Genomic DNA, 57,671 nt, shown 5'->3' with positions numbered 1-57,671 from the left:
AGGTGCTCAAGGTTTGGTACCAGTTAATATAGCTGAATACGGCATTGTTGCTTCTTTAGTTATTACAGCAATTGCTCTATGGACAAAATCAAATAAAGTTCTACCAATTGCTGCGGCTTTGCTTGCAAGTTTCCATGGTATGGCTCATGGTGTTGAGTTAGCGCACGCGGGGCATATTGTTGCATTAGTAACTGGTATGGTTGCTGGTATGGCGCTCATCTATTTGGGTGGATTGGTGTTGGGTGCTGTGCTTACCCGATATGTGCCATATGGCAAAAAAATTGTTGGCGCCTGTGCAGCAGTTGTTGCAGTGATTGGCTTAAGCTAACTAAAACCTTGCAAAAAAAAGGTAGCTTTGAGCTACCTTTTTTATTCGTTTACTTTCTGGTAAAGCCCCGCGTGAACTGTACCAGCTTTAGTGGTTTTAACTTGTTGCCATGTGGCTGGAAGATGAAGCTGAGATAAATCTCGGTCAGCTTCAACGTAAATATACCCATTTTTTTTAATATGAGTCTCGGCCAAGTTCGAGAGCTCATGCCATAAATTAAGACTATAGGGTGGATCTAAAAAAACCACATCGAACTGTTCTTTTAAGCGGGGTAGAGCTTGTTGAGCCGTTGCATTAATTAGATGACAGTTTTGGGCTTTTAATAGTTCAATATTATCTTTTAAAAATCGTGCCTGAGTTTTGTCAGGCTCAATCATATAAACAGATGCAGCACCACGTGACAGAGCCTCAAAACCTAATGCACCAGAGCCTGTACAGATGTCGAGAACTTGAGCATTTTGAATATCCCACATGAGCCAGTTAAATAGAGTTTCGCGTACTCTATCTGGGGTTGGGCGTAAGCCATCAATGCTAGCGAAAGGCAGTACTCGTCTTTTCCATTCGCCGCCAATTATACGTAATTGATTTTTCATTATTCATCGGCCTCATTGGTAGCAGGACGAGCAGGAGCAGCTTGCGGTGTTGATGCTGCTGGTTTGTTGGTGGTAGCTGTAGCCGATGCTGGACCAGAACTTTCACCGCCGCTTGGAAGTTCACCTGGTTTAATACCTGCTGTCATTAACCCGCCATTGACTTGGTGATTTGCTGGACGAATCGGGTTTTTCTTACGAGTTAATAGCCAGTAATCAAAGACAGGTCTTGCAAGTTGAGCAGCTGAACCACCATGACGACCATTTTCCCAAATGACTGCAATCGAAATTTCAGGTTTTTCAGCAGGGGCAAATCCAACGAATAAACCATGGTCAAGTTGACGTTCACTCAAGGCTGCTTCGTTATAGCGTTTACCCTGTGCAATACTCTTAACCTGTGCTGTACCTGTTTTCCCTGCAATTTGGTAGAGGGGAGTACGAATACCGCGGCCAGTACCTGATTGAATTACATCAATCATGGCATCACGCATTTGAATCCAGTCTTCATCCGTGCCGTTGAATTTGATTTTGCCATCAGGCGCATTACGTACCGTAAATGGTTTTGCACCATGCGTTGCGCGTAAAACATGAGGCGTTACATGAGAACCATGATTTGCCGTAATTGCTGTTGCCATCGCAAGCTGTAATGGAGTGGCTGTAAACGCGCCTTGACCAATACTGACAGAAATAGTTTCACCCTTCATCCATTTCGCTTTACGCGTACGCATTTTCCATTCAGGACTTGGATAAAGGCCTTCACTTTCACTTGGTAAATCGACACCTGTTTTTTGACCAAATCCAAATTGGCGCATCCATTGGTTCATTTGATCAATACCCATTTGATGGGCAAGAATATAAAAATAGGTATCACATGACATAATGATGGCTTTATGCATGTTCACGATGCCATGACCAGATTTTTTCCAGTCACGGAACTTATGTGAATCACCTGGTAGATGGAAATAACCAGGGTCAGAAATTGCCGTTGACCAGTCTACAATACCGTAGTGTAGGCCACCCATTGCTTCCATTGGTTTAATGGTAGAACCAGGGGGATATACACCCTGCACAGCACGGTTATAAAGAGGTTGGTCTAAATTGTCACGTAGTGAACTGTAGTCAGTATGACTAATTCCAGTCACAAACAAATTAGGGTTAAAACTTGGGCTAGACACTAAAGCTAGAATTTCACCTGTACGAGGATCAATAGCGACAATAGCTCCACGACGACCTGCGAGCTGCTGAGAAGCGACAACTTGTAAACCGTAATCTAAAGATAAATAGAGGTCATTACCGCGAGTAGGGTCTTTACGACCTAAATGACGTAATACATTACTATGCGCATCTGCTTCAACAGATTCATAACCGGGTGTTCCGTGCAATAGGTCTTCATAGCTTTTTTCAACACCAATCTTTCCAATTAGGTTCGTCCCAGCATATAAGTCTTTATCAATACTTTTTAATTCTTTGTCGTTAATACGGCCGACATAGCCAATCACATGAGCAAATAACTCACCGTGTGGATAATAGCGAGTCATTTGTGTCTCGATTCTAACACCCGGAAACTTATATTTGGCTTCACTAAATTTAGCAATATTGGCTTCAGTTAGATTAAGTTTAATCGCGACGCGTTCAGTTTTACGGGCAGTTTTTATACGGCTTTTAAAACGGTCAATATCTTCTTGTGTTAAATCTAAAATAGGCTGTAATTGCTCAATGACACTATCAACATCTTCTACATCTGTTTTACTTAAAGTTGCTGTAAAAACAGGATAGTTATCTGCTAGTAATACACCGTTTCGGTCATAGATATAACCACGAGCAGGCGGAAGTGGTTGTAAGCGAATTCGGTTTTTGTCAGATGCAGTCGAGAATTCGTCGTAGTGAAAAATTTGCAGGTAAGCGTATCTGCTAATTAAGACTAATAAGCAGATGGTCACGATCCCTACGGCAAAAAAGATACGACCTCGATAAATGCGCTTTTCTTGCTGGATATCTTTTAAAGGAAAGTGCTGTTTCATAAGGATCGACTTAATGACATAGGGTAGAAAAATAGCTGCTTATTCTAACGCAAGAGCGCTTAAAATATTGCACAATTTTCAAAGTTTCATTGCATTTTAATAAGATACTTTTTGACTTTGCAGACAACAAAATTGTAGATACTTGTATATAAGAAGCAAAATAATTCTGTTAAAGTCTCTCATTCAATAGAATAGGGTTGTTCTCACCATACGATTAGGGAAAATGGAGAAAATAATGAGAAAAATTTATCCCTTACTTGCAGTTTTGACAGTAAGTAGTTGGGCCCATGCTCAAGACTACTCGTTTCTTCCGGAAGCAAAATTAGCAGGACATAATGCATCTACCTGGAATGTGGGTGCAGGCGTTACTCAAAAATTATTACATCTTAACGGTGAGTGGGTAAATCCGTATGGTATTGCCTATGCCAAAGCCGGTGCATTTTTGAATGGTGACAAAACCGCTGGTGGTCAAGTTGGCTTCCGATACCCTTATTATCTTACTGGCACAGACAAAAATGGTTACTATATCGGTTTCTATGCTGGTCATCTTGATAGTAAAGAGGTCGATGGTGATTTTAAATCCCGTTTAGGTGCGGGTGTTGATTTAGCCTATGTGTGGTTAAATTCAGAAAGAATTAGCACTTTTAGTGTGGGTATCGGTGCGGCTGAAAAATTAACCGACCAGAACGGAAATGTTGCTGCAGATACGAAACCACAAATTCAATTTTCTTATTCTCTAAGTTTTGGTTTATAAAACAAAGCAGTTTATCGTTAACTCGCCATAAGCAGAGCACAAATAAATACGAGAGTCTTACATGTTAGAGTACGTCAGTGGATTGTGGCAGACCTTTTTACACAGACCTGATTTTTGGGCCGTTTTGAGTATTATTCCTGTAACGGCTTTTGTCACATGGGCACATGTGTGGATGGCTTTAAAAATGGTATTTTACCCAATTAAATTTTGGGGATTCCATTTAGGACCCTTGCCAGTAGGTTGGCAAGGTATTGTGCCACGTAAAGCAGGACGTATCTCTGGGATTATTACCGATAACACTTTATCTAAATTGGGTTCATTGCGTGAATTTTTAGAAGCAATGGATCCTGAAGATATGGCCCGTATTATTGGTGAACAAGTCGGTTTTGAACTTGAACATCTTATTGATGAAGTCATGATCGATCGTAATGCTGTGCTTTGGGAAAATCTACCTTATTCAATTAAACGCCGTATTTATGCTCAAGCACATAAGCAATTGCCGGGTGTGCTAAAAGAATTAGTGACTGAGCTGACCATGAATGTAGAGTCACTGGTTAACATGCGTGAAATGGTCGTGAGCCAGATGGAAGGTGATCGCCGTTTAATGGTACGTATGTTCTTAAAGGTAGGTCAAAAAGAAATTAACTTTATTTGGCATATTAGTGCACTGATTGGCATGTTCTTTGGTATTTTCCAAATGGTGGTTTGGTTTGTAGTACCATGGCACTGGACAGTACCATTTTGGGCTGCAATTTGGGGCTTTTTAACTAACTGGATCGCAATCTGGATGGTATTTAACCCAATTGAGCCGCATTATATTCGTTATCCACAGATTTTTAGATTAACAAAAGATCGTAAGTTTCCATGGATTGTACCAGTTCTTCGAATTGGGACTTATAATGTCCAAGGCGCTTTTATGAAGCGTCAAGAGGAAGTCTCTGATGTATTTTCGAGCGTAGTCACAGAAGATTTGATCACGTTAAAATCGATTATGACCGAAATGATGTATGGGCCGCGTAAAGATAAAACGCGCCGCATTGTTAAGCGTCATATTAACGAAATCATGGAAACTCCGTTAGTTCGCACCTCTTTACAGCTTTCTTTAGGGCCAAGAGAGTACGCAAGATTAAAGACGGACTTGATTGATCGTTCAATTGAAATTACGATGGGACCCGTATGTGACCCAGCACTGAACGCAAGCCGGGCACAGAAGATTTTTCAAATGTTTAAAGAGCGTATTCGTGAACTTACACCAAAAGAATTTCAGAATTTATTACGTCCTGCATTTCAGGAGGATGAGTGGATTCTTATTGTACTAGGTGGGGTAACCGGATTTATTGCTGGTACAATACATTTGTTTGTGGCTTTCTTATAATTCGATGTCAGGCAGGATCTATTGAAGATTAACGAGACTTTTTCTGCCGGACTTCATATTCATTGTTTTAAATGAGGATGTTTTTTATGCGCATTATTTTACTCGGACCACCTGGAGCAGGCAAAGGGACTCAGGCTCAGTTGATCTGTAAGCGCTACAATGTCCCACAAATTTCAACCGGTGATATGCTCCGTGCTGCGATTCGTGAAGGTACTGAATTAGGTCTAAAAGCTAAAAGTGTAATGGAATCTGGTGGTTTGGTTTCAGATGAACTTATTATCGGTTTAGTAAAAGAACGTATTGCTCAACCTGACTGTGCAAATGGCTGCATTTTCGATGGTTTCCCACGTACTATTCCACAAGCTGAAGCTCTGGAAAAAGAAGGGATTAGCATTGATCACGTGATTGAAATTGATGTTCCTGATGAAGAAATCGTAAAACGTCTTTCTGGTCGTCGTCAGCATCCAGCTTCTGGCCGTGTTTATCACACTGTATACAATCCACCTAAAGTGGAAGGCAAAGATGATGAAACTGGTGAAGATCTTGTTCAACGTCCAGATGACCAAGAAGAAACAATCCGTAAGCGTTTAGCGTCTTATCACACTGAAACTGAGCAATTGGTTGGTTTCTATCAAGGCCGTGCTGCTTCTGGTGAAAATGCTCCAACTTATGACAAGCTTGATGGCTTGCGTACAATTGAAGATGTACAAAAAGATTTGTTCAACATCTTAGACAAATAATTTAATATTGTTTGTGATAATGAGCCCTCTTTGTGAGGGCTCATTTCTTTCATTAGGTGCAGGAGAACAATATGAAAATCATATTGATTTTGGTGGTATTGCTGAGTCTGGCACTAGTAATATTTTTGGCTTTTCAAAGCTACAAAATGCTAAGACAGGTTCAAAAACAAGTAAAAGAAGAGCGTAATGAAAAAAAACGTCTAAAGTAAGTTTGATTGGGTATGATCCCTATACCCAACCATATTTTTAAGCTTCAATATTTTTAATGGCAATTTGCTTTTGTGCGCCAAATTCAAAGCGATCAGGCCAGTTACAGACATCTGCAACAACACATTCTGCACATTTAGGTTTACGGGCGATACAACAATAACGACCGTGTAATATGAGCCAGTGATGTGAATCTAAAATAAATTCTTTGGGAATGACTTTAATTAAGCGGTGCTCAACTTCAAGTACATTTTTACCTACGGCTAAGCCAGTTCGATTACCCACTCGGAAAATATGGGTATCGACAGCCATAGTTGGTTGTCCAAAAGCTGTATTTAAAACAACATTGGCTGTTTTACGCCCGACACCTGGTAAAGCTTCTAAATCTTTTCTGTTGCTTGGAACTTCGCCGTTAAATTGTTCCATTAAAATCTTACAGGTCTTGATGACATTTTCGGCTTTTGCGTTATAGAGACCAATTGTCTTGATATATTCCTTTAACCCATCTACGCCTAAGTTATAGATTTTTTCAGCTGTATTCGCCACAGGGTAGAGTTTATCAGTTGCTTTATTAACACTTACGTCGGTCGCTTGAGCTGACAACATAACTGCAATAAGTAGCTCAAATGGAGATGAATATTTTAACTCGGTTTGAGGTGAAGGTCGTTGTTCGCGAAGGCGTTCAAAGAAAATTTGAATCTGCTTTTTCGTCATATTCTTGACGGCCATTCAGACCTCCTGTAATTGCATGAGTTGCTGTTGAAGTTCTTCAAGTTGAAGACGTTTTTTAGCATCTTCACGTACACTGAGTTGTTTTTCCAGTTTCTTAATTTGCGTACGAATTTTCGCTAACTCAATTGTAGTTTTTGCATCAGTTGACACAACTTCTTTGGGTTTCTCGATGAGCTCAATTGAAGGTACTTCATCAAGTGCCTGAGAGAACTGGGCAAACAGTTGGGTATCAATTTCAGCACGTACTACAGGCCCTTTACGGTGAGTACGACGTTTTTCTTCGCGCTGAATGTGAGCGTAATAACGTTGTCTTAAATCATTTTGTTCAGCAATACGCTGTTGCTCATTTGGTAATGCTTGCGTGTCTTCGACCAAATCAATGCAATCTACCGGACAAGGTGGAATACATAACTCACAACCTGTACATAAGTCAGTCAAGATGGTATGCATGAGCTTACCACTTCCAATAATAGCATCTACAGGGCAAGCACTAATACATTTGGTACAACCAATACATTCATCTTCCCGAATAATCGCCTTCATTCGCTGAGGGCGCCCATCGACCTGCACAGGCCATACACTAGTTTCAGCGGTTAACACAGGACGATTTAATAGATTTGCGAGTGCATCGGCTACAGGCTGTCCACCTGGAACGCATTTATTTGCTTCTTCACCTTCAGCAATCGACTTTGCGTAGGGTAGACATCCATCACGATGTCCACATAAACCACACTGAGTCTGTGGTAATAACGCATCAATCTCGCGTATGAGAGAAATAGATGAATTCATAGTGGGCAAATAGCTTGGTTAAAACGATGCGATAATGAAGAAAAACCTAAGTAAGGTCAATGGATTTTAACGAATTTATTGGCTTTTTGATTGACCTAAAATGTAGCTAATATTGCACAATAATAGATCAATAAAAATGAAAAGATAAATGACTATTTCTTATTTTTAAGTAGTTTTTCTAAAAATAAGTTTTTGATAATTAAGATAAATAAAATAATTTAAAATAAGTATTGTTAAAATTGATGGAAAGGGATTTAATATTTTGCTGCTAAATGATGCATTTAAAAATGTATTGCACCAATTTAATTCATTACTATGCTGAGGACCGTGCATTGAAATACAACAACCTGAATGAATTCCTGAATTACGTGCAAGCGCGTGATCCGCATCAACCTGAGTTCTTGCAAGCTGTCGAAGAAGTCATGACGAGTTTGTGGCCATTTATTGAAAAAAATCCGGAATATGCAGAGCAGGGATTACTAGAACGTTTGGTTGAACCAGAGCGTGTGATTCAATTCCGTGTTTCATGGATGGATGATCAAGGCCAGACTCAAGTTAACCGTGCTTTCCGCGTTCAATACAATTCAGCAATTGGTCCATTCAAAGGTGGAATGCGTTTCCATCCGTCGGTCAATCTATCAATTTTAAAATTTTTAGGTTTTGAGCAGACTTTTAAAAACTCACTTACTACTTTACCAATGGGTGGCGGGAAAGGTGGTTCAGATTTTGATCCTAAAGGTAAATCTGATGCTGAAATTATGCGATTCTGTCAGGCACTCATGATTGAGCTTTATCGCCATTTAGGGCCAAATACGGATATTCCTGCGGGTGACATTGGTGTGGGTGCGCGTGAAGTTGGTTATATGGCAGGTATGATGAAAAAGCTGAGTAATGACACCGCTTGTGTCTTTACCGGTAAGGGAATTTCATTTGGTGGTAGCTTAATGCGTCCTGAAGCAACTGGTTATGGTACGGTTTATTTTGCAGAAGAAATGCTTAAAGCCCGTGGACAATCTTTTGCTGGTAAAACTGTTTCTGTTTCAGGTTCTGGTAACGTCGCACAATATGCGGCGGAAAAAGCAATGTTCTTAGGAGCAAAGGTTGTTACCTTGTCGGACTCAAACGGCACAGTTTATTTAAAAAATGGTTTTACAGATGAGTTACTTGCTGAAGTAATGGAACTAAAAAACGTTAAACGTGGTCGTATTTCCGAGTTTGCTTCTAAACATGGTTTTGAATATTTTGAAGGAAAAACGCCTTGGCATATTCCTGTCGATATTGCTTTGCCATGTGCTACGCAAAATGAATTAACAGGTGAGGACGCTAAAACACTTATTTCTAACGGTGTCATTTGTGTAGCTGAAGGCGCTAATATGCCATCTACACTTGAAGCAGTTGAACATTTTATTGAAGCTAAAATTTTGTATGCGCCAGGTAAAGCATCTAATGCGGGTGGTGTGGCAACTTCTGGTTTAGAAATGTCTCAAAATGCAATTCGTTTAGGCTGGACCCATGCTGAGGTCGATGAACGTTTACATGCAATTATGAAAGACATTCATGCCAACTGTGTAAGATATGGTACTAAAGAAGACGGTAGTGTGAACTATGTAGACGGTGCCAATATTGCAGGTTTTGTAAAAGTTGCTGATGCAATGCTTGCTCAAGGTATTTTCTAAGATAGAAATAAAAAATCCGATGCATAAGCATCGGATTTTTTTAGTCTAAAAACTTATTTTTTAGGTTTTTTAACTAACTCTTGTTCTACAACCATATCTAATACATCTGCTTGACTAGATTGGTCTGCAGCTGGGTTTTTCACTTCAAAACGTTTTACACGCAAAATTACGCGTTGGTCCGGTTTATGTTCAAACCCTTCGATTTGACCGTAATATAATGACCAGTTTTTGTCAGCGTAAGTTTTAACACCTTTGTCATCATATTTAATTTCACGAACTTGCATACAAGTTTGTGGCGCAACACCAGTACAAGATTTAGTTTCTGGAGCAACTTCTAGGAAAACTGTTTTTCCTTCAGATTGATATTTTGCTTCAGGTGTCATTTTACCAGTGAAAGTATATTTCTGACCTTGAGCATCAGATACTGTCAATGTTGGTTGATCAACATTTGTAGTATTGAGTTCAAACGGAACTGCACGTTTTTGGAAGAGGCTGCTAGAGAACTGTTCCTGTTTCATTAAAGCAGGTTCACATGCCATCATTGTCGACATTACGTCAGCTGTTACAATCGTATTATTTTCAACTTTCCAAGTTGTTCCTTGGCGGTTACAACCTGTTGCGATAGATAAACGATCATTTGTAAAGTTAAGAACGATTGGCTTTTTAGTATTTTCAGGCTGATATGACCAAGAGTAATCTGTTAAAGCTTGAGTATTAACTGCTTTTTGACCTTGGAAAATGTGTTTTTGACCAGTTTTATCTGTCACCGTTAAAATCACCTGACCATTAGTGTTGCTAATTTCAATTGGTAATTTTGCTTCATTAAAGATGCTAGTAGAAAGTTGTTCTTGTTTCATTAAATCATCTTGGCAAGCCATCATCGTTGAAACAAGATTAGAAGTAACAAGTTGGTTGCCTTCAACTTTCCAAGTACCGCCTTGGCCATTACAGCCCGTATTAATGGCTAATTTACCATCTGCATTAAAGTTAAGAATAAGTGGTTTAGAAGCTTTTACATTTTGATAAGTCCATGCATATTCACCTAAAGTGGTTGCAAGGTTTTGTTGTTGCTCAGAAACAATTGGAGCAGGAGTATTAGTAACTGTTTGACACGCCATCAAAGAAAAAGGTAATAACGCAAGAATTAAATATTTAATTTTCATTTAAAAACTTCAAGTAAAAAAACAACAGTAATAAGCTTAAAACATTCTTAAAAAAAGAAAATGTAAACATTTGATTGTTTCGGTTTTTAAAATGTATAAGTTTGTAAATTATTCTAATTTTCAACAAAAATAATGGTATACCCCGCAAAACGGGGTATTTCTTAATAATTAATCAAAACGATAGATGTCCATTCCTAATGAGCCCATTGTGAAGCTACTATGAACAATCGTAAAGCGATTGCCTGTACCCATAGCAAAAAACAAAGGTGCAAAATGTTCAAGCGTAGGGTGGTTGCGTTTCACAAACGGCAGTGATTGCCAGTCTAAAACTCCATCATAATCTTGATGGGAAAGCTTATTAACGACAGTATTTCTAAAAGTTGAAGCCCATTCAGGAACTTTAGAGTTGTCTCCTTGCCAAGATAACTCTGCAAGATTATGAGTAATACTTCCTGAACCAATGAGTAAGATTTGTTTATCACGTAAAGGGGTAAGCGTTTGTCCTATACGATAAATTTCTTGTGCACTTAAATTTGATGGCAAAGAAATTTCGACTACAGGAATGTCTGCATCTGGGTACATATGCAATAAAGGCATCCATACGCCATGATCACGAGGACGGGTATTATTGGCATGTGCAACAAAGTGAGCATCGGCCAATAATTTTAAGATTTCTTCTGCTAATGCTGGTTCGCCAGGCGCACTGTAGCGAATTTCATATAACTCTTTAGGAAATCCACGGAAGTCATGCCATGTTTCAGGACGAGTCGAAATGCTCACTTCAAGTGCTTTACTTTCCCAGTGCGCAGACATCACAATGATTGCCTTAGGTATAGGAAGATTTGTGCCTAAACGGTGTAGAGCAGGTCCCACTTGTTCTGGATCAAGTGCAAGCATGGGCGAGCCATGGGAAATAAACAGTCCAGGAAGGGTTTGTAGTTCCATTTCATTACACCTGAGTTGAAAAGCAGAATAATAGTCATTATGCCAAAATCAGGACATGTTAAAAGTATCCAGATTTCAACGGATTGTTCTTAAAATGAAACGTTTGTTCCTTTTATGCACGGTGATAAGGATGATTGTGATTAATACTCATGGCCCGATATAGTTGCTCGATTAATAAAACACGTACCAACGGATGGGGCATCGTAAGTTTTGAAAGTGACCAATGCCAAGCGGCAGCTTTACGTACCTGATCTGACAAACCATCTGGACCGCCAATCGCAAGTGCTACATCATTACCCTCAAGCATCCATTGTTTCATTGTATCAGCTAATTTTTCTGTACTTAGTTCCCGACCACCAACTTCAAGAGCAATTAAGGTTTCATTCGGTTTTAAAGCATTTAAAATACTTTCGCCTTCAATTTGGCAATACTTTAAAATATCCGCTTCTGAATCATTCTTACCACGTTTGGCCATAGGTAGTTCAATAACTTGGGTTTGAACAAAAGGTTGGATGCGTTTGAAATAATCTTCAAAACCAGTAAGAACCCAAGCAGGCATTTTTTGACCAATGGTCAGAATACGAATTTTCATGTTATCTATTCATTCAAATACAGCTGGCGCATTATACCTGATGAATGAAAGTATCTGACGATCTAAAAAGCTGGCATAAAAAACGCAGTCCAAAAAACAGTGTTGGACTGCGATCAAATGATCATCTGTCTGGAGTTCAGATGATCATAGAGAATAAAAACAAGGCTATCTAAGAATTAGATAGTTAAGAGTACTCATTTATTTAAATACTCTTATTACCTATTATGAGGATGGTTGGATATTTTTCAATCAAATTGTGTAACAAAAAAAAGAGAGCCGAAGCTCTCTCTTTTTTATTTTTTAATTAGTGACGTGCTGCTTTTGAACCTTCCACCGGTTTTACAATCGGTGTTTTAGGTAAAGGCTTTGGCATCGAAACTAATGCTAAAGGTAAGATGTCATCAATACTTTTCACAGCTTTGATTTCCAAACCTTCTTTAACATTCGCAGGAATTTCTGCTAAGTCTCGAACGTTGTCTTGAGGAATGAAGACGAGCTTAATTCCACCGCGGTGTGCTGCAAGAAGTTTTTCTTTTAAGCCACCAATACGCATTGCACGACCACCTAAGCTTGTTTCACCAGTCATTGCAATATCAGGACGAATTGCAATACCTGTAAATGCCGATACAAGCGCAGTTGTTAATGCTAAACCAGCAGATGGACCATCTTTTGGTGTTGCACCTTCAGGTAAATGAACGTGTACATCAGTTTCTTCAAAACGAGAAGCTTCAATACCTAATTCATCGGCACGTGTACGCACTAAAGTCATTGCTGTAGTAATAGATTCTTTCATTACGTCACCGAGTGAACCAGTCGTAATGAATTTACCTTTACCTTTGACAGCTGCAACTTCAATGGTAAGTAACTCACCACCTACAGATGTCCAAGCTAGACCATTTACGCGTCCTACTTGTGCTTCATCTTCTGCGATACCAAAGTCAAACTTATGTGGACCTAAGTATTCTGGAAGATTGGCAGAAGTCACATCAAGTTGTAAGTTTTTAGACTTTTTACTTACTGCTTCTTTTACCACTTTACGTGCAATTTTAGACACTTCACGTTCTAAACTACGTACACCAGCTTCACGTGTATAACGTTGAACAATGTCACGGATCGCTTCTTCATGAATTGTTAATTCTTTTGGACGTAGACCATTGTTCTTAATTGCTTTTGGAACAAGGTAACGTTCAGCAATGTTAACTTTCTCATCTTCGGTATAACCCGGTAGACGAATAACTTCCATACGGTCAAGCAAGGCTTCTGGAATATTCATACTGTTTGCAGTACAGATGAACATCACTTCAGATAGGTCAAGATCAAGATCTAAATAGTGATCGTTGAACTTACTGTTTTGTGATGGATCTAATACTTCAAGCAATGCAGAAGCAGGATCGCCACGGTAGTCTTGCGCCATCTTGTCAATTTCGTCGAGTAAGAACAATGGGTTCTTCACGCCAACTTTTGTTAAAGATTGCACAATTTTACCTGGCATCGCACCAATATAAGTACGACGGTGACCACGAATTTCAGCTTCGTCACGTACACCACCAAGTGCCATACGAACAAATTCACGACCTGTTGCTTTCGCGACAGACTCACCAAGTGAAGTTTTACCTACACCAGGAGGGCCTACTAAACATAGAATCGGACCTTTAAGCTTTTTAACACGCGACTGAACAGCTAGGTATTCAACAATACGGTCTTTTACGTCATCTAAACCGTAGTGATCTGTATCGAGAATTTCCTGTGCTTTCGCAAGGTTGATACTCACTTTACTCGCTTTATTCCACGGCGTATCTAAAATTACTTCTAGATAGTTACGTACAACAGCTGCTTCACTAGACGCTGGTTGCATTGCTTTAAGCTTACGGAACTCAGCTTCAGCTTTTTTACGTACGTGTTCAGGTAAATCAGCTTCAGCAAGACGTTTCTCTATTTCAGCAACGTCATCTTCAGCACCGCCATTCATGTCAGAAAGTTCACGTTGAATGACTTTCATTTTTTCATTTAGAAAGTATTCACGTTGGTTTTTTTCCATTTGACGTTTTACGCTGTCATGCAAAGTTTGTTCAATTTGCTGTTCAGCAGATTGATTTACCAAGTAGCTCATAAGCTCTTGCAAATGTGCTTCAAACTCATCGTGCTCTAAAAACTTCTGTTTAATTTCAATATTTAGAGGCACACGTGTTGCTACGAAGAACATGAGTTGTAGCAAGTCTTCAATTTTATTAGCCGCAGCAACGAGTTCGCGTGCATTACGTAATTTTGCTTCAGCATATTGAGCAAATAAAGTACGCAACTCTTGCAAACGAGTTTCTTGAGTAGCTTTATCTACGTTAATTGTCATTGGACTTAAGCTGTGTTCAGCAGTCAAATGACTATCTTCATCGATAATCTTTTCAAGTTTAGAGCGATGTAAACCTTCAATAAGTACTTTAATGCAGTTTTCATCATTCTCATGATTTACGACTTGAACAATCTTAGCGACAGTTCCGTACTGATAAAGGTTATCGTGATCAATTTCTTCTGTAAGCGAATCTTTTTGCGCAACTACAAATACTAAATTGTCACTGTTACGAGCCACATCAACTGCATTGATCGATTTTTCACGACCCACGAATAACGCAATTTGCATGTGTGGGTAGACCACTACATCACGTAACGCTAAAAGTGGTAATACACTTGGAACCTGAGGCTCTAAGTCAGTTTTTTCATTCATAATAAGTTCAGACATGGGCACTCCTAATGAGTGACAACGAGGTTGCCATGTTTTTTATAGTGATGTGTATTTCAAAAATTACAAGGGCCTCTCTATAGAAAATGTGGAAAAAATGACTAATTTAGTCAACTTTTTTATTAAAATATTATGAATCAATGGATTAATTCTTAAGAAGAATAAAATTTTGTAGAAAGGATAGGTAATTTAGCTTAATAATTATGAAATATTCATATAGTAAAAAAGACGTTTGGATGGAAAATAACCATTTTCTTATGTCATTTGTCGGCATTGTATAATTAACAATAATGCAAAACTTATTTAATATTGAACATTAAATAGCCGTGTTAGTATAAGTTGGTAAATCGGTCTGTCACGTAGAAGTAACCATCCTTAGGGTGGTTACTTTTATGATTTTAGGGGGCATTAAAAACTTAAGACTAATTTTAATTTTCTATAAATATTATCTTTTAAAATAATAAATATGTTGAGGGGTGAGTAAAGCATCTAAGGGTTGATCCCAACTTTGACGTTTTAAAGTATGTCCAATAAATTGAAATTGATGAGCCATTCCCAAACGATAAGGCTTATGTTTTGCACTAGCCAATGTACGGTCATAATAGCCCCCTCCCATCCCAATACGCGTACCGTATTGATCACAAGCTAAAAGTGGCATTAACAGTAAATCAAGTTTTGATACATGTTTTCCTCTTGTTGCCATGGGTTCTTTCATACCCAATGGATGATGAGAAAAACGTCGATTTACATATTGGTTTTTAGATATTCTTACCCAGACTAAACGTTGGTTTATAGAACAAATCATAGGTAAATAAACTTGTTTATTTTTTTGAAAACATAACTTTATGATCAGATCTGTATGAACTTCTCCGAAGGCATGTAAATATAAACCAATTTTTTTTGATGAATGAAAAATAGCAAGACTGTTTAAATGATGGAGAACATTAAGCTGAGCTTTTTTTTGCTCCAATGGGGACAAAGAGCGTCTTTTAGATCTTAAATTTTTTCTAATAAAACTAAGTTCATTCATGCGTAAATCTAACAAAGATTTGAGATCAGTCGAGCAAAATTATACCTATTTTTCTTAAGATTTATGGAAATAGAGAACTAATTAAGAAATAACTTTAAATTTACTTGATACAAGGTATTTTCTTTAGCGATAAAAAATTCTATTTCTTTACGTATTACCAGTATTTATTTACATTTAATCAGATAAGAATATTTAAAAGGATGAATGTGAAATTGTTAAGCCTATGAAGTTAAAAATTTTAACCATTACAATAAGCGCTAGTCTGCTACTTGGTGGGTGTACAAAACAAACAGAACCTGAAGCTGCTGAAGTTGACTATAAAGCTCAATTTGAAGAATCAGATCGTAAAATAGGAGAGTTTTTAGATCAACTAGATAACCCGAATACACCGCAAGAAGTTAAAGTCAAAATCTTATGTCATGACTATCCAGAAGTTTATAAGACCCAATATATGCCTGCCTTAATAAAAATTTCGCCTAAACCTTATACCGAAGAGAAATTATTATCGGATTTGAAAAGTGCAACGGACTACTATAAGGATGCTTTTGCGATTAGATGCACTCAATAAGTTTGTTTTGATTTTAATCTCAAAAAATCAGATAAATGTGAATTGATTGGCATTATTGGGTTGTGATAAATTTTCTTCTATCTTTATAAGTGAAAGTTTAGGGGATTTAGATATGGAAATCTTAAAGTTCTTACAGAGTTTTAATACAGTTGGTACATACTTAACGATCGCTTCAACCGTTTTAGTAGGTCTAATTATTTATTTTTATGTGATTAATCCAGCATAAACACCTTTAAAAGAAATAGGGATCAATTTCCTATTTCTTTATTAATAATAAAATTCTGTAATTAATTCAAAGCTATAAAAATAAGGTAGGTATATGAAATTTAAATTATTTTTTCTTAGTTTTTTAGCTTTTAGCTGTTATGCCGATGAAAGTGTAAATGACCCCGAAATTTGTAATGTGGTAAAGAAAGTTTCTTATATTGTCATGGAAGCGCGTCAACAAAAAGTCCCATCTGAAGACTTGCAGCATATAGCGAATAGTCTTGAAGATCGAAAGGCAAAACAACTTTATCAAGATTTAATTACTTCTGCTTACTCAACCGAAGTATTCAAGACCAGCTTCTTTAAACGAAAAGCGATAGAAGATTTTCAAACAGCTTGGTATCAAGAGTGCCTGAGTGGAAAAGAAAAGTAATTTTGAAGGCAGAGAGTAATTCATCTCTAAAATAATAACGTTATGCATTATTGAATGCATGAGAAAAATATCGTACCGACAGGTCTGTATTGAAAGGCTAATTGAAATAAATTTTTGGAATTTTATTATTTAATTAAAAATAAATGCTCCGAAGATGCCGCTGCATGTGTCGTTACCCTGAACCCGATGAGTTCAAGGTGGACGCGACGTATACTTGCTGGGTTTCCTACTCGAAGGTAGGCATACACTCTAAATATACAGAACGCAATCCATAAGTTTAAGTATCGGCAGGGGAATAGACCCGCTGGCGAACATCCCAGAGATAGCTTAAGTATAACCGATCTAACTATGTTGGCAATCACTTGAGCCTATGGAACTGTAAACTTAGTTTGCGTTTGATGAAGCTTTGTACATTGAAAGTAGATAAAACGATATTCAACTGTAGTTGATAGTCAAAATAAAAAAAGCCTTGCATCTATGATTTATAGAGCAAGGCATTTTGTCGTAATCAAAGCTTGTTTAAATAACCTGTTCCACATCTTCTAAAATCGCTTGCAGTAGGCGTTCACAGTGAGTGTATTCCTGCAAAGATTTATTAAGGCTTAGCACTTCTTGAGTTAACTGTAGAGCGACCATAATGACTAGTTTGTTGTGCTCAACACGTGGGGCACTACGGCGCATGTCATTAAATTTCTCATTGAGAAGTTGCGCTGCGCGTTCAAGTTCATCTTTTTTATCTGAGGTAGTCGCGAGTCTAAAAGTCTGCTCAATCAGCCTAAGCTCTACCATGACTTGTTCACTCATGATTGGATCTCCTCACCAGTTTCAGCATTAGGATGGGCAAGTTGCTGGATTTCTTGAGCGTGTTGATCTTGAGCAGTGCCTAAAATTCCTAAACGCTGAATAATGGCTTCAACTTTTGATTTGGCAAGCTCATTTTTTTGTAACAAACGGTCACGATCTTGTTGTAAATCATGCAGCTCTTGTTGGGTTTGACGCTGGTGAGCTTGTAACTTCTCTTTTGCAACACGTAATTCATTTCGTTCTGCAAGAATTTCTTGAAAACGATTTTTCAAATCAGTCGTACTTTTTTCTAATCGGCTATAACGTTCGGCAAGTGTGTTAGCATCTTGATTCAATTGTTGAAATTGGCCTTTTAACTGAGAAAGTTGCTCAGTTACCGACTCAATTTCCTCTTGTTTTTTAGTGATAATACTATTTTTTTGCACAACTTGTGCGTGATGCTCTGTTTCAGCCAGTTCTTTAGCTTCCGAGAGTGCCGCATGTTCACTCTCTAAATGATGTAAGCGTGTTTTTAAAACGCTAATATGCGCTTGTAGCCGCTGTAATTGTTCTAACATAACGAGGTCGCACAGAATTGCAATCAAAGGTAATATATACAAAGTATAGAGATTGGATAAACGAATGCAAGACGATATTTCAGGCTGGACAGATTGGAACGCTCATTTTGAAGGAATTGAAGAAATTTCAAGCCCTAGTGAGTTACATGGTCTATTAACAGGTATTGTTTGTGTGACAGAAGCGCCTACGCGCGAAGAATGGTCACAAATTTTAACAACCCTTAATGTGCCAGAGTTAAGTGAAGATGCTTTAGCGCTTTTGACTGACGAAGCAGAAGATGTGGTTCATGCTTTATCTGAAGATGAATTAGATTATTTACCAATGCTTCCAGATGATGAACATTTACTTCAAGAGCGTGTGCAAGCATTATCTGATTGGTGTGCTGGTGTTGTGTTAGGCTTTGGTTTGGCATCGGGTCATGTTCGTGGTGATGAGCGCGAATTGATTGAACACCTTCAAGATGTTGCTGCAGTAGAATTTGAAGATTCTGACAATGATGAGGAAGGCGAAAGCAGTTACGAAGAATTGTATGAATTTGTACGCTTAATCCCTGTGAGCTTGTCTATTGGCAGAAAAAAAATCACTGTAGCTGAAAGTTCATTATTGAAAAACTTTCATGCAAAAAGTAAAACTGCGGCTCTAGGTACAGATCAGAATATTGTAGAAATGTTCACACCACATCGTCCAAGCTAATTGAGGCGATGTGTTATTGGTTGTATTTTATTTTTTGACTTTAAAATTCTAAATCAAGTAGATCATTATGAAATTGCCTCAAGCTGATTTTCAACATCGTAGAGACCGTTTAGCAGAAAAAATGGGTCCTAACAGTATTGCAATTATTGCAACGCGTGAGGAGATGTACCGTAATCGTGATGCGGATTATAAATTCCGTGCCGATAGTAGTTTTTTCTATTTGACGGGCTTTGCTGAGCCTGAAGCAGTTGCAGTTATTGAAACTTTTGAGGATGTAACTGACTATAGCTATAGTCTTTTTTGCCGTGAACGTAACCGCGAGATGGAAATCTGGAATGGTTACCGTGCCGGAATTGACGGTGCAATCGAAGACTATGATGCAGATGAAGCCTATGCAATTGATCTGCTTGATGAAGAAATTATTGAAAAGTTATTAAATAAAGAACGCCTTTATTATCGGATTGGGCAAAATGCTGCGTTTGATGCACGAGTGAGCCAGTGGATTAAAAAAGCAGATGCTGAGCATCGACATCAAGGTGCTCCAGCTCAACTGGTACAGCTCGACCGTATTGTTGATGAAATGCGTTTAATCAAGTCACCACAAGAACTTGAGCTGATGCAAACTGCTTCAAAAATTAGTGCTCAGGCACATACTCGTGCGATGCAGATGGTACGGCCAGGTATGATGGAATATGCGCTTGAAGCCGAGCTCAATTATATATTTGGGCAAAACGGCTGTGTCCCATCTTATAACAGTATTGTTGGTGGTGGGGCTAATGCCTGTATTTTGCACTATGTTGAAAATAACCAACCTCTTAAAGACGGTGATTTAGTCTTAATTGACGCTGCATGTGAATATGAGTTCTATGCGTCAGATATTACCCGTACTTTTCCGGTCAATGGTAAGTTTTGTGCTGAACAAAAAGCATTATATGAAGTTGTATTGGCTTCTCAATATGCGGCGATTGATGCAGTACGCATTGGTAATTCGTACCGTGAGCCTCATGAAGTAGCCGTTAAAATTTTAACCGAAGGCCTAATTGAGTTAGGTTTGCTCAAAGGTGATATTAACGAACTTATCGAAACTGAAGCATACCGTCAGTTTTATATGCATGGTACAGGCCATTGGTTAGGAATGGATGTACATGATGTCGGGTCTTACAAAAAAGGTGAAGACTGGCGTCAATATGAAGAAGGTATGGTCGTTACCGTTGAACCAGGCCTATACATTGCACCAGACGATGAAACTGTAGATAAAAAATGGCGTGGTATTGGCATCCGTATTGAAGATGATGTGGTCGCAACATCAAAAGGTCCGCGAGTTTTAACTGCTGATGTAGTTAAAAATATTGCAGATATTGAACATTTAATGGCGCAAGCTAAATCATAATTAAACGTATTCGCCAAAGGAGCACAACTAGATGCAACAACAAGTGATTATTGTAGGTGGGGGAATGGTTGGACTTAGCCTTTCACTCATGCTGGCGAAGGCTAATATTGCAGTAAAGCTGTTAGAAGCTGTGAAATACCCAAACTATGATGATCAAAATGTTGCCCCTTATCATTCCAGTTTCGATGTGCGTAATACGGCTTTATCGCGTCGTAGCGTCCAGATTTATCAGAAGCTGGGGTTATGGGATGCATTACAGCAGCACGCGACTCCAATTCTACAAGTTCACATTACTGAACAAGGCAGTTTTGGTAAGGCACGATTAATTGCAGAACAAGAAAAAGTCGAAAGCTTTGGGCAGGTGATTGAAAATGCTTGGCTCGGTCGTGTTTTATTGACTCAAGTACGTCAGCAGCCTTTGATTGAGCTGATTGATGGCGTTCAAGTGACTGCTTTAACTCAAGATGCTGAGCAAGTACATATTGAGGCCAAGCGTGGTGATGAAGTTTTAAAACTTGAGTCAAAGCTATTAATTGCCGCAGATGGATGTGACTCTTTCTGTCGTCAGGCTATCGGCGTTGGTGTAGATGTTCATGATTATGATCAGGTTGCAATTGTCACTACCGTTCAGACTTCAAAACCACATGAACAAGTCGGTTTTGAGCGTTTTAGCGCATTAGGTCCTTTAGCTTTATTGCCTTTACCGGGCGAATATCGCCGTTCGGTTGTATGGCCTGTTAAAAAAGGCACTGAAGGTGAGTGGTTAGGTGAAGAAAACGACCAACACTTTTTAGATGCTTTGCAAAAAACTTATGGTGACAGAGCGGGTAAATTTGAAAAGACGGGTAAACGCTTTAGTTATCCGCTTTCACAAGTGCTTGCACATAAACAAGCAGTCGGACGCGTTATTTTAATGGGGAATGCGGCGCATACAATCCATCCTGTTGCAGGACAAGGTTTTAACCTATGTCTACGTGATGCGGATGTTTTAGTGCGTTATTTAGTGAATCAGCTAACCGCTTCTGATGATATTGGTAACCCAGATAATTTACTGGCTTATGAACAAGCCCGTTTGTCAGATCAACAGCGAGTAATTAAGTTCTGTGACACCGTGGTTCGTGGTTTTAGTAACCAAAATCCATTATTAAAATTAATTCGTAATACGGGATTAATTGCATTTGATGTCATTCCGGGTGTTAAACCACTGGTAGCGAACTATGCAATGGGGTTAAAAGCATGAGTGAAGTACTAGATGTTGTCATTGTTGGTGGTGGACTGGTTGGTGGTTTAACAGCTTTATTACTTGCGCAAGGTGGTGTACAGCCTACTGTGCTTGATGCTGCTCCTGTACTGGATGTTGAAAAAACACTAAGTGTGATGAACCCACGTGTTTTAGCACTGAGCCAAGCGACCATTCATTTACTTAAAACTGTTAATGTTTGGGATGATCTAGCACGTCAAATGCCATATACAGGCATGCAAGTGTGGAATCTGAATGGCTATGGTGAAATTAATTTTGGTCACGAGTCCTTACAAAGACCAATGCCAGAACAGACCTTGGGTTCTATGGTTGAGCCAAGTGTGTTGAATGTTGCTATTCAACAAAAAATGCTTGAGCAGTTAACAGACTATCGCACTCAAGTTCGCGTGACTCGGATTGAGCAGGGAGTTGGGTGTTGGCATATTCAATTGGCAGATGGTACGACACTTAAAACAAAACTGCTGATTGGGGCAGATGGTGCCAATTCATTTGTACGAGAACAGGCCTTTATTGATCTAGATGTCTTAGATTACAAGCAGGCAGCGATTAGTTGTGCCATTAAAACATCTAAACCCCACAATCATGTTGCTCGTCAAATTTTCTTACCTACAGGGCCTTTAGCTTATTTGCCGATGGCTAGTCTTGAAGAAAGTGAAAATGGCTACTGGCAGTCAATTGTCTGGACACTACCTGATGATTATGCCGATGAATATTCTGCTTTAACCGATCATGAATTTATGCGGCTTTTAACTCGAGAAAGCCAACATATGTTGGGTGAAGTATTAGATGTACGTTCAAGAGCCCAATTCCCGCTCAAAGCGCGCGCTGCAAAACAGTATGTGAAAGCTGGTTTAGCTTTAATTGGGGATGCAGCACATGTTATCCATCCACTTGCTGGACAAGGCGTAAATATTGGTTGTTTAGATGCGGCTGTACTCTGTGATGCATTACTACATGATTTAGCGCGTGGTGTATGGGCAAATGAACAGACATTGTTGCGTTATGAGCATCGCCGTAAAGGCCAAAATGACGCAATGATGCATAGCATGTCGGCAATTGGCTGGTTGGAAAGTAGTGAGCTATTTCCATTTATCTGGGCTCGGAATGTGGGACTCAAGCAAGTTGAACAAATTTCCTTCTTAAAAGAGCGTTTTATGCAACAAGCAAACGGTTTAGGGTCTTTACAAAACACCCAGTATAGTCGTTAAAATAATTACGAAGTTTATGCTCTACTGGTCTAAATAAATATCAGTAGATATTTTTTAAACAATCATTTATATATCATTACCAATTGGGTTGAAAAAGATACACATTTGACCAATTTGGCTCTTTGCTAAATGCAAAGAGATTGCTAAATTTCTGAGGTCTTAGAACCATAGCGATGATGCAATAGAAATCATTCTGGGGAGTGAAAAATGTCAGATATCAATGATTATGAAGATGCAGAAGATTCTGCTGTAGATGAAGATGAAGCGAAGGCAGCTGAAAGCGGTGCAGCTGATGAAGAAGCAAGCAGTATTAATGATACTGATATTGCTGAGGCAGAAACACTGACTGTGACTGCTAAGCAAAAACAGCGCCAAGCGCTGGAAGATGAAGTTGCCGCATTTTTAGCTCGAGGGGGGAGAATTACTGAAGTTCCTCCAGATGAACATAGCGACCATTAATCCTAAAAAGCATCACATGAGTGATGCTTTTTTTATTTTCAAGGAGAGTTTTGAAGCTCTCTCAAGATCCCGCATTCATCTACTGTTCGATTGGTAGAGCAATGCTGTTTTAAATCAATCAAAGATTCTTTTAAAAGTAATAATCGTTCGATTTTTTCAGATACTTCTTTTAAGTATTTATCGACTAAATTATCAATTTCTGTGCAGGCCTGTTTAGGCTGAGTTTTCATTTCTTTTAACGTTTTAATATCACTCAGTGAAATATTTAATTCACGGCAATGCTTAATAAATAAAAGGTCTGCAAGTGTTTGTTCGGTGTAAACACGATAATTATTTTCTGAGCGCTGAATACGGTCCAGCACACCTACTTTTTCGTAATAACGGATCGTATCAATTGGAATATCCGCTTTTTTTGATAATTGACCAATAGAAAAACTCATAAGACTTGACTCTGGAGCTACTCGAGGGTTTTTAATCACTATAAAAGAGTTTTTGAGGAAATAAAATGGCTGGATGTGGTTGTGCTTCAACATGTTCTCCTTCAAAGAAAGTGAGTCCGCGTTTTAGAAAAGCTTTATGGATTGCATTTGTAATCAATGCCTTAATGTTCGTGGTGGAAATATTGGGAGGTTATAAGGCCCAATCTGTTTCACTTTGGGCAGATGCATTGGACTTCGCCGGAGATGCAGCAAACTATGCACTATCTTTAGTCGTTCTTTCGATGAGTTTATATTGGCGTGCGACAGCGGCATTAGTTAAAGGAATAACGATGGCGGCTTTCGGTGTTTTTGTCATTGCGAAAGTGGTCTGGTCGTATTTTTATGGTGTTTCACCCGAACCAATGGTGATGGGGGCAATTGGTGTAATGGCTCTAATTGCTAACGTTTCTGTGGCGCTTATGCTTTATGCATTCCGTGATGGTGATGCCAACATGCGCTCTGTTTGGTTGTGCAGTAGAAATGACTCAATTGCTAATATTGCTGTAATTTTAGCGGCGGTTGGGGTATTTGGAACAGGCAGTGTATTTCCCGATTTATTTGTTGCCTTTGTCATTGCATACTTGGGTGTATCTTCTGGCTATGCTGTTATAAAACAGTCACAACAAGAAAGAAAACAGGCAAGAGTTATAGTTGCCAGTGAAGCGTAATACTAAAGAGTAATAAAAAAGGATCTTTTTATGATCCTTTTTTAATTTTAAGCCGTTAAAACAAGAGGGTTATAGCGATACTCCACATAACGCAACCAATAATGAAATCTAAAATTTTCCAAGCTTTGGGATTGGTAAATAGTGGCTTTAATAATCTTGCACCATAGCCCAGACTAAAAAAGAAAACCCAAGAGGCAAGAATGCTGCCCAAAGCAAAACTCACTTTATCTTCAAGCTGAGTTGCAACTGAACCAATCAGAACAATAGTGTCTAAATAGACATGAGGATTAAGCCAAGTAAAGGCAAGACAGGTCACTAATGCTTGAGTTAATGTTTGTTTTTGACTGCTATCAAGGTCCATACTTTGGGTAGTCTTAAATGCAGCATAAAATGCTTTGGCACCGTAAACTAATAAAAACGTTGCCCCTAAATATTTAGCTACGGTAATTAAGATAGGTGATGCCGTCATGATTTCGGCAAAGCCTAATACACCACAGGCAATTAAAATTGAGTCGGACAGAGCGCAGATTAAACACAACCAAAATACATATTGCTGTTTAAGTCCTTGTTTTAGGACAAAAGCATTTTGAGCTCCAATTGCTACGATAAGCCCACTGCCAATCCCGAAACCTTTAAAAAATATACTAAGAGAGAACATAACAATAAGGTGAAAAAATCAGATGTGGGAATTATCTGACTTTTTATTAAGAAATAAGTAAAATTAAGAATATTTAGGTTTAGCTAAAAAAAATTTAGGTTTTATATGTTAGATAGCAAACAATGTGAAGCCTTTCTTGCAGTAGCAGAATTGGGAAGTTTTGATGCGGCAGGAGAGCATTTATATATTACGCCTTCTGCAGTTTCGTTACGCGTACAGGCTTTAGAAAAGTATTTAGGACAAATTCTAATTATACGGGGGCGCCCGTGTGTGCTCACTCAAGCAGGGCAAACTTTATTACAACATTTACGTCATACGAGGTTAATGGAGCAAAATTTATTACAAGGTTTAATGGGAAAATCATCTGAATCCGAATTTTATAAAATTGCTTTGGCTTCAAATGCAGATTCATTAGCTACTTGGCTTTTACCAAATATTCAGCAAACGCTTTTTAAAGAAAAAATAGTATTAGAACTAAAAATTGATGATCAATCTCACACGCACACTCTTCTGGAGACAGGAAAAGTCAATGCCTGTATTTCGGCAGAAGAGCAGGTCATGTCGGGTTGTTTAGCTCAACCACTAGGAAAAATGCGTTATAAAATGTTGGCTTCTGCTGATTTTGCAAATAAATGGTTTAGTGCTGGAGTGAATAGAGACACATTAAGAAAAACGCCAGCAGTTATTTTTAACCATAAAGATTTAATGCATTCAGAGGTTCTATTAAAAGGATACGGTTTACCGATGCAAAGTTATCCTTATAGTTTTATTCCAGCAACTGATGCTTTCGTTAAAGCAATTCAATTAGGTTTAGGCTATGGCATGGTGCCCGAACTTCAAGTTCAACCATTACTCGAAAATGGAACACTTGTTGATATTATGCCTGAAGCCCAACTTGATGTTCCTTTATATTGGCACCACTGGAAAAGACAGTCGCAGCAACTTGACGTATTAACTGAAACAATTGTTCAGTCAGCAAAAAAGATATTGAGATAAATTTAAGTCCGTGAGCGGGCATAAAAATTTGAAACATGCTGAATATAAAACTCTATATCTTGTGTTGAGTAACCTAAAAGTTGTCCGATTCTACGGTCAAGTTCTAAGCGATCTTCGAGTTGAGTCTCCTTTAGTGATTTTTCAATACATAACACAAGTTCATTTAAATCTGCTAAAGGAGCATTTTTATAGATCAGCATAATTGAAAATGGTAAAGGTAAAGAGGTTTCAATGTCTTTACTCAGCATAGATAAAGTACCTTGCTCGAGATGCTCTAAAAACTCGGTAGGTAGTAGATCATAAAACAAAGCGATAGGTTTCTCGCCTGAAAGTAGTAATTCTAGTTCACACTCTTCATGCGGCCCAAGCTTTCCAAGCTGTTCAATCATGTAAATACTCTTATTTTTATCTTTAATATTATTATGCAAAATTCATGCACAGTGATGATGAAGGCTATTTATTGTTCATCACTGTGCTTAATCAAAAGATTAAGATTGTGTTAACTCAAGCGCACGTTGATAAGCGACTTTTTTCTTAACTCCTGTTAAATCAGCAGCTAGTTGAGATGCCGCTTTAACAGATAAATCTTGAAGTAAGCGCTTTAAAAGCTCATCTAGTTTTTCTTGTTCCAGATCTGTTTTTTCTGGTGCGCCGCCAATTACAAGAACAATTTCGCCTTTTTCTTGGTTGTGATCATTTTCAATAAAACTGACCAAATCTTTTAAAGTCATTTTTTTGATGGTTTCAAAAGTTTTGGTAATTTCACGTGCGAAACCTACAGGTCGATCTTCACCAAATACCTCAGCCATATTTTTTACACACTCTAAAATACGGTGGGGCGCTTCATAAAAAATTAAGGTCTGAGTTTCATTTTTGAGTTTTTCTAATTGAGAAATACGTTGAGAAGCTTTTGATGGCAAAAATCCTTCAAAACTAAAACGATCACTCGGTAGACCTACTGCACTTAAAGCGGCAATCGCAGCACATGCGCCAGGCACGGGAACAACCCTAATACCATGTTCTTGAGCAGCTCGAACTAACTTAAAACCAGGGTCACTAATAAGCGGCGTACCTGCATCACTAATTAAAGCAATATCATCGCCTGCAAGTAATTTTTGAACTAACTGCTCAATTTTATTACTTTCATTGTGATCATGACATGCAGTAAGTTGAGTCGATATATTATAGTGCTTAAATAATTGTGCTGATTGACGCGTATCTTCGGCAGCTACAATAGAAACTGATTTTAAAATATCAATTGCACGGAAAGTCATATCATCTAAGTGCCCGATTGGGGTGGCTACAACGAATAACTGAGCACTCATTTGGTTTTACTCCGTACAGATAAACAATTTTAATGGGGTAGTTTACCCGAAATTATGATTTGGGCGTGAACAAAGTCTGCCAACCTTTGCTTTTCCAAAATGATCTGATTTTCATTTGTTCAATTTAGATCAGAAAGTACGGGTGGATTTAACGAAATAATTTAAGCATCAAAATCTGTGGTGCTACTTTTAATTTGGGGAAGATAAGAATGCTATTAGCGCAGCAGTTGGGTAAATGGGCAGAGCAAACGGCTTTAAACCTGTTGCAAAAGCAAAACTATGTATGGGTAACCAGTAATTACCATTCACGCCGTGGTGAAGTGGATTTGATTGTTAAAAGAGGGCAAGAGCTGGTTTTTGTTGAGGTAAAGGCGCGTACTATAGGAAATTATGGACAGGCTTGTGAAATGGTGACAAGAACAAAGCAGAAGAAAATTATTAAAACCGCGATGCATTTTTTACAGCGCTACCCATCTTATCAGGATTTTTATTGTCGTTTTGATGTGATTTGTTTTGATTTTCCACAGAAAATTGCAAAAACAGTACAGCAAGACTTTTCAAATTTCCATTATGATCTGCAATGGATCGAAAATGCATTTACTTTGGATTAAGAGTTCATTACTCTTTTGAGCAAATTAAAACCGATGTTTTATGATCAAGCCAAGAAGAGATTGATAGGAGTCTGGTGGAGTGTTGAAACGTATTGCTGTAACAGCGCTTTGTGTCGCAAGTTTGTCAGGTTGCGCAAGTTTTATTTCTGGTGGAACAGGTACAGCTCCAGTCGGAACAGATAGTGGTGTACGTAGCTTAGGTCAGGTATTCATTGATTCTTCAATTAAACGTACAGCGAATATTAACCTCTATAAGCTTGATCAGCGTTTTAAACAATCACGTATTAATATCGAAAGTTTCCATAGTACTGTTTTATTAACAGGACAAGTGCCAGACCCATACTTGAAACAATTGGCAGAAGACAATCTTAAAGCCATGAGTGATGTAAAAGCTGTACATAACTACATTACCGTGGGTAATAAGGTCAGCTATAACACGATCATGCAAGATGCTGGTGTAACTGCAAATACACGTGCTCTTTTAATGAAAGCGCCAGTTGTATCGGACAGTAAAGTACTTGTCCATACCGAAGATGGTGTTTTATATGTGATGGGCCGTTTAAATACAGCTGAAATTAATGATTTAAATAATGTGCTTCAAAATGTTGGTAACGTGACCAAAATTGTGACACTCATTGATAACGTTGATTTAGCACCTGCGCCAGCGGCGAGTACTGCTAGTGCAACGACTACACCAATTATTAATAACGTCATTGCTCAACCAACAGTTCAAACTCCTGTTGCAATTGATCCTGACCAAACAGATCCAGCTTCGAATGCACAGTAATATATGAATCTGATTGAACAACTACAAAGTAAAATTGAACAGGCGCGAACTCTTTATAAAGAGTTCCGCCTTTATGATTTGGGGAGTTTTGCTTTAAACCGTTTTACGCCAAAAGATGGTTTTGAACAGGTCGCAAATGTACGTTATGGTCTAAAGCCGCGTCACCGTTTGGATATTTATCGATCTGTTAAAAAACTAGCACATCAGCCTCTTATTGTTTTTGTACATGGTGGTGCTTGGCAACATGGTAATAAGCGAGATTATCTTTTTATTGGTGAGACGTTTGCTAAAGAAGGCTATGACGTTGCAGTTATCAACTATCAATTAGCTCCTAAAAATATTTTTCCGAGTTTTGTTGATGACCTGACTCAGGCATTGAATTATTTACATCAAAACCAAGACAAACTAGAAATTTCTACAGAAAATGTTGTGCTTATGGGACATTCGGCAGGAGCATTTAATGTAATGTCTGCTGTTTATCACCCAAAACCAAATCCTATTCAATGTTTAGGTAATATTAAGGCGATTTTTGGTTTAGCTGGACCTTATCATTTTGATTATAAGGGTGATCCACTTGCAGAAGATGCTTTTGATCAAAGTATTTCTTATCAAGAGGTGATGCCATACTATTTCGTCAATCAAAATAGTATTAAACATTACTTGCTCATGGCTGAAAATGATCAGCTTGTCGGTAAAGAAAATACGTTGGATTTGGATCGGGCTTTAAGACAGAGTGGAAATCACAGCCATATCGCTGTGATTCCTAAAACTGGACATATTACAATTTTGGCCAGTCTTTCTAGCTTTATTAGCCACTATTTCAGAACGAAAAGAACGATCTTACATTTTCTCGAAGAAGTGTTTTAAACGAGAGTCTCGTTTAAAACACGGCAGATTACCCAGCTTGGGTAATCTGCATAATCATTGAATGAGCAATACTTCCTTTAAACGGAATCTCAGGTAATTGATCAATTTTGAAAAATTGGGCATCTGCAATTTCTTCTTCTTGAAGCTTAATTTCACCCGACTCATATTCTGCCCGAAATGCCACCATAAGGTTACTTGGGAATGGCCAAGGCTGGCTGGACATATACTGAATATTTTTAAGTTTTAAACCGACTTCTTCAAAGGCTTCACGTTGTACTGCCTCTTCAAGTGTTTCGCCCACCTCAACAAAACCTGCAATCAAACCATACATATTGGTTTTGTTATGAACTGATTTAGCCAGCAAGATTTCATCATCACCACGAGTAATGACGGTAATAATGCAAGGGTTTACACGAGGATATTGGTGGTAGCGACAAGAAGGGCATACCATTGCATATTCGGTTGGATGAACTTCTGTCGGATGTCCACAGTGGCTACAAAACTTATGGTTACGTCGCCATTCAAGTAATTGAACAGCACGGCTTGCCTGCAAAAACTGTTCTTTCGACCAGCTGGTAATAAGCTGGCGAATTGGGACAAGTTGTAAGCCTTCGGGGATAGGTTCCTCAGCAAGCAAGTCACGTGCAATGACTTGCTCATCATGAGTGAAAAGTAAATCACTTGCTAACTTTTCGACTTTGGGTAGTTGGAGATTCTGGTCAACCAGTAATTGTTGATGATGGAAAATATAAGCAAGTGATAATTCAGACATTAAGCTGCCTTTTTTTGAAGTTGTTGACTACTCGACAATGCTACATTAAACATGGATTGTAGAACAGGTTGTTTATTTTTTAAATTGTCAACTAACATGTCAATGCCTGCCAATACGTTAAAAATACAGTGAATTTGGTCTGTATTAAAAGGCTGGCTTTGTTCAAGTTGCTCTTGAATAAATTGGGCAGTTTGGAGTAAAGCATGTTGTTGCGTCGTGCTTCCTAAAAATTCGGCTGCACCTGCTAACTCTTTTAATGAACCTGCAATCGCTTCAATATTTTGTGTCTGATCATTGGCATACAACGTAAGACTCTGACAGATAAAATCAATTAAATTTTTTGTCTCGGTAAGCAAAGTCTGATGAGCTTCATCAAGGCGATCTAAAGAAATAGCCGTATTATTCACGCTAAGTTGTAGACGATTTGACGTGTAATTGCGTACCAAAATACCAATTGAGTTCATGGCAGATAAAATGCTGTTCATCAGCTGCTGAGCATAGTTTTCATCACTTAAAATGTTAAGTTGACTTAAACTGCTGGCTTGTTGAGAAAGAGCAGATGCGGCTTCATCAAGGTTTAGGAGTTTAAAGGTATAAGCTAACTGCAAAAGGCTTGTTTGTAGCTGCTGTGCTTTTTCAGGCGACATGTTTTGGTAGTTGTATTCAATATCGTTTCGTACCTTATTCATTTCATCCAAGATTAATTGGCTGACTGTGTGCATCGTGTCAAAGTCAGGACCAAAGAGATGGCGACTTAAAACGAGTAATTGAGTATCAGTCGGTGTTTCATCACCAATATGAATTTGGTTACGAATAAGGTGAGCAATCTCATCTTCTTGAGCGATGACAATACTTAAAATATCTGCGAATGCCGCTAAATTAGGTTGAAAACTTTCGGGTGCTGCCAAAAATAGAGCAATATGACTTTCAATATTAATCAGTACACGTAGGCGTGAATCATTTAAAAGGAGGTCATCAATATGGTTAAAAGCGTAATTGACGAGCTGCCAATATTTTTGGCTTGGCTGAGTATTCGCCATGCTGACCAAATAGGTTGCAATAAGTTTAAAGGCTTGAAAATTCTGAGCTGAGGCTGTCTTTTTTAAAAATTGGTGTAGAGAGAGTTTGTAGAGTTGATGGATGAATTGAGTTTTTTCCTTAATTAATATTTCAGGCAAGGGTAGTTCAAGCGAAGTATTTGCAAGTAAAGGGACAATAGCTTGTCCCGATGTAGTTAGAGGCTTATTTAAAGCTAATTCTAAATTATTTAAAGTCGTAAGAAGAAATTGTGGAACTTGTATTTCACGCAAACAGATAAATTCAATATAACGCTTTACCATGGTCGTGCCTTCGCTTAGGGCAACGACATCATCAGTATTAATTTGTGCTGGATTTGCAATAATTTTTTGCATCAACTCAGTTGAATACTGAGTGATTTTTGCAAGATAAGGAACGTCAATTAAACGTAGAACTTGAGTGCATTGTTTAAACTGTTCTAATGCATCATCAATACCAAAAGGGAGAGTTTGTTCTTCAATTAAGGTACTTACCGCACCTTCTACCAGTTTTATTGAACGATCAATTTCATGTTTAATGATGAGTAAAGCTGTTGGATCGAAATGAATCGACGTATGCTCAGACATAAACGTTCCCCTTTGCAAAAAAATCAATTGTTATATTCGTAGTGCTCAATACTTTGAGCTAAAAATCTATGCGACTAATATAACTTAACTTACAAAGGGGAAAAGCTAAAAACACTAAAGAATCAAAAATTTATTTTGCAAAAAGGCAAGGTTCTCCGTGTTTTTCCTCATATTCTTTGACCCAAGTCTCATGTATATTTAACTCTTCATCTGAAGGGTAAATTACAGGGAGGTCAATTTGAACTCTGCTTCTATTGGTTGTTTGCTGGCTATTTTCACTCTGAGATAAGGCATCTATATCAAAAGAAACCTGACCACCAGTCATTGCCAAGTAGACATCAGCAAGAATTTCAGCATCGAGTAACGCGCCGTGGAAAGTACGGTCACGTGCTGGAATTTCATAACGTCTTACAAGCGCATCAAGGGAGTTTTTTTGTCCTGGATGTTTGTTTTTCGCTAAAGCTAAAGTATCCGTTACCTCACACACTTCAGAAAGTGCAGGAAGCCCTACGCGTTTAAACTCCATATCAAGGAAGTTCATATCGAAGGTCGCGTTATGGGCAATAATCTCTGCACCTTTGAGATAGTCAAATAAGGTGTCAGCAATGTCCGCATAGAGCGGTTTATCTTTTAAGAAATCATCACTGATACCGTGGATGTTTTCTGAGTCTCCCACTGGTTTTTGTGGGTTAATATAAATATGAATCGAGCTACCCGTAAGCTTACGGTTAATCATCTCAATTGCGCCCACCTCAATAATGCGGTCGCCATCTTGGAAATAAAAACCAGTAGTTTCCGTATCGAGAATCAGTTGTCGAGGACCTTGTAATTTTAGTTTGGCTTCGGTCACAACGATTTGGGGATGAATATTATTGGTTGGCTGCTTACTTTTTTGTTTGGCAGTTTCAACGTCAATAATTTCTTCGGTTACTTCAATCATCTCAACTTCTTCAGATGCTTCAAGATGAATATTTTCTTCTTCAGTTGCGTCATCCAGATCAAACCCGAAAGGGTCATCTAGCAGCCAGTCCTGTTCAGGCTTTTTTATATCTTGCGATACAGTGGCAGACTGTGGTTGCTTGAGTTCTTTCGCAGTTTTGTCTGCACCTAAATTAGCAAGCTGGTCTGCCATTTCATTGCCAGGGTGTCCTGCGTGGCCTTTAATCCAGTTCCACTCAATATTTCTACCTGTACAGACAGCATCTAATTTCTGCCAAAGGTCAGGATTTTTTACATCTTTCCAGTTTTTCTTTTTCCAACCATGAATCCACTCAGTAATACCTTGCTTCACATAATTTGAATCTGTCCAGATAATCAAATGTGCATCGGCTGGGCAAAATGAAACACCTTCAATGGCAGCAGTGAGTTCCATACGGTTATTGGTCGTATCAGGCTCACCGCCAAATAATTTATGTTCACCCTGCTCAGTAATGACATATGCGCCCCAACCACCTAAACCCGGATTGCCACGACATGCACCATCAACATACAGTGTGATTGTTTGAGACATAAATCGAAACCTAAACTAAAAGAAAAAGAACTGAATATGGTGTATTGTATACGCAAAAAGTTCGGTTCCATCGTATCAAAGCAAGGTTTTTTTAATTTCTTGTAACATTTCCATGCAAATGACATTAAATTATTGCCTTGTCTATCTTGCATGCTTTACTACAATGGCATCGAAGACCTAGGGTTTGTGGGCAGACCCCAAAAAAATATTACGCGAGTTGTTTGGAAGTTTTTATGTATAAACCAACCACATTTGTGTGGCAGCCATCTGCAGCATCATTGTTTAAAATTACCGTACTTAGCTCTGCGTTAGCTGCGTTGGGTATTACAACAGGCTGTTCATCGACTCCGCAATCTGCAAAAACCTCAAAATCGAAACAGGTCAGTGGTGCAGGTTATTTAGATGCGAGTAGTCTTGATTCATTGGAAGACTTACTTTCAGCAACTGATATGCGTGCTGTAGAGGGTGACCGTCTGCTTATTTTAAAGCACGGTGATGTCTGGAAACGTATGTCTGTTGGTTTCAAAATGGATTTGAACCATTGGGATTCACGTATTGAAGCTCAGCGTAGTTGGTTTATTTCTCGTCAGCCTTATCTTGATCGTTTAAGTGCCCGCGCAAGTCGTTATTTGTACCATACAGTTAAAGAAGCTGAACGCCGTGGTTTGCCTACAGAACTTGCATTATTACCTGTAATTGAAAGTTCATATGACCCAGCTGCAACAAGTAGTGCTGCAGCAGCAGGTTTATGGCAGTTTATTCCGAGTACTGGCCGTATTTATGGCTTAAAGCAAACAGGCATGTATGATGGCCGTCGAGATGTTGTTGAGTCGACTCGTGCTGCCTATGAGTTTTTAGGAAGCTTATATAACCAATTCGGTTCTTGGGAGCTTGCTTTAGCAGCCTATAACGCTGGACCGGGCCGTATTCAACAAGCAATTAACCGAAATCAGGCAGCAGGTTTACCAACTGATTATTGGTCTTTAAAATTACCTCAAGAAACCATGAACTATGTTCCTCGTTTCTTGGCTGTTGCCCAAATTATTAAAAATCCAAAAGCTTACGGTATTTCTTTACCACCAATTGCAAATAGACCCCATTTCCGTGAAGTGACTTTATCTGCACCTTTATCTTTAAATGAAATTGCTTCTGTAGCTGGATTAAGTCGTTCGGAACTCTATGCATTAAACCCGGGATATCGTGGTGAAATGGTGGATCCTGCAAGTCCCATGCGTATCTTGATTCCGGCCGATTTAAGTCCTTCAATTGATAATAAATTAAAAGGTATGAAGTCTGGCGGTGGTTCAGGTTGGTGGGCAAATGTGACTTCACCATCTAAGCCAGATGTAAGTGCTTCAACATCTGTGACAATTAAAACCACACCTGCAAATCAGGTGCAACCAGTTAAACCGTCAACACCTACTAGAACAACCAGTAGCTCTACCACGGTAAAAACTTCAACTCCTCGTGGGTCTGATGCTTTAGCCGCGTTTGCAGCTTCGGCTGATGTACCAAGTGCTCCACGTATTCCTGTTGCTGTGACACCTGCGGCAAATATTAAGCAAGTGAAGACAGAGCCACCAATCTCGGCTGCAGAACGTGAAAAGATTTTAGCGGCAGTTCGAGCTGAAGGTGAGAAAGAAACAGTTCAACAAGCTTTAGAGCCACAACCAACGCAGGCTGAAAAAGATCAAGTAGTTGCCGAGTTGAAAGCTATTGCACCACAAGGAACAGAAATTGTTGATCCTTATGATGGCAAAATTAAGTTAACTGCGATTCAAACAAGTCAGTCAGTTGCAGAGCAACAAGGTAAAGAAGTAAGTAAAGGTTTTGCATATCCAAAAACTTTAGCTGAAGACGTGACTGTAGCTAACTCTGAAGATGGGCAGCGCAATAAAGACAAGCCTTACATTAAAACTGACACAGATGTAGTGGTTGTGCAGCCTAAAGGCAAACGTAGTACCTATACAGTTTTACCGGGTGATACTTTAGCCGTTATTGCGATGAAAAACGGCGTAAACTGGCGCGATGTTGCTAAGTGGAACCAGATTGATCCTGAAAAGACGTTATATGTTGGTTCAACGCTTTACCTTTATGATGCTAAGCCACAAGAAACTCAAACGACTTCAAAAAGCACAGCTAAACCAGATGTATATGTCGTTCAGGCTAACGATAGCTTAAGCGGCGTGGCTAACCAGTTTAATTTGTCTGTAAGACAATTGGCTGAATATAACGATTTATCAGTGACTGATGGCTTATTTGTTGGGCAAAAACTACAGTTAAAAGAACCAAAAAATAGTCGCTCAAGTGCTAAAGCAGAACCGAAAGCTGTTCAGGCAAGTGCAAAACGTATAGCAACTAAAAGCTATACTGTGAAGCGCGGTGAATATCTTAAATTGATTGCAGATCGTTATGCGCTCTCTAATCAGGAACTTGCTGAATTAACTCCGGGATTAACTGCGGGCAGTAACTTAATGGTAGGCCAAAAAATTAATGTGCCTACACAAGATATTTCTGTAGATGAAGTTGCTGAAACTAAGGCTTCTAGTAAATCTGAGAAAGCATCAACAAGTGTTTCTTATAAAACAGAAGGCTATAAAGTACAACGTGGTGATACTTTATCGAGTATTGCAACTAAATCAAAAATTAGCCTAGCTGAGTTAGCCGAGTTAAATAACTTAAAAGCAAATAGCCATGTGCAGCTTGGTCAAACTTTAAAAGTACCGGCAGGCTTAAGTGTTCCAGAACAATACGTTGTACAGTCTGGCGATAGCTTAAATGCGATTGCGAGTAAATATAATTTGCAAACAAGCTATTTGGCTGACCTAAACGGTTTGTCTCGTACTGCTGGTTTGCGTGCTGGTCAACGCTTAAAACTAACAGGAACTGTTGAAGAAGCGCCAACTAAATCTTCTAAAAACGCCAAAGAAGAAACACCAGAAACTTATACAGTTAAATCTGGCGATAGCTTAGGTAATATCGCTAATCGCTACCATTTACAGCTGGACTACCTTGCTTCATTAAATGGTCTTTCACGCAACAGTAGCGTTCGTGTGGGGCAGCGTTTAAAGCTAACGGGTGATGTGCCTACAGTTGAAACAGCTAAAGCAGATACTAAGTCTTCAACTAAAACAGTTGCTGCTGGTAAAAACACTGAAAGATATACGGTTAAATCTGGTGAGTCTTTAAATAGTATTGCGAGCCGTGCGGGTATTTCAGTGCGTGAACTGGCTGAAATGAATGCATTAAAAGCAAATGCTAACTTACAGCGCGGTCAGAATATTGTGATTCCAAAAACTGTCGTGGAATACAAAGTGAAGCGTGGCGATACCTTGATCGGCCTTGCGAGTAAATATGGTTTAGAAACCAATTTCTTGGCTGAGCTGAATAATTTAACGCCTTCTACTCAGCTTCGCATTGGTGATGTGATTAAAGTGCCTAATTTGTAAAATAATTAGTCATTTATGCATAAATTCAATTTTCAACTGAGCCTGCTAGTCGGGCTCAGTGTCATTTCCCATAGTGTTTTTTCTGCACAACAAACCACCTCATATATAGCGATTCATTCTAAGCCTAAATATTTAGAAATGATGGCTATGCCATATGCAAACCCAAATGCCCCTAAAGGTGGCCTATTAAGTCAGGCAGCTCAAGGAACTTTTGATAACCTCAATAGTATGAATGGTAAGGGGAATGCTACAGAAGGCGTGAATTATCTTTTTGATACATTAATGACTCAATCACTTGATGAGGTTGGAGTTTTATATCCGCTTTTGGCTCAGAAAGTGAGTTATGACCCAGAAAAAACGCAATCAGTGACTTTCTATTTAAACCCTAAAGCGCGTTTTAGTAATGGGCAGCCAGTCACTGCGGCAGATGTTAAATTTAGTTTTGATGCCTATCAGACTAAATCTAATTTAGGTTTGCAAATGTACCTTGCTGATTTAGCAAAAACAGAAATAATAAATGCTCATCAAGTAAAGTTTATTTTTAAGTCTACACATAATCCTAAAATGCCATTCATTTTGGCAACCTTACCCATTTATTCAAAAGTAGATTGGCAAAAAAGAGATTTTAGCCGAATTACCCTACAACCGATTATTGGTTCGGGGCCATATGTAGTTGAACGAGTTGATCCGGGTAGAAGCATTAGCTATAAAAGAAATCCAAATTATTGGGCAAAAGATTTGCCTATTAACAAAGGGCGTTATAACTTTGACCGCTTGAGATATGTTTATTATCGAAATTGGGATATTGCTTTTGAAGGATTTAAATCTGGGCAATACACTTTGCATGAAGAAACTAATCCTAAAAAATGGGTAACTGATTACCGGTTTCCAGCCGTAAAAGCAGGGTTCGTTACTCAATATAAGTTTCGTCACCATAATCCTATTGCCACTGAAAGCTATGTTTTTAATACACGACGAAAACCTTTGAATGATATTCGTTTTAGACAAGCTTTAACCTATGCTTATGACTTTGAATGGCAGAATAAAGCTTTGTTTTATGGACAATATCAGCGCCTACAAAGTTATTTTGAAAATAGTGAATTAGCAGCAACAGGTCGACCTTCAAAAACTGAATTAGAGTTGTTAAAACCGTTATTGCTTAAGTTATCTCCACTTATGCAACAAGGTGTTTTAGCAAACTGGAAATACCCAGTGTCAGATGCGAGTGGATTTAACCGTCAGAATTTATTAACTGCGCGCCAATTGCTTATACAAGCTGGCTATAAAATTAAAGAAGGGCAGCTATTTACACCTGAGGAAAAGAAAGTTCAGCTTGAGTTTTTAATTCAGCAAGATGGTAAACAACGAACACTTCTACCTTTTATTCGTAACTTAAAAAAATTAGGCATTGCTGTTAATTTACGTCAGGTTGATGCTCCGCAATATTTAGAACGAACTCGCCGTTACGATTTTGATATGACCACAATGAATTTGCCGCAATCTCTCAATCCGGGAAATGAACAAACTCAGTTCTGGGGGAGTGTAGCTGCAGCTCAGGATGGAAATTACAATTATGCGGGAATTCGTAACCCAGTAATTGATCAAGTGATTTCAAAACTCGTTGCGAGTAAAAGTCGTGAACAACAGATTATTTATACTCGCATTCTCGATCGATTGCTTAGAGCTGGTTATTATCAAATCCCGACTTATGGTAAAGGTGAAAACTGGTATGCTTATTGGAATATGTATCAACAACCTAAAGTTAAACCAGCACTTTCTTCTGGGATAGAATATTGGTGGAGTGATGCAAATAAAGCCAAAAAAGTTGCCAAATATTTACATCAACAATAAAAAGCATCTGCCATAAAGGAAATCCTGTTATATGGGTTCATATATTCTCAAGCGACTTCTTTTAATGATTCCCACATTGTTTGTCATTTTATTGATTAACTTTGTGGTTGTGCAAATTGCACCAGGTGGGCCAGTTGAGCAAGCAATACATCAGGCACAAAGCGATTTGGGAATTGGCCGTGCATTGAGTGCAGAAACTTATTATCAAGGTGCTCAAGGTTTAAGCCCTGAAATGGTTGAGCAAATTAAGGCGCAGTATGGTTTTGATCGTTCTGCCCCTGAACGGTTTTTCTTAATGTTAAAAGGCTATTTAACTTTAGATTTTGGACAAAGTTTCTTTAAAGATAAACCAGTCGTGGAATTGTTATGGGAAAAAATGCCTGTTTCCATTTCACTTGGGCTGGTGAGTACTTTTCTCATTTATCTCATTTCTATTCCGCTGGGAATTAAAAAGGCAAAGCAGCAGGGCTCTTGGTTTGATCGGTCCACTTCTTTAGTGCTTGTGGTGGGGTATGCTGTACCAAGTTTTGTATTTGCGATTTTGTTAGTTGTTTTTTTTGCAGGCGGGTCTTATTTTCAATGGTTTCCATTACAAAATTTAGTCTCAGATAATTTTCATCAATTTAGTCTTTGGGGCAAAGTTACTGATTATTTATGGCATATGACTCTGCCACTCATTACCATGGTATTAGGCGGTTTTGCCAGTTTAACCTATTTAACTAAATACTCATTTTTAGAAGAACTCAATAAACCCTACGTTTTGGCAGCCTATGCAAAAGGGTTGAACAGCCAACAGGTCTTATATAAGCATGTCTTTCGTAATGCCATTTTAGTTGTGCTCGCAGGATTGCCAGAAGCGTTAGCAGGTATTTTCTTTGTAGGTAACCTATTTGTAGAAATTATCTTTCACCTAGATGGGGTGGGTTTGTTGGGCTTTGAAGCTATTGTCCAACGTGATTATCCTGTTATTTTTGGTGTTTTATTTTTCTTTACTTTATTTAGCCTAATTTTACGTCTCATTTGTGATGTGTTGTACCAATGGATTGATCCAAGAATTCACTTTGACGCACAAGGAGGCAAATAATGTCTTTAATTGTGCGTACACGATTACAGCGTTTTAGGCAGCATAAATTGGGCTGGGCCAGCTTTATTTTATTTAGTCTAATTTTGCTTTTGTCCTTAGCTGCAGAGTTAATTGCTAACGATAAACCGCTGTTAGTGAAGTATGAAAATTCTTACTATTTGCCTGTGTTGAAAACTTATCCGGAAACGACGTTTGGTGGAGTGTTTGAAACAGAAGCTGATTATAAAGACCCTGCTGTACAAGCGATTATTAATACTAAGGGATGGGCAGTTTGGCCCCTCATTCAATTTTCATATCAAACGCCCAATTTAGATTTGGCCGTTCCTGTGCCATCACCACCTTCCAAGCAAAACTGGTTGGGAACAGATGATCAGGGAAGGGATGTTCTTGCGCGTATTCTTTATGGCTTAAGAGTATCGTTGCTTTTTGGCTTGGCCTTAACATTTTGTTCTGCTTTATTTGGAATTACGGTAGGCGCTATTCAAGGTTACTATGCTGGCTGGGTCGATTTATTGGGGCAACGTTTAGTTGAAGTCTGGAATGGCTTACCCATGCTTTTTATGGTCATGATTTTAGTCAGTATGTTTGTTCCAAATGTATATTGGCTATTTTCCATTATGTTGTTTTTCGGCTGGACCGTTTTGGTAGGTGTTGTTAGGGCAGAGTTTTTAAAAGCTCGTCAGCTTGATTACGTTCGTGCAGCCCAAGTTTTGGGAGTGACCGATCACGCGATTATTTTTAGGCATATTTTGCCAAATGCGATCAGTTCGAGTTTGTCTCAGTTACCTTTTATTTTAACGACCAATATTAGCGCTTTAACCGCTCTTGATTTTTTAGGATATGGACTACCACCCGATGCGGCCTCTTTAGGTGAATTATTACTACAAGGTAAAAATAATTTAGATGCGCCATGGTTGGCAATTTCAGGCTTTTTTAGTCTGGCTATTGTTCTTTCACTTTTAATTTATATTGGAGAGGCGGCCCGTGAAGCGTTTGACCCAAGAAAATAACTTAAATCCCGCTTTAGCATTATTAAAAGTAGAGCAACTTTCGGTTCAGACCAAAGACCGAAAGGTTTTATTAGAAGATCTAAGTTTTTACTTAAGTGAAGGTGAAACACTCGCTATTGTGGGCGAAAGTGGTTCAGGTAAATCGATGAGCTGCTTAGCAATAATGGGCTTGCTACAAGATAAATTAGAAATAGCGGGGCAGGTCTGGATTGGACCGCAAAATATGCTTGAGCTAGATGAAAGAGCTCAATCAAATTTACGTGGTCGACAAATCGCTATGATTTTTCAAGAGCCTGCTGCTGCATTAAATCCGCTCCATCGGGTTGAAAAAATTATAGGGGAAAATCTTCTTTTATCTGGTTTTTCAAAACTTGAAGTCCGGCAGCAAATATTAGAACTGCTAAAAGATGTGGGAATTGTTGAACCAGAACAAATTTTAAAACGTTATCCGCATGAGCTTTCTGGTGGACAAAAACAACGTGTCATGATTGCGATGACATTGGCGCTTCGGCCTAAAATTTTGATTGCTGATGAACCTACTACTGCGTTGGATGTGGTTTTGCAGATACAAATTTTAGAGCTATTAAAATCTTTGCAAAGCAAATATGGGATGGCACTTATTTTAATTAGCCATGACCTAAATTTAGTACATCGCTATGCTGAGAAACTTATTGTATTGCAAAGTGGGCGTGTAGTGGAGCAAGGTGAACTGAGCCAAATCTTTGTAAATCCTAAAACAAGTTATACAGCACAGTTGTTAGATCATGATTTTGGAAAAGTAGAGTCTAGACCCGCTCAACAGAATGTTTTATCAGTTCGACAGCTCAGCGTGCAGTTTCCTATAAGAAAAGGAATTTTAAATCGCATTCAAGGGTATTTCAGCGCAATAGAAGATTTGAGTTTTGATCTTGCTCAAGGTGAATCACTTGGGGTGGTTGGTGAAAGTGGTGCTGGTAAATCATCTCTGGCGATAGCTTTGGTCCGACTTATTAAAAGTGAAGGGCAGATTGTTTTTTTAGGTCAAGATTTAAATCAGTTACAGCCAAAAGCCTTGCGTTTGATGAGATCGGATTTTCAACTTGTATTCCAAGACCCTTTTGAAAGTTTAAACCCGCGTATGACAGTAGGGCAGATTATTGCTGAAGGATTGAAAGTGAAAGCAGTAGCTGATAACGAGATCAAACAGCAAGTTGAATCTGTATTGGTAAAAGTTGAATTGGCTGAAGATTTTCAACATCGTTACCCTCATGAACTTTCTGGGGGACAACGTCAACGTGTCGCCTTAGCAAGAGCTTTGGCGGTTCAGCCTAAACTTTTAATTTTGGATGAACCTACCTCTGCCTTAGATCGGACCACGCAAAAAGCCATGATCAAGTTGTTGAGACAATTACAGCAAACTGAGCAGTTAAGTTATATTTTCATTAGTCATGATCTCAATATAGTAAAAGCACTTTGCCACAAAGTGATGGTATTACGTCATGCAAAAGTTGTTGAATATCAGGAAACTGAACTCTTATTTTCTAAGCCTAACAGTGAATATACGAAACAGTTAATTAAAGCATCCTTTTAAAGATATTTTTTAATTTATTGTTTTATATAAATAAATTTTGGTTAAACTTCTAATGCAAAAAGTTGCATATTTTTATATTTTTTAAAATTGACATGTGCTATTGTCAGTTATCGATTATGACTTGACATGCCCAATAACTCATTTAAATTAGAGTAATTGCTCTAAAATTCAAAGAACAGAGGTTAACCATGAACCAGATTGCTCAACCCATCACAATTCGCAATACCACCTTTAAAAACCGAATTATTAAAGGTGCAATGAGTGAAGCACTAGCAAATTATGAAGGCCAACCAAATGACTTACATTTGGGTTTATATGGTGCATGGGCAAAAGGTGAGCTTGGCTGTGCGATTACTGGTAATGTCATGGTAAATGCCGGCGCAAAAAATGAACCGGGTGTTGTTGTTATTGAAACTGAACGTGATCTAGAGCGCTTAAAAGAATGGGCGGAATTAGGTAAAAAATATGGCATGGTGCAGTTAATTCAATTGTCACACCCAGGTCGTCAGTGTCCAAAAGGCTTAAATAAAGAAACTGTAGCGCCTTCAGCCGTACCTTTTAGCCCAGCTTTAGCAACCATGTTTGGAACGCCACGTGAACTTACTCATGACGAAATTCTAGATATTATTAAACGTTTTGCGACAGCAGCTCACATTTGTGAAAAAGCAGGCTTTGAAGGGGTGCAATTACATGGTGCTCATGGCTATTTAATTAGTCAGTTTTTATCGCCATTAACCAATAAGCGTACAGATCAGTGGGGCGGTTCAGTTGAAAATCGTAGTTGTTTTTTACTAGAGGTTTATAAAGCGGTACGTGAAGCGACTTCAGATAATTTTATCATTTCAGTGAAGCTTAACTCGGCTGATTTCCAGCGTGGCGGAATTAGTGAAGAAGATGTAATTTCAGTGTTTAAAGCAGTGGATGAAGCTGGTATAGATTTAATTGAAATTTCAGGCGGTACTTACGAGGCACCAGCAATGGCTGGAGCTAAGGCTGATAAACGTAAGGCAAGCACGATTGCACGTGAAGCATACTTTTTAGATTTTGCAGAGAAAATCCGCCAGCATGTTAAGTGTAAACTCATGGTGACAGGCGGTTTCCGTACTGTAGAAGGCATGAATGCCGCACTTGAAAGTGGTGCATGTGACTTTATTGGTATTGCTCGTCCATTTGCACTTGAAACCGATTTAACAGAACGTTTAATTGCAGGGCAAGATGTTCGCTATGCAGTAAAACCAATTAAAACAGGCTTACCATTTGTCGATAAGATGGCAATTATGGAAATTATTTGGTATGCAGCTCAATTTAAAACGATTGGTAAGGGTAAAAAGCCAAATCCAAAACTTTCACCACTGGTAGTATTTTTAAATTACGCCAAAGGCAATATTAAAGCGGTGATTCAAGGACAAGTGAATTCACGTAAATCTGCGTAGATAAATTACCAAGCCGTAGTCCAGTAAGCTTTAAATGTAGAAGCAGACCATCGGCCTTTAATTAAAGCATTTTTAAAGGCAGGTCTGTTTTCTATTTGAGCCAGATAACGCTGTATATGTTTAAATTGTCTGTAATTTGGTGAGCAAGCCAGTAATGGAAACCACATCAAAATATCAGCAGTAGTAAACTGATCTCCGGCAAACCATAAGTGGTGCTCTAAATGTTTATCAATCATACTCATCTGTCTTTGTAATGATTGATTGAGATAGCCTTGATCAAATCCATATTTTAAAAACTTTGGAATGAAACGGACCGGAAAAGGCGTACGCTTTACAATTTGGTGAAAGATTTGTTTGAGTACCAAATCGGGAATGAATGTCGCCTCAGAATAATTTTTCCAATAATAAAAATTTTGCAGTTGTTGGCTTAATAGGCTGTTCGGACCTAATTGTGGGTGTAAATGAGATAGGTAATCTAGGATTGCTGAGGTTTCAGCTAAGATAGAAGTCTTTCCTTGTTCAATAATTTCGATAGTTGGAAATTTTGATAATTGATGAGGTGAGTTTTTATCTTTGTCTATGCCTGAATGATCTTTAATAGTGAGCTCATAGTTGAGTCCTAATTCTTCTAAAAACCAAATAATGCGTTGAGAGCGTGAATTTTGTAAGTGAAATAATCGAATTCGCATGTTATATTCAAATTATAGTTTTGACCTATTTTTAGTATAAGACATCATTTAATTTTTAAAAATATTAATAAATCAATAAATTATGTTTTTATACAAGAGCAGCTGAATAAAAAGCCACTACCTTAAAAAAGCAGTGGCTTTTTAGTATTTGATATCCCTAGTGAGATTTTAAGCTAGGTTATCGCTGTGAAACGGCTGTCTATTAAGTGTCTTTAGAGTTTAGAACGTATAGCTCATACCTAATTGAACAGTACGTGATTCACCCGGATATGCATATAGATTGAAAGCGCTTTCATCATAAACTTTGTCAAAAAGATTTTTCAGGTCTAGGTTAATACGAAGTTTTGGTGTTGCCTGATAATAAGAAACCAAATCTGTAACTGCATAACCTTTCATTGTATAAGTACTATTAGCTGTTTGACCTGCACGCTTATCAATATATTTTTGATTAATGCCTAGACCTAAGCCTTGTAAAAGACCATCTTGAAATTCATAGATATTTAACAGATTAAAACTATTCTTTGGAATATTGGCTAAAGCGGTTCCTTTTTTCAAAGTATTATCTTTGCTGACTTCTGCATCTGTATAGGCATATCCACCAATAATTTTCCAAGCTGGAGTGATTTGCCCTGCAACATTTAGCTCAATACCTTGGCTACGAACTTCACCAGCAGCAACTTTATAGGCTGAATCTACAGGATCGAGAGTTAAGACATTTTCTTTTTTTGCATAAAAAATCGCAGAGTCAACCGATAGCATATTGTCGAGTGCTTGCCATTTAAAGCCTAACTCGTAAGCCATGCCTTCCTCTGGGTCAAATCCCTCTCCATTACGGCTAGCACCAGTGTTAGGTTTAAAAGATTTTGCAGCATTGCTATAGATTGAAAGGTCATCACGTGCTTTAAAAACTAAACCTAAACGCGGAATAAATGCGTCATGACTGGTATTCCAGTTTGCAGTATTCGGTAAAAGATTTTTGTAATCATGTTCGTAGTGCTCAAAACGTAAACCCACTAGTGCACTTAAACGCTCATTTAAATCGATTTGGTCTTGTACAAAAAGGGCAGTTGTTTTTAAATTTTCACGGTCATGGGTCGTAATGTTTTTAAGCTCGGGTAGAGGTTGGCCTAAAACTGGATCATAGATATTGATCGGGTAGTTATTTGACTTAGCATCTGAACGAATAATATATGACTTATAATCATAGTTTTCGTATTCAAGCCCAGTCACTAAAGTATGAGCTAGACCTAAAAGTTGGAAATTACCTGTTAGATTAATTTGGGCATCGGTATCTTGCCATTTTAATTCGCGATAGTTGTAATTTCGGTTTAAAGTTTCGCCGTCATCTTGAATGCCATTTGCCTCTACCGCATAGCCATGCAATTTACCATTTAAATATTGCACACCAGCATTTAGCTTCCAGTCATTACCAAGGTCGTGCTCGACTCGTAATTGAGTCATATTATTATCATTGTAGAGTCGGTTGTTGTATTTACCTGTTTCCCACAAATAGGTTTCGGGTGAACTATTAAAAGACTTCTGGCCTGCATAACGTGTTTGGCCACGATCAAGTGGATGTTGATTTCGTAAAATATCCGCTTCAAAAGTAACTTTTGTTGCGTCAGAAGCTTGCCATTGAATGACTGGTGCAATTCCATATCGTTTGGACTCGACATGATCGCGATAACTATCACCGCCTTCTGCAATCACATTTAAGCGATAACCAATATTTTCTGTATTAGGGATAGTACCTGTGGTATCTACCGTAGTGCGATATAAACCTTCACTACTGAGCTGAGCACCTAAAGTGGTTTGTTGCTCAGACTTCGGTGTTTTAGAAATTAAGTTAAATGTACCACCTGGGTCACCACGGCCATATAAGCTAGAAGAGGGACCACGTAAAACGTCTACACGTTCAATAGTGTTACTATCTGGAGTATTTGGATAACCACGGTTAATTGGGAATCCATTACGATAAAATTCACCGCTAGTGAAACCACGAAGATTAAAGCCTGTTAGACCTTGACCACCAAAGTTATTAGCACGAGTCACACCGCCAGCTAAATCAAGCGCTTCAATCAAACGTGTTGCGCCAATATCTTCAATTACTTTTTGAGTCACTACACTGACAGATTGTGGCGTATCTTTTAATGCGACTTCACTACGTGTTGCGCTACTTGAACTGTCGACTTTATAAGCTTGGTCGGCAGCTTGTTGGGCTTTAATCTTAATGGTAGCAAGTGTTGTTGATGAACTATTGGTTTCTGCAAAAGTAGTTGATATAAAGCAGAGTTGAGCGATGCTCAGGGAGAGGAGTCGAAGCTTAAGATCCATTTAAAACCTTATTGATAATAAATATCAGTATAAAAATAAGAATTATTATATTGTAAATCTATGTAAAGGAAATACTGGATCGGTGATATATATGTACAAGTGTATTTTATTTGGAAATACAGAAAATTAGAAATATAAAAATAAAATAGAAAGGAATTTTATAAGAAGAGAATATGGCGTCCCTACGGGGATTCGAACCCCGGTTACCGCCGTGAAAGGGCGATGTCCTAGGCCTCTAGACGATAGGGACGTTGAGGATGGCGGTATCTTAAGAAGCCGCCACCAAACTGTCAAGGAGGTAAGGTGACAGTTTGTTCAAAATATAGCAAAACAGTTCAGCAGTCTTCTGAGTATCGTACAAAGCAGAGTGTGCTTCTTTGCCATCGAACTCAATTCCAGCTTGAATACACGCTTTCGCAAGCACAGTTTGTCCAAACATAACAGCACTTAAAGTAACCGTATCCATCACTGAAAAACTATGAAATGGGTTTTGGTTTTTTGTACTTGTACGCGCAATTGCTGCTTGTACAAAACCAAGGTCAAAATGCGCATTGTGGCCCACTAAGACTGCATGTGTACAATGTTGCTGTTTACGGACTTCATTCACCGATTTAAAAATACGGCGTAATGCAGTGCGCTCATCTTCAGCCATTGCAATACGCATTGGATTGAATGGATCAATACCAATAAAGTCTAGTGAACGGCGATCGAGATTAGCCCCTTCAAACGGGTTAATATGCGCATGAAATGCTGGACCAGGGACAAATTGTCCCTGAGCATCATACACAATTGGAATGCACGCAATTTCTAGCAATGCATCTGTCTGGGCATTAAAACCTGCCGTTTCAACGTCAACAACAACAGGTAAGAAGCCACGAAAACGTTGGCCAATGACCGGGACAGAGGTTTCTTGTGTCACACTTTTCTCCATTGCAGCGTTTTCCCGGCATGCAGCGGGATAATTTTTTGATCATCTAAATAATCAAAAGATTCTGGAACGAGGTTATCTTCTTTTACCAAAGTAATGGTAGAAGTATTACGTAGTAGGCCGTAGAAGTCTGCGCCAAAGTGGCTAGCAAAACCTTCTAAACGTTCTAGTTTACCTACTTGATCAAATGCTTGAGCATAAAGTTCAATTGCATTAGGCGCACTATAACAGCCCGCACAGCCACACGCATTTTCTTTTGCATTTTGCGAGTGAGGAGCACTATCTGTACCCAAGAAAAATTTAGGGTTACCGCTCGTTGCAACTTCAAGCAAAGTGGTCTGGTGAGTTTGACGCTTTAAAATTGGTAAGCAATAGAAATGCGGTTTAATACCACCAACCAACATATCATTACGATTAAATAATAAATGCTGAGGTGTAATCGTTGCAGCCACATTGCGGTCTTGTTCTAAAACAAAGTGTGCAGCATCGCTTGTTGTGATGTGCTCAAGTACCACTTTAAGTTTTGGAAACTGTTTTAATAACGGTGATAAAACTTCATCTAAGAAGCGTTTTTCACGGTCAAAAATATCAACGTGGTTATGAGTCACTTCACCATGAAGTAATAACGGAACTTGATGCTCTTCTAGTTGCTCAATGACTGCATAAACTTTACGGATGTCACTTACACCGTTATCAGAATTGGTGGTCGCACCTGCTGGGTAAAGTTTAATAGCATTTACATGTCCAGATTCTTTAATTTTACGAACTTCATCTGGTGAGGTGAAATCAGTAAAATAAAGCACCATACGTGGGTCAAAGTTAAGACCCTCTGGAACATGAGCAAGAATACGTTCACGGTAAGCCAGTGCTTCTTCCACAGTTTTTACAGGTGGAACAAGGTTTGGCATACAGATCGCACGAGCAAATTGTTTGGCCAAATCAGGTACAGTACGTTTTAATGCTAAACCATCACGTAAATGTGCATGCCAGTCATCTGGCTGGAGCAGGGTAATAGAGTCCAAGGCAGTTCAAACTTCGAAATAAAACAAATGATAATCGATAAAGTGTGAAAATGGTAACGAGAATTACGGACAAATGGCAAAATAAAGCGCCAGAGGCCTTAAAAAATAATGTTATATTTTGTTAATGTGTGAGAGGCAGGAATCAAGTAGTGGCAAATAGGGGAAATGTACATGAATTACTCAAAGCAAAAGAAGAAATAGAATATTTAGTAACTCTACATACCCATCGTTATGCCAATATACCTCTGCCACATCAATTAGAAAAAAAATTCTGGTGTTTAAATCTTGAGCGAACTAAACAGAATATCTCAAAATTTTTAGCAAGTGGCGTTTTAACCTATCTCATTTTCATATTGCTGGCTCTACCTACAGACTATTTGGTCATAGGGGTGCCTTATATTACTTGGGATTTTATTTACTGTTTACTTAGCGCAATTAATATTGCTTGTGCACTGCTGTTATTTTGGGTTTTTGCAAAGTTTAAAAAACTCACTGAATATTTTTATATCGCCGCATGTGGCATTGTATTTTTGACTATTATTATCAATGCAATGTTGCTCCTTAGCGTAGAAAATGTCGCTCTTAAAAACCAGTCGATGTTATTACTTTCCTTCTTATATATGCTGGGTTTTATTTTAAGCGGAATAAAGCCTCTACATATGCTTTATGTAGGTTTAACAGCAGCCTTTTGTGTTTTTTCCCTACTGATTTTATGGCAAGCGAATTGTGATTTTATTGCTTTGGGAAGAGCGCTGTTTGGAAGTTGTATTTTAGGTTTTTCAATTAGTACGATGCTTACCTCAAGAGAAAGAAGCCTTTTTTTAAATAATCAGCTTGCTGAGCTTAACGAACAGATTTTACGTATTGAAGCATCTGAATTGCTTCATTTAAGCCAGCAGGATGCACTGACGAATATCTCAAATCGACGTACTTTTGATGAGATGTTCGACTTTTTTTACTATCGTGCAAAGCAAGAAAAGCGCCCATTGGCTGTTTTATTTATTGATATCGATTTTTTTAAAAATTATAACGATTTTTATGGGCACCAAATGGGGGATAAAGTCATCTCATCTATTGCCGCTGCAATTAAAAATTCGATTCGGCATGTTGATTTTGTTGCCCGTTATGGTGGAGAAGAGTTTGTCGTGCTGTTACCGAAAACACCTGCTCAAGGCGCCTATGCCGTCGCTGCAAATATTTATAAAGCGATTGAGCGACAAGCGATTCCTCATGCAGCATCTTTAGTCTCTAAGCATGTCACGATTAGTTTAGGTTTTACTGTTTATACAGAAGGTTTTAAAGTAAATCAGGAAAAATTAATTCACGCTGCGGATCAAGCTTTGTACCGAGCTAAGCAGCTTGGACGTAACCAGATTTATTATCAACCTTTGGAAGTAGCAGAACTTGTTTGAGCACAAATATTTGAAATAAAAAAGCCACCGTTGTCGGTGGCTTTTTTATTAAGTAAGAAAATTATTTTTTCTTGCTATCAAGTTGTGGTACAGCAGAACCTTGGCCGATTGAAAGCAAACCAGCATCTGTATAGATACCAAGTTTTGCACGTGTATCGGTAATGTCGAGGTTACGCATAGTCAATTGACCAATACGGTCCATTGGCGTAAACATTGAATCGCCTTTTTCCATTGTTAAACGTTCAGCTTCGTACGTTAAGTTTGGAGATTCAGTGTTCATGATGGTGTAGTCATTACCACGACGAAGTTCAAGAGTTACTTCACCAGTAATCGCTTTAGCAACCCAACGCTGTGCAGTTTCACGCAACATAAGTGCTTGAGAGTCGAACCAGCGGCCTTGGTAAAGTAAACGACCTAAACGTAAACCGTTAATGCGGTATTGTTCGATCGTATCTTCGTTATGAATACCAGTAACCAAACGCTCATAAGCAATATGAAGAAGGGCCATCCCCGGTGCTTCATAAATACCACGAGATTTCGCTTCGATAATACGGTTTTCGATTTGGTCAGACATACCTAAACCATGACGGCCACCAATACGGTTTGCTTCAAGAATAAGCTCAACCGGATTGTCAAAAGTTTGACCGTTTAATGCAACAGGTACACCTTCTTCAAAACGTACAGTCACTTCTTCTGGAGTAATTTCAACTTCATCTTTCCAGAAAGCAACGCCCATAATTGGGTCAACGATTTTGATACCAGCATTTAAGTATTCAAGATCTTTTGCTTCGTGAGTTGCGCCCAACATATTTGAGTCAGTTGAGTACGCTTTTTCTTTTGACATTTTGTAGTCAAAACCGTTGTCGATCAGGAACTGTGACATTTCTGCACGGCCGCCAAGCTCATCGATGAAGTTTTGATCTAACCAAGGCTTATAAATTTTAAGATTCGGATTAGTCAACAAACCATAACGATAGAAACGTTCAATATCGTTACCTTTATAAGTTGAACCGTCACCCCAGATGTTTACGTCATCTTCTTTCATTGCAGTAACTAACATTGTACCTGTTACTGCACGACCTAATGGAGTCGTATTGAAATAAGGAACACCACCTGTACTGATATGGAATGCACCACACTGAATCGCAGCAATACCTTCAAGCGCAAGTTGTAAGCGGCAGTCAATTAAGCGAGCTTTTACAGCGCCGTATTGTTCTGCTTTCTTTGGAATTGCATCGTAGTCATCTTCATCAGGCTGACCTAAGTTTGCAGTATATGCATAAGGTTCTGCGCCTTTTTGTTTCATCCACAATAAGGCAGCTGAAGTGTCTAGGCCTCCGGAGAAGGCAATCCCAACTTTTTTGCCTACTGGTACATGCTGCAAGATAGTTGCATTATCAGTCATTGCTAATCCTAACATTTATGAAAAAGACCCCATATAGGCGGTCTTGAGAATTCTGAATGGCGGCTATTGTAGCACTATTCATGGTGCTTTTTTTCGCAAAAAAAGCATTAATTCACTTGTTCTGATTTGAAGTTTTAATTTGATAAAAAATATAAGGCTATTTATAGAATAAGAAGAAGTGAATGAAGTATTGTTCTTAAATAAATGGATTGACCATAAGCTCCGATAAATTTCTTTGCATGGTCATCCAAAATTATCAAAAAAGTATTAAAGTACTATGCAACAAGTTGCAAAAAATTATTGGGACGCAGCATGACAAGTTACGCCAATTTATTAAAACCATTACATCTAGGCTTTACTACCATTAAAAACCGTGTGGTGATGGGTTCCATGCATACGGGGCTTGAAGACCGTTTTTACAATTACCCAAAACTGGCAGCTTATTTTGAAGAGCGTGCAAAAGGTGGGGTGGGCCTGATTGTGACAGGTGGTATTTCACCGAACCGTCAAGGATGGTTAGCACCTGCTGGCGGAACCATGAATAGCTTATTTGATATTCCACAGCATCGTCTGGTTACACATGCTGTGCATAAACATGGTTCAAAAATCTTAATGCAAATTTTGCATGCAGGTCGCTATGGTTACCAGCCGTTTGTTGTATCTTCAACTGCAATTAAATCTCCAATTTCACCTTTTAAACCACGCCAGCTTTCTGAAAAAAATATTCTGAGCACAATAGAAGATTACGCACAGTGCGCCGATATTGCCAAAAAAGCAGGTTATGACGGTGTCGAAATTATGGGCTCGGAAGGTTATTTAATTAACCAGTTTTTAAGTCGCCACGTGAACCAGCGTACTGACCGTTGGGGTGGTGAAATTGAAAACCGTATGCGCTTTCCAGTCGAGATTGTTAAAGCGATCCGTGCCAAAGTTGGTGAGAAATTTATTATTTGTTTCCGCTTGTCTTTACTCGATTTAGTCCATGACGGTAATACCAAGCAAGAGGTGGTGACTGTAGCCAAAGCTTTAGAAAAAGCAGGGGTGACTTTATTAAATACCGGTATTGGCTGGCATGAAGCTCGTGTTCCGACCATTGTAACATCTGTGCCTCGTGCAGCTTTTGTCGACTACACTGCTCATGTAAAACAGCATATTTCTATCCCGATTATTGCGTCAAACCGAATTAACATGCCTGAAACTGCCGAAGAAATTTTGGCAACTGGTAAAGCAGATATGGTTCAAATGGCGCGTCCTTTATTGGCCGATGCATTTTGGGTAAATAAAACTGCGACTAACCGTGTTGATGAAATTAATACCTGTATTGCATGTAACCAAGCCTGTTTAGACCATGCTTTTAAAAATAAGCGTGTGTCTTGTTTGGTTAACCCGCGTGCAGGCCATGAAACTGAACTGGTCTATTTAAAGACTAAACAGCCTAAGCGAATTGCAGTTGTGGGCGGCGGAGTAGCGGGTATGTCGGCGGCAACTGTTGCGGCAAGCCGTGGCCATGCAGTGACGCTGTTTGAGGCAACTTCTGATGTAGGTGGCCAATTTAACTTTGCCAAAGTTGTACCGGGCAAAGAAGAATTTCACGAGACGATCCGCTACTTTAAAGTCCAACTGGAAAAAACAGGGGTGGATGTACGTTTAAATACTCGCGTAAATCGTGAGCAGCTTGAACGTGAAGGTTTTGATGAAGTGATTGTTGCAACAGGTGTAATCCCTCGTGCATTAAAAATTGAAGGAAGCGACGCGCCACAAGTCCTTTCTTATGCTCAAGTTCTAAAAGGAGCAGAAGTTGGACAAAAAGTTGCAGTGATTGGTGCGGGTGGTATTGGTTTTGACGTGTCAGAATTTTTACTTAAACCGCCACATCAACCACAGCCTCAACCTTTAGCCGACTGGCAACGTGAATGGGGGGTGGACCCAGATCCAAACTATATTTCTGAAGGGGGGATGCAGCCGCCAGTCGTTGAACCAGCGATCCGTGAAATTTATTTATTACAACGTAAAACCACACCACTCGGTATTGGCCTTGGCAAGACTTCGGGTTGGGTACACCGTGCACAGCTTAAAAAGCATGGCGTACGTATGCTGCGTGGTGTGCAATATAAAGCAGTCACTGATGAAGGGCTTTGGATTGAGCACAATGGGCAAGATCAACTTTTACGTGTAGATACGGTTGTGGTGTGTGCAGGTCAAGAGTCAGTAAAAGACTTGATGCCAAAAGAAGGCGAGTCGACTATAGCGAACTACCATATTATTGGTGGTGCAAAGCTTGCAGCAGAGCTAGATGCGAAGCGTGCGATCAAAGAAGGAGCAGAATTGGCTGCTCAACTGTAAAATTGATGAAACAATATGCACTTGAACACAAAGCGATGATATTTTTCTTGAATAAAATGAATAAGCTTTGTATTCTTACGCACATGGAAGCGTGGCAGAGCGGTTTAATGCACCGGTCTTGAAAACCGACGAGGGTGTGAGTCCTCCGTGAGTTCGAATCTCACCGCTTCCGCCAAATTCGAAAAGCCCCTGTTAAAAACAGGGGCTTTTTTTATATCTATTATTTTACCCCTCATTCTACCCCACATAAAAATTTGGATTGAGTTAGACAGATTTTGATTTCAGTTTAATTTTATATTGTGCAGTTAATCGCACCCTCATAATGGTCAATATCTTGTAATTGTTTGATGAATTCTTTCGGGACGACTATTGCTGCTATATGTATAATTATGGGTAGAATAGCTCCTTATAATACTAAGCCCTTTGCATCACTAACTTGCAAATTAAAATCGCCTGATATGTACCGAATTTCAATTAATAGGTATGGATAGTTCATGAATCTAATAAATCACTGTAGTAAGTTATTTCTTGCAATTTTTCTTATGATAAATCTTTCAAATACGTATGCAGCAAAGATACAAGCTGTAGATGCTGAAGTACAGGAGAGTGCTGTAGATGTAATGGAAGCTGCTGGAGCAGAAGCTGTAGGTGGGCAAGAGGATATATGCCGTGCTGACGAGGCTTGTGACGTTGCATCTCCTGTTTCTGAGGATGAAATGTACGGTGGTATTCAACAGGAATATGTCGTAAAAGGCTGCAAGGTAACAATCTACAATGATGGACCTGTGAAAATGGTCAACGTAAAGACAGATCAACCATGTGATGCTCCACTTCCTAAAGACCATAAATTTTCTAGATAGACTTTGTGAGCCTATAAATTATTTTGTGCGCCTTTCTGTTTTTTCTCAAAATCATGAACCATTCGAATACGCTCTTCGGTTGCAGGATGAGAGGATAAAGCATCAAGAACAGCTGTAGATAGTTTATTAGCTGAAGATTCTTCCTGAGAAGTTGGTGGGTTGGCCTGATTCTTTTTATCGATACCTTCTTCTGTTGTATCGCTTAAACGTTGTAAGAAATTTGCAAAGTGTGAGACTTCGATATGCTTCTTATCCATCAACTGTAAAGCATATAGATCGGCTTCGGATTCAAATTTACGTGAGTAATTTGCACCAATCATAGCGGCAGGTAAGGACGTAAATAAGTCTGAATTATCTCCTGTCATTGCAATGTATAATATACTTAGGCCTAAACTCGTTAACCCTTGTTGCAAACTATGGCGATAAACCAAATGGCCTTGTTCATGGGCTAATACGCCTAAGATTTCTTGATTCGTATGTGCCAATTTGATCAGTTCATCTGTGATAATAATCGTATTATTGGGTAGCGCTACAGCATTAGCCCCTAACTGATCGCCTTTACGGAAGACTAATTTAGCTGGTTTGTTTTCAGCAACAGTATTCAAATATTGTTTAGTAATTTGATCTTTTTGGGTTTGTGCTAATTGGCTGGGTGCAGTCCAATTATTTAATACATAATTCTCTGCTTCATCACCTAGTTTCTTTAAAGTATTCTCAGGTAATTGAAAAGCAAGATAATGGGACGTTGCTGGAACACCCCATTTGACTAGACTGATCGCAAAAGTAATCACAAAAATTACACTAAAAAGAATAAGACCCGGAGAGCGTTCAAATTTCCAGATCGAATGTTGAACCTTTTTAGTTGTGTAATTAAACCATTCAGGTAATGCACTATGAAATTCAATCCGTGCATCATCAGATAATTCAATTACTGGGTGTAACTGTCCCAGCGCACCAATCAATTTCATATCACTATATTGATAATGACGCTGAAGTTCTAATTGCTCACCATACCGAATTAGAACTTCAGATTCAGATTGAGCTGAAATCTGAGCAGGGTATGGTTTAGACACTAGGCCATCATAGAAAGTGATATCTACTGCGTGGGACATAAATTATTAAACTCAGATTGTTATAAAGAGATGTCGATATCAAAAATATCACTGATTTCTTCAGCTAAAGCACTTTGCTCTTGTTGAGCTAGATTCATCATTTGATCTGGATCATCTAATAAAATTAAACTCATCGATTCAATCTGATATTTGTGAATACGAACTGCAGCCCAAGCAGACATTAAACCTAGGGATAAGATTTTTACAATCCAGTTCGAGGCTACAATCCATGCGAAACGCCATTGGTTACAGTCTGTTTTAAATTGACTGTTCCCAATTGTAGTATTGTTCCATGTCGTAATAAAAATACGAGCAGCAATTAATGGATAAATAAATAATCCAATAAGTGCATATACCGTAAATATTCCGAAGAATATAGCGTTTGGTGAGAACCCAGAAATTGTTCCTGCCATAGCAAAGTAAATGATTGAAAAAATAGCAATTATACCAATTGCAATAAAAACTGGTATATAAACTGCAGCCATATATGCAGACCATTTCGCGTTTAATTTAAAATTTAATTGTCCAGCATATAAGTTGTTAAGATAATATTTTTTATATAGCCAAATAGCTACAGGTGTAAAGATTCCTAAAGTAAAAATATATACCAATATACTCAAAAGAAAGACTTTATAAGATTCTTTTATTGTTCCACCAAAATAAAAACGTGCGTTGCCGAATTTACTATTTCTTGCAGTAAAACGCAAAGTAGCACGAATTAGCCAAGGTACTGCTGCATATAATGCAACTAGCCCAACCACAGTCGCAATCATTGAATACTGTGATGAAATTGCAAATACGACGTAAATTCCTAATGCAATTAAACGTCCAATCAAAATCTTGGTTGGAATCCCTGTAAAATCAAAGCGGCGTTCAAAAAATTCTGTATTGCCATAGAAATAGCGTAAGCGACGAACTTTAGCCCAAGGTGCATATAAGCTTAAAGTAATAATAGTCAAAAGAATATTAACGATCCAGATTCCAAAATATTCTGAGGCATTCCCATGAAACTTAAAATGATGAATTCCTGAGTGTGAAATTGGTGGAGTTGTAATATTTTGATCCTCATTTACATCTTGAGGAAGAGAGGTTAAAGCTTGGTCTTGCATTTTATTCTCTTTATTGAAAATATATGATCTTGATTGAATGTAATAGATAATTAGAAAACTATTGAGAATATTATATGTTTTTTATAAATTGAAATAAATAGAATGAAAAGCAAACAACTATTTTTACCATTATATTCTTATTGAGTTGTTTCGAGCAGAAAGCTTATCGCGAGAAGTATAAATAATAGGTTTAAAGGCATCGGTGACTTATTGTGATTGTAAATTTAGTAGTAATTCTAAGAAAAAATTTCTACATCATTAATTTCATCATTTACCATTTTTATATTCTCATCTTACCTGTTAAAACTAATATATCTATATAAATTTCAATCCCGTTATAAACCCCAATTTAACAATAACTCATTCATTATTTATCCTTACTTTTTAATGATCGGCGAATTCAAACATGAGGTGCGACAGTTTGAAAAGTCTTATGATAATCAACAAGCTGAGCAAATTTCTCTAATGGTGTAAGCCAATCTAACGC

At 38.5% G+C, this 57,671-nt stretch carries 53 protein-coding genes, 2 tRNA genes and 1 other RNA gene (1 of these 56 running past the window's edge); 29 read left to right on the top strand and 27 right to left on the bottom strand.

The features are described 5' to 3' along the window. On the top strand, positions 1 to 328 hold the 3' portion of the coding sequence (locus MKL51_RS15480) for a HupE/UreJ family protein (RefSeq protein WP_005802927.1). Its footprint begins 242 nt before the window's first position; the window shows 328 of its 570 coding nt (coding positions 243–570); its start codon lies off the left edge, out of view; its stop codon occupies positions 326 to 328. 41 nt (positions 329 to 369) lie between these two features. On the opposite strand, the gene rsmD is transcribed toward MKL51_RS15480, so the two are convergent. Beyond that, complete coding sequence (gene rsmD / locus MKL51_RS15475) at positions 370 to 921, bottom strand: 16S rRNA (guanine(966)-N(2))-methyltransferase RsmD (RefSeq protein WP_005802925.1); 552 nt, start codon at positions 919 to 921, stop codon at positions 370 to 372. After that, a complete protein-coding gene (mrdA, locus tag MKL51_RS15470; RefSeq protein ID WP_107908833.1) occupies positions 921 to 2,939 on the bottom strand; it encodes a penicillin-binding protein 2 in 2,019 nt (672 codons plus the stop codon). Before mrdA ends, rsmD begins: the two co-directional genes overlap by 1 nt. 235 nt (positions 2,940 to 3,174) lie before the next feature. Between mrdA and MKL51_RS15465 the strand changes: the two genes are divergently transcribed. From MKL51_RS15465 to MKL51_RS15450, 4 genes are all read left to right on the top strand, one after another. Further along, positions 3,175 to 3,693, top strand: coding sequence for a hypothetical protein (locus tag MKL51_RS15465; RefSeq protein ID WP_002117557.1), 519 nt, complete (start codon positions 3,175 to 3,177; stop codon positions 3,691 to 3,693). Positions 3,694 to 3,754: 61 nt separating this feature from the next. Then, positions 3,755 to 5,068 (top strand): membrane protein, encoded by a 1,314-nt coding sequence (locus tag MKL51_RS15460; RefSeq protein WP_005070566.1) that lies wholly within the window; start codon positions 3,755 to 3,757, stop codon positions 5,066 to 5,068. Between the two features lie 86 nt (positions 5,069 to 5,154). Continuing rightward, entirely contained in the window at positions 5,155 to 5,808 is a 654-nt protein-coding gene (gene adk, locus MKL51_RS15455) for an adenylate kinase (RefSeq protein WP_002117671.1), read from the top strand. A 71-nt stretch (positions 5,809 to 5,879) separates the two neighbouring features. Further along, the gene (locus MKL51_RS15450) at positions 5,880 to 6,017 is read left to right on the top strand and encodes a hypothetical protein (protein WP_329618766.1); all 138 of its coding nucleotides are present in this window, start codon (positions 5,880 to 5,882) and stop codon (positions 6,015 to 6,017) included. A gap of 37 nt (positions 6,018 to 6,054) precedes the next feature. On the opposite strand, the gene nth is transcribed toward MKL51_RS15450, so the two are convergent. Next, positions 6,055 to 6,744: an endonuclease III gene (gene nth, locus MKL51_RS15445; protein ID WP_002117539.1), complete on the bottom strand. Its 690-nt coding sequence runs from the start codon at positions 6,742 to 6,744 to the stop codon at positions 6,055 to 6,057. Next, positions 6,745 to 7,536 carry an RnfABCDGE type electron transport complex subunit B gene (locus MKL51_RS15440; protein ID WP_005802914.1) on the bottom strand — a complete coding sequence of 264 codons (792 nt, stop codon included), beginning with the start codon at positions 7,534 to 7,536 and terminating at the stop codon, positions 6,745 to 6,747. It abuts the gene before it with no gap. 272 nt (positions 7,537 to 7,808) lie between these two features. Between MKL51_RS15440 and gdhA the strand changes: the two genes are divergently transcribed. After that, positions 7,809 to 9,212: an NADP-specific glutamate dehydrogenase gene (gdhA, locus tag MKL51_RS15435; RefSeq protein WP_017398662.1), complete on the top strand. Its 1,404-nt coding sequence runs from the start codon at positions 7,809 to 7,811 to the stop codon at positions 9,210 to 9,212. Positions 9,213 to 9,265: 53 nt separating this feature from the next. Here the strand turns inward: gdhA and MKL51_RS15430 are convergent, their stop codons facing one another. The 5 genes from MKL51_RS15430 to MKL51_RS15410 all read right to left on the bottom strand — a co-directional run bounded on the left by MKL51_RS15430 (position 9,266) and on the right by MKL51_RS15410 (position 15,676). Next, positions 9,266 to 10,375 carry an META and DUF4377 domain-containing protein gene (locus tag MKL51_RS15430; protein ID WP_005802909.1) on the bottom strand — a complete coding sequence of 370 codons (1,110 nt, stop codon included), beginning with the start codon at positions 10,373 to 10,375 and terminating at the stop codon, positions 9,266 to 9,268. 168 nt (positions 10,376 to 10,543) lie between these two features. Beyond that, positions 10,544 to 11,320 carry a DODA-type extradiol aromatic ring-opening family dioxygenase gene (locus MKL51_RS15425; RefSeq protein WP_005802908.1) on the bottom strand — a complete coding sequence of 259 codons (777 nt, stop codon included), beginning with the start codon at positions 11,318 to 11,320 and terminating at the stop codon, positions 10,544 to 10,546. Positions 11,321 to 11,432: 112 nt separating this feature from the next. Further along, entirely contained in the window at positions 11,433 to 11,912 is a 480-nt protein-coding gene (gene rlmH, locus MKL51_RS15420) for a 23S rRNA (pseudouridine(1915)-N(3))-methyltransferase RlmH (RefSeq protein WP_002054393.1), read from the bottom strand. Between the two features lie 304 nt (positions 11,913 to 12,216). Next, entirely contained in the window at positions 12,217 to 14,646 is a 2,430-nt protein-coding gene (lon, locus tag MKL51_RS15415) for an endopeptidase La (protein WP_002117591.1), read from the bottom strand. Positions 14,647 to 15,091: 445 nt separating this feature from the next. Beyond that, entirely contained in the window at positions 15,092 to 15,676 is a 585-nt protein-coding gene (locus tag MKL51_RS15410; RefSeq protein WP_005802899.1) for a 5-formyltetrahydrofolate cyclo-ligase, read from the bottom strand. Between the two features lie 223 nt (positions 15,677 to 15,899). Between MKL51_RS15410 and MKL51_RS15405 the strand changes: the two genes are divergently transcribed. From MKL51_RS15405 to MKL51_RS15395, 3 genes are all read left to right on the top strand, one after another. After that, entirely contained in the window at positions 15,900 to 16,244 is a 345-nt protein-coding gene (locus MKL51_RS15405) for a hypothetical protein (protein ID WP_005802897.1), read from the top strand. 112 nt (positions 16,245 to 16,356) lie between these two features. Beyond that, positions 16,357 to 16,470, top strand: a complete 114-nt coding sequence (locus MKL51_RS15400; RefSeq protein ID WP_002117788.1) for a hypothetical protein — start codon at positions 16,357 to 16,359, stop codon at positions 16,468 to 16,470. A 93-nt stretch (positions 16,471 to 16,563) separates the two neighbouring features. After that, positions 16,564 to 16,884 (top strand): hypothetical protein, encoded by a 321-nt coding sequence (locus MKL51_RS15395; RefSeq protein ID WP_005802895.1) that lies wholly within the window; start codon positions 16,564 to 16,566, stop codon positions 16,882 to 16,884. 141 nt (positions 16,885 to 17,025) lie between these two features. Here the strand turns inward: MKL51_RS15395 and ssrS are convergent. From ssrS to MKL51_RS15380, 3 genes are all read right to left on the bottom strand, one after another. Then, positions 17,026 to 17,210: non-coding RNA, 6S RNA (ssrS, locus tag MKL51_RS15390), on the bottom strand. A gap of 193 nt (positions 17,211 to 17,403) precedes the next feature. Further along, positions 17,404 to 17,688 carry a cell division protein ZapA gene (locus MKL51_RS15385; protein WP_002117766.1) on the bottom strand — a complete coding sequence of 95 codons (285 nt, stop codon included), beginning with the start codon at positions 17,686 to 17,688 and terminating at the stop codon, positions 17,404 to 17,406. Continuing rightward, positions 17,685 to 18,245: a hypothetical protein gene (locus MKL51_RS15380; protein ID WP_002117619.1), complete on the bottom strand. Its 561-nt coding sequence runs from the start codon at positions 18,243 to 18,245 to the stop codon at positions 17,685 to 17,687. Before MKL51_RS15380 ends, MKL51_RS15385 begins: the two co-directional genes overlap by 4 nt. A 64-nt stretch (positions 18,246 to 18,309) precedes the next feature. On the opposite strand from MKL51_RS15380, the gene MKL51_RS15375 reads away from it, so the two are divergent. The 5 genes from MKL51_RS15375 to MKL51_RS15355 all read left to right on the top strand — a co-directional run bounded on the left by MKL51_RS15375 (position 18,310) and on the right by MKL51_RS15355 (position 23,257). Beyond that, positions 18,310 to 18,939: a UPF0149 family protein gene (locus tag MKL51_RS15375; protein WP_005802891.1), complete on the top strand. Its 630-nt coding sequence runs from the start codon at positions 18,310 to 18,312 to the stop codon at positions 18,937 to 18,939. A gap of 67 nt (positions 18,940 to 19,006) precedes the next feature. Next, on the top strand, positions 19,007 to 20,329 hold the full coding sequence (gene pepP, locus MKL51_RS15370; RefSeq protein WP_005802888.1) for a Xaa-Pro aminopeptidase: 1,323 nt from the start codon (positions 19,007 to 19,009) through the stop codon (positions 20,327 to 20,329). A gap of 31 nt (positions 20,330 to 20,360) precedes the next feature. After that, positions 20,361 to 21,569 (top strand): 2-octaprenyl-6-methoxyphenyl hydroxylase, encoded by a 1,209-nt coding sequence (gene ubiH / locus MKL51_RS15365; RefSeq protein WP_005802886.1) that lies wholly within the window; start codon positions 20,361 to 20,363, stop codon positions 21,567 to 21,569. After that, positions 21,566 to 22,798, top strand: a complete 1,233-nt coding sequence (locus MKL51_RS15360) for an FAD-dependent monooxygenase (protein ID WP_005802884.1) — start codon at positions 21,566 to 21,568, stop codon at positions 22,796 to 22,798. The genes ubiH and MKL51_RS15360 overlap by 4 nt, the downstream gene beginning before the upstream one ends. 207 nt (positions 22,799 to 23,005) lie before the next feature. Then, positions 23,006 to 23,257, top strand: coding sequence for a hypothetical protein (locus MKL51_RS15355; protein WP_002117665.1), 252 nt, complete (start codon positions 23,006 to 23,008; stop codon positions 23,255 to 23,257). A 38-nt stretch (positions 23,258 to 23,295) separates the two neighbouring features. Here MKL51_RS15355 and MKL51_RS15350 read toward each other — a convergent pair whose 3' ends face one another. Beyond that, a complete protein-coding gene (locus MKL51_RS15350; protein ID WP_002117526.1) occupies positions 23,296 to 23,697 on the bottom strand; it encodes a MerR family transcriptional regulator in 402 nt (133 codons plus the stop codon). Positions 23,698 to 23,762: 65 nt separating this feature from the next. Here MKL51_RS15350 and MKL51_RS15345 point away from each other — a divergent pair, with 65 nt between their 5' ends. After that, positions 23,763 to 24,404 (top strand): cation transporter, encoded by a 642-nt coding sequence (locus MKL51_RS15345; RefSeq protein ID WP_005802881.1) that lies wholly within the window; start codon positions 23,763 to 23,765, stop codon positions 24,402 to 24,404. Between the two features lie 55 nt (positions 24,405 to 24,459). Here MKL51_RS15345 and MKL51_RS15340 read toward each other — a convergent pair whose 3' ends face one another. Further along, entirely contained in the window at positions 24,460 to 25,062 is a 603-nt protein-coding gene (locus tag MKL51_RS15340; RefSeq protein WP_002117603.1) for a LysE/ArgO family amino acid transporter, read from the bottom strand. Positions 25,063 to 25,167: 105 nt separating this feature from the next. On the opposite strand from MKL51_RS15340, the gene MKL51_RS15335 reads away from it, so the two are divergent. Continuing rightward, positions 25,168 to 26,058 (top strand): LysR family transcriptional regulator ArgP, encoded by an 891-nt coding sequence (locus MKL51_RS15335; protein WP_002117793.1) that lies wholly within the window; start codon positions 25,168 to 25,170, stop codon positions 26,056 to 26,058. 2 nt (positions 26,059 to 26,060) lie between these two features. Here the strand turns inward: MKL51_RS15335 and MKL51_RS15330 are convergent, their stop codons facing one another. After that, positions 26,061 to 26,447 (bottom strand): hemin receptor, encoded by a 387-nt coding sequence (locus tag MKL51_RS15330; protein ID WP_002117574.1) that lies wholly within the window; start codon positions 26,445 to 26,447, stop codon positions 26,061 to 26,063. Positions 26,448 to 26,546: 99 nt separating this feature from the next. Next, a complete protein-coding gene (rsmI, locus tag MKL51_RS15325; protein WP_002117498.1) occupies positions 26,547 to 27,383 on the bottom strand; it encodes a 16S rRNA (cytidine(1402)-2'-O)-methyltransferase in 837 nt (278 codons plus the stop codon). A gap of 209 nt (positions 27,384 to 27,592) precedes the next feature. Here rsmI and MKL51_RS15320 point away from each other — a divergent pair, with 209 nt between their 5' ends. From MKL51_RS15320 to MKL51_RS15310, 3 genes are all read left to right on the top strand, one after another. Continuing rightward, positions 27,593 to 27,994: a YraN family protein gene (locus MKL51_RS15320; RefSeq protein ID WP_002117648.1), complete on the top strand. Its 402-nt coding sequence runs from the start codon at positions 27,593 to 27,595 to the stop codon at positions 27,992 to 27,994. Between the two features lie 79 nt (positions 27,995 to 28,073). Beyond that, the gene (locus tag MKL51_RS15315) at positions 28,074 to 28,781 is read left to right on the top strand and encodes a BON domain-containing protein (protein ID WP_002117601.1); all 708 of its coding nucleotides are present in this window, start codon (positions 28,074 to 28,076) and stop codon (positions 28,779 to 28,781) included. Between the two features lie 3 nt (positions 28,782 to 28,784). Next, a complete protein-coding gene (locus MKL51_RS15310; RefSeq protein WP_002117650.1) occupies positions 28,785 to 29,648 on the top strand; it encodes an alpha/beta hydrolase in 864 nt (287 codons plus the stop codon). 28 nt (positions 29,649 to 29,676) lie between these two features. Here MKL51_RS15310 and nudC read toward each other — a convergent pair whose 3' ends face one another. The 3 genes from nudC to dnaQ form a co-directional block, all read right to left on the bottom strand. Continuing rightward, on the bottom strand, positions 29,677 to 30,420 hold the full coding sequence (gene nudC, locus MKL51_RS15305) for an NAD(+) diphosphatase (protein WP_005070517.1): 744 nt from the start codon (positions 30,418 to 30,420) through the stop codon (positions 29,677 to 29,679). Continuing rightward, entirely contained in the window at positions 30,420 to 32,063 is a 1,644-nt protein-coding gene (locus MKL51_RS15300; protein ID WP_002117761.1) for a hypothetical protein, read from the bottom strand. Before MKL51_RS15300 ends, nudC begins: the two co-directional genes overlap by 1 nt. 130 nt (positions 32,064 to 32,193) lie before the next feature. Continuing rightward, a complete protein-coding gene (dnaQ, locus tag MKL51_RS15295) occupies positions 32,194 to 33,573 on the bottom strand; it encodes a DNA polymerase III subunit epsilon (RefSeq protein ID WP_002117626.1) in 1,380 nt (459 codons plus the stop codon). A 233-nt stretch (positions 33,574 to 33,806) separates the two neighbouring features. Between dnaQ and MKL51_RS15290 the strand changes: the two genes are divergently transcribed. The 6 genes from MKL51_RS15290 (at position 33,807) to MKL51_RS15265 (ending at position 43,970) form a co-directional block, all read left to right on the top strand. Next, on the top strand, positions 33,807 to 37,022 hold the full coding sequence (locus MKL51_RS15290; protein WP_005802874.1) for a LysM peptidoglycan-binding domain-containing protein: 3,216 nt from the start codon (positions 33,807 to 33,809) through the stop codon (positions 37,020 to 37,022). A 15-nt stretch (positions 37,023 to 37,037) separates the two neighbouring features. Next, complete coding sequence (locus MKL51_RS15285) at positions 37,038 to 38,873, top strand: extracellular solute-binding protein (RefSeq protein WP_005802873.1); 1,836 nt, start codon at positions 37,038 to 37,040, stop codon at positions 38,871 to 38,873. Between the two features lie 31 nt (positions 38,874 to 38,904). Continuing rightward, positions 38,905 to 39,957 (top strand): microcin C ABC transporter permease YejB, encoded by a 1,053-nt coding sequence (locus MKL51_RS15280; RefSeq protein WP_005802871.1) that lies wholly within the window; start codon positions 38,905 to 38,907, stop codon positions 39,955 to 39,957. Beyond that, the gene (locus tag MKL51_RS15275) at positions 39,957 to 40,967 is read left to right on the top strand and encodes an ABC transporter permease (RefSeq protein WP_002117570.1); all 1,011 of its coding nucleotides are present in this window, start codon (positions 39,957 to 39,959) and stop codon (positions 40,965 to 40,967) included. Before MKL51_RS15280 ends, MKL51_RS15275 begins: the two co-directional genes overlap by 1 nt. Further along, positions 40,942 to 42,537: an ABC transporter ATP-binding protein gene (locus tag MKL51_RS15270; protein ID WP_002117612.1), complete on the top strand. Its 1,596-nt coding sequence runs from the start codon at positions 40,942 to 40,944 to the stop codon at positions 42,535 to 42,537. Before MKL51_RS15275 ends, MKL51_RS15270 begins: the two co-directional genes overlap by 26 nt. Positions 42,538 to 42,725: 188 nt before the next feature. Further along, on the top strand, positions 42,726 to 43,970 hold the full coding sequence (locus tag MKL51_RS15265; protein WP_002117654.1) for an NADH:flavin oxidoreductase/NADH oxidase family protein: 1,245 nt from the start codon (positions 42,726 to 42,728) through the stop codon (positions 43,968 to 43,970). Between the two features lie 5 nt (positions 43,971 to 43,975). On the opposite strand, the gene MKL51_RS15260 is transcribed toward MKL51_RS15265, so the two are convergent. The 5 genes from MKL51_RS15260 to pyrC all read right to left on the bottom strand — a co-directional run bounded on the left by MKL51_RS15260 (position 43,976) and on the right by pyrC (position 48,943). Then, the gene (locus MKL51_RS15260; protein WP_002117506.1) at positions 43,976 to 44,659 is read right to left on the bottom strand and encodes a glutathione binding-like protein; all 684 of its coding nucleotides are present in this window, start codon (positions 44,657 to 44,659) and stop codon (positions 43,976 to 43,978) included. Positions 44,660 to 44,878: 219 nt separating this feature from the next. Then, the gene (locus MKL51_RS15255) at positions 44,879 to 46,993 is read right to left on the bottom strand and encodes a TonB-dependent siderophore receptor (protein ID WP_002117740.1); all 2,115 of its coding nucleotides are present in this window, start codon (positions 46,991 to 46,993) and stop codon (positions 44,879 to 44,881) included. A 174-nt stretch (positions 46,994 to 47,167) separates the two neighbouring features. Next, positions 47,168 to 47,243, bottom strand: a tRNA-Glu gene (locus tag MKL51_RS15250). 18 nt (positions 47,244 to 47,261) lie between these two features. Beyond that, positions 47,262 to 47,924, bottom strand: coding sequence for a ribonuclease T (gene rnt, locus MKL51_RS15245; RefSeq protein WP_002117536.1), 663 nt, complete (start codon positions 47,922 to 47,924; stop codon positions 47,262 to 47,264). After that, complete coding sequence (pyrC, locus tag MKL51_RS15240) at positions 47,909 to 48,943, bottom strand: dihydroorotase (RefSeq protein WP_002117728.1); 1,035 nt, start codon at positions 48,941 to 48,943, stop codon at positions 47,909 to 47,911. Before pyrC ends, rnt begins: the two co-directional genes overlap by 16 nt. A 149-nt stretch (positions 48,944 to 49,092) precedes the next feature. Here pyrC and MKL51_RS15235 point away from each other — a divergent pair, with 149 nt between their 5' ends. Next, the gene (locus MKL51_RS15235) at positions 49,093 to 50,355 is read left to right on the top strand and encodes a GGDEF domain-containing protein (protein WP_005070488.1); all 1,263 of its coding nucleotides are present in this window, start codon (positions 49,093 to 49,095) and stop codon (positions 50,353 to 50,355) included. A gap of 61 nt (positions 50,356 to 50,416) precedes the next feature. On the opposite strand, the gene argG is transcribed toward MKL51_RS15235, so the two are convergent. Further along, positions 50,417 to 51,775 (bottom strand): argininosuccinate synthase, encoded by a 1,359-nt coding sequence (gene argG / locus MKL51_RS15230; protein WP_014206117.1) that lies wholly within the window; start codon positions 51,773 to 51,775, stop codon positions 50,417 to 50,419. A gap of 297 nt (positions 51,776 to 52,072) precedes the next feature. Here argG and MKL51_RS15225 point away from each other — a divergent pair, with 297 nt between their 5' ends. The 3 genes from MKL51_RS15225 (at position 52,073) to MKL51_RS15215 (ending at position 54,963) form a co-directional block, all read left to right on the top strand. Beyond that, positions 52,073 to 54,103 (top strand): NADPH-dependent 2,4-dienoyl-CoA reductase, encoded by a 2,031-nt coding sequence (locus tag MKL51_RS15225; RefSeq protein ID WP_270904347.1) that lies wholly within the window; start codon positions 52,073 to 52,075, stop codon positions 54,101 to 54,103. An 85-nt stretch (positions 54,104 to 54,188) separates the two neighbouring features. Beyond that, positions 54,189 to 54,278, top strand: a tRNA-Ser gene (locus MKL51_RS15220). A gap of 367 nt (positions 54,279 to 54,645) precedes the next feature. Beyond that, positions 54,646 to 54,963: a hypothetical protein gene (locus MKL51_RS15215; protein ID WP_014206119.1), complete on the top strand. Its 318-nt coding sequence runs from the start codon at positions 54,646 to 54,648 to the stop codon at positions 54,961 to 54,963. Positions 54,964 to 54,974: 11 nt separating this feature from the next. Here the strand turns inward: MKL51_RS15215 and MKL51_RS15210 are convergent, their stop codons facing one another. Continuing rightward, positions 54,975 to 56,075 carry a M48 family metallopeptidase gene (locus MKL51_RS15210; protein ID WP_002120502.1) on the bottom strand — a complete coding sequence of 367 codons (1,101 nt, stop codon included), beginning with the start codon at positions 56,073 to 56,075 and terminating at the stop codon, positions 54,975 to 54,977. A gap of 20 nt (positions 56,076 to 56,095) precedes the next feature. Then, the gene (locus MKL51_RS15205) at positions 56,096 to 57,184 is read right to left on the bottom strand and encodes a YjgN family protein (protein WP_002120508.1); all 1,089 of its coding nucleotides are present in this window, start codon (positions 57,182 to 57,184) and stop codon (positions 56,096 to 56,098) included. Positions 57,185 to 57,671: the final 487 nt, after the last annotated feature.

This window comes from Acinetobacter sp. AOR18_HL, from assembly GCF_027855145.1.
In the GTDB taxonomy this organism is placed as follows: Bacteria; Pseudomonadota; Gammaproteobacteria; order Pseudomonadales; family Moraxellaceae; genus Acinetobacter; species Acinetobacter pittii.
The sequence above is the reverse complement of the archived record's forward strand: the minus strand, read 5'-3'. Positions and strand labels throughout refer to the sequence as shown.

Coding starts and splice junctions, on each gene's coding strand:
- rsmD (WP_005802925.1), bottom strand. CDS start 921: ATGAAAAATCAATTACGTATAATTGGCGGCGAATGGAAAAGACGAGTA.
- mrdA (WP_107908833.1), bottom strand. CDS start 2,939: ATGAAACAGCACTTTCCTTTAAAAGATATCCAGCAAGAAAAGCGCATT.
- MKL51_RS15465 (WP_002117557.1), top strand. CDS start 3,175: ATGAGAAAAATTTATCCCTTACTTGCAGTTTTGACAGTAAGTAGTTGG.
- MKL51_RS15460 (WP_005070566.1), top strand. CDS start 3,755: ATGTTAGAGTACGTCAGTGGATTGTGGCAGACCTTTTTACACAGACCT.
- adk (WP_002117671.1), top strand. CDS start 5,155: ATGCGCATTATTTTACTCGGACCACCTGGAGCAGGCAAAGGGACTCAG.
- MKL51_RS15450 (WP_329618766.1), top strand. CDS start 5,880: ATGAAAATCATATTGATTTTGGTGGTATTGCTGAGTCTGGCACTAGTA.
- nth (WP_002117539.1), bottom strand. CDS start 6,744: ATGGCCGTCAAGAATATGACGAAAAAGCAGATTCAAATTTTCTTTGAA.
- MKL51_RS15440 (WP_005802914.1), bottom strand. CDS start 7,536: ATGAATTCATCTATTTCTCTCATACGCGAGATTGATGCGTTATTACCA.
- gdhA (WP_017398662.1), top strand. CDS start 7,809: ATGATGCATTTAAAAATGTATTGCACCAATTTAATTCATTACTATGCT.
- MKL51_RS15430 (WP_005802909.1), bottom strand. CDS start 10,375: ATGAAAATTAAATATTTAATTCTTGCGTTATTACCTTTTTCTTTGATG.
- MKL51_RS15425 (WP_005802908.1), bottom strand. CDS start 11,320: ATGGAACTACAAACCCTTCCTGGACTGTTTATTTCCCATGGCTCGCCC.
- rlmH (WP_002054393.1), bottom strand. CDS start 11,912: ATGAAAATTCGTATTCTGACCATTGGTCAAAAAATGCCTGCTTGGGTT.
- lon (WP_002117591.1), bottom strand. CDS start 14,646: ATGTCTGAACTTATTATGAATGAAAAAACTGACTTAGAGCCTCAGGTT.
- MKL51_RS15410 (WP_005802899.1), bottom strand. CDS start 15,676: ATGAATGAACTTAGTTTTATTAGAAAAAATTTAAGATCTAAAAGACGC.
- MKL51_RS15405 (WP_005802897.1), top strand. CDS start 15,900: ATGAAGTTAAAAATTTTAACCATTACAATAAGCGCTAGTCTGCTACTT.
- MKL51_RS15400 (WP_002117788.1), top strand. CDS start 16,357: ATGGAAATCTTAAAGTTCTTACAGAGTTTTAATACAGTTGGTACATAC.
- MKL51_RS15395 (WP_005802895.1), top strand. CDS start 16,564: ATGAAATTTAAATTATTTTTTCTTAGTTTTTTAGCTTTTAGCTGTTAT.
- MKL51_RS15385 (WP_002117766.1), bottom strand. CDS start 17,688: ATGAGTGAACAAGTCATGGTAGAGCTTAGGCTGATTGAGCAGACTTTT.
- MKL51_RS15380 (WP_002117619.1), bottom strand. CDS start 18,245: ATGTTAGAACAATTACAGCGGCTACAAGCGCATATTAGCGTTTTAAAA.
- MKL51_RS15375 (WP_005802891.1), top strand. CDS start 18,310: ATGCAAGACGATATTTCAGGCTGGACAGATTGGAACGCTCATTTTGAA.
- pepP (WP_005802888.1), top strand. CDS start 19,007: ATGAAATTGCCTCAAGCTGATTTTCAACATCGTAGAGACCGTTTAGCA.
- ubiH (WP_005802886.1), top strand. CDS start 20,361: ATGCAACAACAAGTGATTATTGTAGGTGGGGGAATGGTTGGACTTAGC.
- MKL51_RS15360 (WP_005802884.1), top strand. CDS start 21,566: ATGAGTGAAGTACTAGATGTTGTCATTGTTGGTGGTGGACTGGTTGGT.
- MKL51_RS15355 (WP_002117665.1), top strand. CDS start 23,006: ATGTCAGATATCAATGATTATGAAGATGCAGAAGATTCTGCTGTAGAT.
- MKL51_RS15350 (WP_002117526.1), bottom strand. CDS start 23,697: ATGAGTTTTTCTATTGGTCAATTATCAAAAAAAGCGGATATTCCAATT.
- MKL51_RS15345 (WP_005802881.1), top strand. CDS start 23,763: ATGGCTGGATGTGGTTGTGCTTCAACATGTTCTCCTTCAAAGAAAGTG.
- MKL51_RS15340 (WP_002117603.1), bottom strand. CDS start 25,062: ATGTTCTCTCTTAGTATATTTTTTAAAGGTTTCGGGATTGGCAGTGGG.
- MKL51_RS15335 (WP_002117793.1), top strand. CDS start 25,168: ATGTTAGATAGCAAACAATGTGAAGCCTTTCTTGCAGTAGCAGAATTG.
- MKL51_RS15330 (WP_002117574.1), bottom strand. CDS start 26,447: ATGATTGAACAGCTTGGAAAGCTTGGGCCGCATGAAGAGTGTGAACTA.
- rsmI (WP_002117498.1), bottom strand. CDS start 27,383: ATGAGTGCTCAGTTATTCGTTGTAGCCACCCCAATCGGGCACTTAGAT.
- MKL51_RS15320 (WP_002117648.1), top strand. CDS start 27,593: ATGCTATTAGCGCAGCAGTTGGGTAAATGGGCAGAGCAAACGGCTTTA.
- MKL51_RS15310 (WP_002117650.1), top strand. CDS start 28,785: ATGAATCTGATTGAACAACTACAAAGTAAAATTGAACAGGCGCGAACT.
- nudC (WP_005070517.1), bottom strand. CDS start 30,420: ATGTCTGAATTATCACTTGCTTATATTTTCCATCATCAACAATTACTG.
- MKL51_RS15300 (WP_002117761.1), bottom strand. CDS start 32,063: ATGTCTGAGCATACGTCGATTCATTTCGATCCAACAGCTTTACTCATC.
- dnaQ (WP_002117626.1), bottom strand. CDS start 33,573: ATGTCTCAAACAATCACACTGTATGTTGATGGTGCATGTCGTGGCAAT.
- MKL51_RS15290 (WP_005802874.1), top strand. CDS start 33,807: ATGTATAAACCAACCACATTTGTGTGGCAGCCATCTGCAGCATCATTG.
- MKL51_RS15285 (WP_005802873.1), top strand. CDS start 37,038: ATGCATAAATTCAATTTTCAACTGAGCCTGCTAGTCGGGCTCAGTGTC.
- MKL51_RS15280 (WP_005802871.1), top strand. CDS start 38,905: ATGGGTTCATATATTCTCAAGCGACTTCTTTTAATGATTCCCACATTG.
- MKL51_RS15275 (WP_002117570.1), top strand. CDS start 39,957: ATGTCTTTAATTGTGCGTACACGATTACAGCGTTTTAGGCAGCATAAA.
- MKL51_RS15265 (WP_002117654.1), top strand. CDS start 42,726: ATGAACCAGATTGCTCAACCCATCACAATTCGCAATACCACCTTTAAA.
- MKL51_RS15260 (WP_002117506.1), bottom strand. CDS start 44,659: ATGCGAATTCGATTATTTCACTTACAAAATTCACGCTCTCAACGCATT.
- MKL51_RS15255 (WP_002117740.1), bottom strand. CDS start 46,993: ATGGATCTTAAGCTTCGACTCCTCTCCCTGAGCATCGCTCAACTCTGC.
- rnt (WP_002117536.1), bottom strand. CDS start 47,924: ATGGAGAAAAGTGTGACACAAGAAACCTCTGTCCCGGTCATTGGCCAA.
- argG (WP_014206117.1), bottom strand. CDS start 51,775: ATGTTAGGATTAGCAATGACTGATAATGCAACTATCTTGCAGCATGTA.
- MKL51_RS15225 (WP_270904347.1), top strand. CDS start 52,073: ATGACAAGTTACGCCAATTTATTAAAACCATTACATCTAGGCTTTACT.
- MKL51_RS15215 (WP_014206119.1), top strand. CDS start 54,646: ATGATAAATCTTTCAAATACGTATGCAGCAAAGATACAAGCTGTAGAT.
- MKL51_RS15210 (WP_002120502.1), bottom strand. CDS start 56,075: ATGTCCCACGCAGTAGATATCACTTTCTATGATGGCCTAGTGTCTAAA.
- MKL51_RS15205 (WP_002120508.1), bottom strand. CDS start 57,184: ATGCAAGACCAAGCTTTAACCTCTCTTCCTCAAGATGTAAATGAGGAT.